Here is a 56,718-nt window from a genome sequence, read left to right as displayed (position 1 = left end):
GGTTTGCACCGTAACTTTATCTCTCAGTGCTTGCCGAAGGGGGACGGCTAGATGATTATCAATTCAGCTAGCAAACGAACATGGCTGTACTGATTGTGTCTCGCAAATCTGTCTTGGCCAGGCTGCCGCTGGTTTTGGTGCGGCGGCTATTTGCATCATAGGTGTAGTTGACAATGCCTTTGGGCGTTGTGATCTGGGTAACGCGGTCGAGGTTGTCATAACTGAAGCCGATGTTGCCATTAAGGCTGTCGGCCAGTTGTGTGAGGTTGTCGTTGTAGCCAAATTCGGTGGCTTTGTTGTGGGTATCTGCGATGCCAGCAGAAACCAGACAGAATAGGCAGAGCAGGCAACTAATCAAGATTTGGTCGCCCGTGCTGCCGATTGATCGGACCTCCGATTCAACGTCGCTCACAATACTTAATTGATTTAGCTACCCTTGTCCCATATTTATGTGGGTGCAGTAGATCAGATTCGAATCTTATGTCCGGTCGCATCCGCTAAGCAAAGCTGTTTCGCGAAAACTGTTAGTGTCACCTCAGTAGGTGCCGCAGTTTCAGACGTGCAGGCACCCAAACTAAAATCAAACCTATAGCTGCCATCCTCAGTTACTTCGGAGACTGAGACAAAATCTATCCAATCGTTGGGAATAAGGCCTTGCGGTGAAAATTCAAATCTATCTACATTTTCCAGAACAATAAACCCATCTAGAATGTCCTCATCGGCATAGTAATCCCACTGTGCACCACGCACTCGCGAAATCAAATCTATTTTCAATTTAATTTCTCTCGCTACTCCATCAATCATAACCTCCTTACACCAACGATCACCAATGTAAATGGTTCGATAAAATTCTATTGGAGTCATTTCATTTCCTAATTAATTGGCCAATGAGCAGGCCCACTGTTAGAAGGGACGACAATATCTGGTCACAATCCGGCCTGTAATTTATTGTTGCAGTTCTCATTCCAAAAGAGCGAATTACATCACACACAATTACACACCAAGTATTTAAGCCTTTGAATTCTATTGCTCCCAAGCCGAAGAATCGATAAATGCTTCTTCAAGTGATCGAAACCAACCGCTATCCATTCCCATACTATTATAGGTGCCAGATATGAATAATAGTCCCCAAGGATGGGATGGGCCGAAGCCCTTATCACAATATGCAATACAGGTATTAGAATCAGTATGTTCGAGAACAATCCAACAAGGGAAAACTTGACCTTCAGGTCCGTAATCCCAAGTACGAGAGTCGCAACGTGGGGGTATTAGTAGCTTATTAATTGCGTCACGAACGTCATCTCTCGATATTTTTTTCAGTTCCGCATTTAAAATATCTTTCAAATTCTCTTCTTCTATCGACATTATTTCACCTATAAAATTTAGTCTTGGTTAGTCTGATTTAATGCAAGTCAATTTTTAATAAATTTGAGACATGCAACTACCGGGATCCTGAACACTCATCTCTGCTGAGAGTGCGCAAAAACATTGCGTAACTTCACCTTTTGTACAAGCATCCAACGTCAGCATATGCACGGCCGTAGTTAGAGGCCCAAGTGCACCTATTTTTGCACCGCTAATCTTTGCATTTTTACTTGGATTTTTAACTGTTGGCCTCAATAACGATTCTGCTTCAGCAGCGGTAATGCCACTTAAAGTTGAATGATTAAGATTATTCCCATTTGGTGAGTACTTAACATCTCCACCAAGCGCTCTGACTTTCCCAACTGTAGTCTGACCTACTTGCCCGTTCGGAATACCACATGACAAATCTTGCAAACTCATTCCATTCATGCTATTAACAGAAACCCCCTGCAATTTCCCTGCAGCATCGATTCTTACGCCACTGCCATTTATAAGACTTTCAGCGGTACATAGCCCTCCACGACAAACAATTGCGTTGTCATTTAATTCGACTTTTTTTTCTGCCAATCCAATCGGATCCACATACAAAATCGGATTTCCACCCACATATGCATAACCATTAATCCCTCCAGCCAATCCAATCGGATCTTCCGATATAAACCGATGTGTCGCTGGTGAATAATATCTGGCACGGTAGTAGTACAACCCGTTCCCGTCATTCTCCCGTCCAGTGTACTGGAACGAATTATTGATGACCGCATCTGCCCTGGTATTACCATAAGGATCGTAACTGTAATCAACAACTTTGTCGCCTGCTGTGTTGGTGAGTCGGATGGTAGAACCGAGTGCATCTGTAAGATAAGTCAAACTGCTGGCACTTGATCCTGACCCACTCTGCTGCACAAATACCTGATCCACTCCACCACTGACGTAGTTTGATTGGGCTTGCGCCATTGAGTTCTTGCACGATGTTGACACCGTCATACATAAACCCGGTACTAACACCATTGATGGTTTTGTTTTGTCTTCTGCCCAGTGCGTCATAACTGAAGCTGGCGACTTCTGTGCCTGTGCTGTCCTTGATCTGGATGAGCTGGTTGCGGGCGTTCCAGATGTAGGTTTTGAGGCCATCGCTTATGAGATTGCCGTTGGCATCGTAATTGAGTATCTGGCTGCCCCAGGTGGCGAGACGGTTGTTGGCGTCGTAGCTGGCTGTATTGATTGTGTCAGGCAGATCAGTCTTTGCCAGGCTGCCGCTGGTCTTGGTTCGGCGGCCATTGGCGTCGTAGGTGTAAGTCAGGTCTCCGATGAGGCTGTTGTCGGCTTTTTTGTAGGTGATGCCTGTGAGTTGACCTGCATCGTCATAGCTGTTGTCTCGAGTGATGCCGTTGGCGTAGGTGGTTTTGGTGCGGCGGCCTGCATCGTCTAGTGTATAGGCGAACAGATTGGTGCTGAACAAGCAAAGCATGGACCAGATTAATATCTGGTTACAAGCTTTGCTGATCTGTCTAACTCGCATCAATTTTTACCATCGCTTCTTATTTCTACTGAATTGATGGGAACTCGTTTAGCTTACTTCAGCTTGTAAAACCCTTATCGCTGCTCGCATAATCTGTGCTGTATCACTATGAGATTCTGTTAACAATGCATTGGCGATATCCGGAGCAACTTCTTTTAATCGCATTCTATGCGCCCAATCTGCTGCTTTGCTTCGGACTCGTGAGCTTTTGTCTTTCAAACCATCGCGAATCATTCCAAGACATACGAATGACGGTATTTTTTCCGTGATGCACAGCAAAGCGTTGTGTCGGACGTGAGCATGTTTCGAGGTCGCCATTTCTTGAATCATCTGCAAAGCTCTATCGTCATATTCGGCAATTTCTCCAAAAATCTGAGTCGATGCTTCATAAACGGTTGTTTGCTTTTCGGAAGCAGCGTCAACCGTGGCCGCCAAAGTTGCATCAGAAAGAGTTGTTCTAGAATTTAATGCGCCAACCGCATCCAGAAGTGGAGCTTCAAGATCTGGTCTCTTGGGTCGCACAAATCTGCAAAGGAACGCTTCAATATATGGTTTTTCGTAGAGCATAGAAGCCTATCCGATCAATTTTCTTTTGACTCTTTCCTGTCAAAAAAATATTCAACAAAATCCCCGTGCAATCCATCACCAAGCTCATTACCATCTTCATCAACAACATAAATCCGTCCTGTATCTGACAATGCCGTTGCACCATCCAGCGTACATAAAAAAGAGTGTGCCAATCCTTGGAAGCATTCGCTAAACATCTCTTCGACGACTTCTTTTGGTACGTAATGTGACAATAATACCTGCCGAATATGCTTAAAAGAATCTTTATTGGCACCCCACGTAAGACCAGAAATTTGTTCAGTTACAGCCTTGGTCGCTGCGTCAGTCCAAGAATCTATAGCGTTTGCCATATCTTCAAAAAATTCTTCTTTCTTCGTCATAGTATTTATCAATTTCTTTAAAAACCAGTCCGATAAGGACATGCCCACACATTTATTTCTTCGTGGAAGGTGATTTTGAATGCTCCTTTGCTTTGATACCCTTCGCCTTTACTCCCTCCTCAACTTCTTCTCTCGCTTTCCGAAATGCAAGGCTTACCGCTCCATCAAGAGTTTGAAGAGAAATAGTTTTTTCATGTCGTTTAGCGCTGCCAAAGCATCTGCGTCCCCAACCTTTTTTATATTGTTCAGGCAAGCAAACCAAATCTCCAGCAAGACTATTTCTATCACTTCGCCATCATCTTCGCGAGATTCAAATCCATAGTCACCAAGCACTCGAACATTCAGGGCAACCCTCGCCAACACTGCAGGATTTTTCTCTTTCCCTATTAATCGATCCAGCTCATTCATTATCTCAGTATTCGCTGGATCTTCAATTTGAGATTTGCCAAATTTTTCGCTTTTTTTCTTGAGATACTCAATCAATTTTGTCGTCAGTACATTGGTTCTCTCAAACATTAAAACCCGATTTGGTGTTGCTGCAACACCTATTTGAGTCACACATGTCAACAATATGACGAATAATATTTTTTTAATTATTAACATAGACTATGGTTTTGATTCTTTCGATGCTGTTAACTGATCGTCTAACTTCGTTGCTTTTTGCGGATCAATTTTCCGGATATCATCTACCAGTAATTTGATCTCTGCGGAGACACCGGGATTGCTCACGTTATGCATCAGTATGTTGACCAGATATTCTTTGGGCGCAATATCTGAACACTTGGCAGCAATACGAAGATACTTTATGGCAGCATCTAAATCCAAAGCACCGTAAAGGTAATATTGAGCTAATCGCGCTGACGCATCGCAATCTCCAAGAACTGCTTTGCGTTCAAGATCGGCCTTTTCATCTGTCGAAATAGAATAAGGAAAATGACTAGCTGCTGGCTTTGAATTACTCCTGTAAAAATCCACAGCTAACCATGTAGCAAGGCACATCAGAATGACGATTGCACTCCATGAAAGATACTTAATCATCGTTTAACGTCCTTTGGGGTATAATGTTTTCCATTGACTAGATGAAGAAATAGGTTCGGTGCGGTATCTGGCAGGTCTGCCTTGCCCAGGCTGCCGCCCTTTCTGATGTGGTGGCCGCCGTCATGCTGAATATTGTCCCAACTAGAGAGCTGAGAGTACGAAATCAAACTTCCCTTTTATCACATGCTAACTCAGGAAAATTTTTCTCATTCATTTGGCAAAAGGGATTGGGCTTGGTATGGCTTGAGCGTTTCGTTAGCTTTATGCGACGAATCAACACACATAATAACAACTTCACTCCTTACCGCTTTCTCCGGGCCAAGGTCACTCCGCTGAAAACAAAGAACAGTATCTGAACGAATCATCTTACTCAACGTGACAGATGTTTGAGCATACTCGCAGCGCATCCACATTTCCCTTTTTCTGATGGGTTCGCCAAACGCCCAATACTGAATTCCATTTTTCTCCATTGGTTTCAATTCAGCATCAGGTTCTGACGGGTTACTAGACATAGGCCCGTCAATAATCGAAACGCGTTCCAGGTCAAATTTTTGATAACCAGATTTGACCTTCCATCCGGGAGCTATAGTTTTAAGTGCAATGCTGCCACCAATCGTTGGTGGACAAGTTTGAGCCATCGCAGTAAGAGGCGCAGAGAGGAAGAGCGTGACAAGTAATAGGAGGATTTTCATTTATTTTTAAAAATGATGTCGCGGTGTTTGCATAGTTAACAGGCCTAGCTGCGAAGGGCTTATTTTTTATTGTAGGTTTGCCACACCTAACGCTTTAATTTCCTCAATCTTCAACAACATTAATGCCACCATTCTTATCTTTATCGACTGTGTTTTATGCTTTCAAATATCATAAAGACGATCATCATCTAGTAAATAAAATTCAACGAACTCCGAAAAATCTTCGGCTACTACGGGTGGAACATTATTTTTTGTGCCGATAGCGATCACTGTATTCTTCTCCGTCTCAGCCGCAAAATTGATGGCATATGCCCAAGAAAAATCCAAATAGTCGCAGAAAATGTAATACGAACCTGCACCATAAAAAATGATGCGTCCTTCCTCAAAAGATTGAACGTTGCAAATTTTCTCAATTGGCCAGAAATTGAAGCCGTGCTCATCTTGATAGTTGTCCGACTGATTAAAGCCATTCACAAGCATCAAATAATTTTTGAAGTCATTTGATATCGCAACATTGTTTTTTCTTTCAAACAAAGCGATTTCTTGTTGCGTTGCGGGGTTTTGAATGGACACAGATGAATCACTCGTCCAATGCTCAAACAATGAACTGCCAGGACTTGGGGAGCCATATTTAATACCGATTGACATATATTTCAGTTTTTAATTTTCAATCTAAAAGAGATGGATAGCTACTTGGTCTTAGACGGTAATTTCGACGGCACCTTCGCTTTGATACCTTTAGCCTTTATTCCTTCTTCTACCTCGTTCCGTGCTTTATCAAAAGCCAATCCAATTGCTCCATCAATAGTTCGATAAGCAAGATTTCTTTTAATATCTTCTAATGCCTCCAATGCTTCTTGTCCGCCAATTTTCTTTATATTAGTCATACAAGCGAACCAAGCTTCAGTCAAAATTTCTGCCACTACTTTTGTATCGTCGTCACGAGACTCACGCCCATTGTCCGCAAACACTCGCGTAATAATCGCAACTCTTGCCAATACGGCAGCACTTTTTTCCTGGCTTAACAAACGCTCAAGCTCAACAATCAATTGGTCACTTGCTGCTTCGTCAATTTCAACGTTGCCATACTTCGCGCTTTTCTGATTAGCAAATTTAATCAATTTAGTTGTCATCAAGGTGGTTCGCTCCAACATCGTGACTCTATCTGGAGTAGCCGCCAACCCTTGTTGCATCGCACACGACATGAATATGACCAGTAATAGTTTTTTAATCGGCGGCATGGAGCCATTCTTTGTAAGTTGTGCCATTTTTTCAAATGGCTTTGTTTTATCCAAGCAAATTCTTTACTAGAAATCACCCTATTGAATAGGGAAGATCAATTTTCCTTTCAAGGCAAACTCTTTCATATTGCGATAGAGCCTCATTCAACTGCTCCTCCACACTTGAAATCTCTTCTGAAAGTTCGTCATAATCTTTTGCTGCTAGCAAGCGCACCATTTCACCGACCGCCAAAACTAAAGATTTCAAAGTATCCCCTTGCACAACAACTCCCGGGTAATTCCGTCCAGGTAATTGCACAACAGCAAAGTTTGTTGGGCGACTCATTAGAATGACTTCATTCGTCATATCTACCTCTTCTGTTATGGAAAAAAAGTTACAAAAGGAAGACTCGTATCAACAGGAGTCTTAAAAATATCTAGATTGCCAGGCAGTCCGTCTCGAACACTCTTTGCCCCTGGCAAAGATCCTTTCAAATCGCTACGTATTTTATTATTTGCGTTAACAACATAATCAAAGTCAGAGTTTGCAGTAAGCGCTTTATTGGGATTTACTCTACTTCCGACCACTGTGATTTCCGTCCCCGTCCTATTGGCCGCATTCTGAATTCTTTTAACCTCCCAGAATGTCAATTTCTCTAATGTTGCACCACCTCCAACTAAAACCCTCTGCGCCGAATTTCGTCCAACATTCAACATCATCGCCAAGGATTTTATCCCAACGGCTACATCTCCTACCCCTGTGGCTAAACTTAACGCATTAACTGCAAGTTCTATGCCGACCATGCCTTCGCAGTCAAGCTTGCCATTTTCCTTAAAAGCCCTATCGAAACCAGCTACTTGGCCTTCTACAGTGTCGTACCTGCGCCCTGCCTGTAATCCTAGTGGATCAATGAATGAAACCGGATTTCCACCCACATATCCATACCCATTGATTCCTCCAGCCAGCCCAATCGGATCTTCCGAAATAAATCGATGTGTCGCTGGTGAATAATATCTGGCACGATAGTAATACAGCCCCGTCCCGTCATTCTCCCGACCAGTATATTGGAACGAATTATTGATGACCGCATCTGCCTTAGTATTGCCATAAGGATCGTAACTGTAATCAACGACTTTGTCGCCAGTTGCATTGGTGAGTCTGATAGTGGAACCGAGTGCGTCTGTGAGGTAGGTCAGACTGCTGGCACTTGGCTCAGTCCCACTCTGCTGCACAAATACCTGATCCACTCCAACGCTGATGTAGTTGTTGAGTGGGCTTGCACCATTGAGTTCTTGTACGATATTGACACCATCATACATAAACCCGGTACTAACACCGTTGATGGTTTTGTTTTGTCTTCTGCCTAGTGCGTCATAACTGAAGCTGGCGACTTCTGTGCCTGTGCTGTCCTTGATCTGGATAAGCTGGTTGCGGGCGTTCCAGATGTAGGTTTTGAGACCGTCGCTGGTGAGGTTGCCGTTAGCGTCGTAATTGAGTATCTGGCTGTCCCAGGTGGCGAGGCGGTTGTTGGCGTCGTAGCTGGTGGTGGCGACTGTGTCAGGTAAATCTGTTTTGACCAGGCTGCCGCTGGTTTTAGTGCGGCGGCCATTGGCGTAGGTGTAGGCCAGGTCTCCGATGAGGCTGTTGTCAGCTTTTTTGTAGGTGATGCCTGTCAATTGACCTGCGTCGTCATAGCTGTTGTCGCGGGTGATGCCGTTGGCGTAGGTGGTTTTGGTGAGGCGGCCTGCGTCGTCGTAGACAAACTGGATGGCTTGTGCCTGGTTGTTGTTGATGACACCTGCGGCCTGGTCTATGCGGGTGAGCCTGCCGACTTTGTCATAGGTGTAGCTTAGTGTTGGCTGGCCTGCGACGGTCATTGTGCTGCGCTGGCCGTTGGCGTCGTAGGTGTAGCTGATGCTGCCTTTGAGGCTGGTGACCTGGGTGACGCGGTCGAGATTGTTGTAGCTAAAACCGATGTTGCCGTTGATGCTTTCGCTTAACTGGGTGAGGCGGTTGCCGGTGTCGTAGCTGCGGGTGCCTTGCGTATGAGCATGACTTATGCCGTGCAGACAAAGTAGGCACCAAGCAAAGTATGGACCAGATTAGTATCTCGTGCCAAGCTTTGCTGGTTTGTTTAATCCGCATCAATTTTTATTCTTATTTCAAATTCCTTCGCTCACTCAATTCTAAAGCGTTTTGCATTTTCCTCTGGTACTGATGTCATACTCCATTCCAATTTTAATAATTCAAGCTGCTCGATATATTCTTGACTGAATGGTTGCGGCCCTTCCTTCATTGCAACTAAAAACTCTTCGGGTGGGCAATAATTATGTACAGAAATGTAGTGATAGATAAGTGTCGGTGCGGCATAAACTATGCCATTTGGCGAAAACACGCGCGTCTCTGAAGTTCCCAAAAGAAGTCGCTCGCCATTTCTCTCAGCAATAAACCAATCATCAGTTGAACAAAATTCACACTTATGTATACCTCTCATTTGTGCTACTGATATCTTGCAGAAACTCCATGTCAATGCCAGTAACTCTTCAGATGGTAATTTCGTTGTAAACGACTGACCCAGAGCTAACCATCCAATACTTAGAGTATTAGAGCGATAGAACATCCCTGAATGATAGGAATATGGGGTTAGGTCTTTGAAATACGACATATAGCTTCGCTATTTTTTATAACTTGATGGCCAATCCCTTTCCAATCCTAATTGTCTTAATTTGACTGGCTTAATCGGTTCAAATGTAATTACTGCAAATAAGTCTGTATTACATGTTTCGCAGTGAGCAATGCAGCACTCATCAATTAAGTCCGTCTTGCCATTTGCTAATTCTCCTCTATCAATCCATTGCGGCCATCTAGGATCGTCCTCACTCCACCAGATCATGTCTTGATTTAATTGATAGGTGTTGTTGCAAAACCTTCCGCGTTCATCTCCCTGAAATGTCGACGCAACATGGCATTGGGCCTTAATGACAGCGCCAACACCACAGTGAGGGCAGATGTTTTTAAAAATTATCCAATTAAACGCTGCCATTTTTAGAATCCAATACTTGTCATACCAATAGCGTTTAAAAATCTACTACATTGCTATCATTTGTAATAGTTTCAGCACATTCTTTAGAGGATGATTTTGTGTGACGGATGGTAGAACCAAGCGCATCTGTGAGGTAAGTCAGACTGCTGGCACTTGTCCCCGCACCACTCTGCTGCACAAATACCTGATCTACTCCTGCACTGATGTAGTTGTTGATAGGACTCGCGCCGCTGAGTTCTTGCACGATGTTGACACTGTCATGCAAGACTGTGCTGACAACTAGCTTTTAATCAATAAATGATTGTGTATTGGACACACCACTCGTCCAGTCACATCTACATCCCAGCCTGCATCACGAGCAAAATTAGCCATTCTTTTTGCCCATTCCTCTACCGGCTCAGTAGGTGGTTCTTCGACAGTTCGCTGAAATAAACTTTGACAACTTGGTATTTGGCACGTAATCAATAGCTCGGTATAAGCTAGGTCTTGGATAATATCCAGTGGATCGTTCATGGTTTGAAAGCTCCGTTAATGATGTCTCGCAATTGTTGTCTGGCTGCAGGAGTTAGCGCGTTAAATCGGTCAAGTCTATCAACGGCCCCTAAACCAACATCTCTAATATGTGCTGCTTGTTCCACAAATCCTCCGCGCAAACGATCCCGTACCTTGCTAGCAAAAGATTCGGCTACAGCCCTAAGTTGAGCACCTGTATCAAGTGGGAATGCAGATCCATTTGACCTTACAATATTTTCGATTTCGCGAATTTTTGCTGAGTCGATTTTTGCAGCCGCTCTAGGTAATACACTCTTTGCAACTGCAGCTTCCGGTGCAAACAAAAGCAAAGTTAAAACAGATTCACTCACAGATGCATATTTTTTTCCAAAATCACAAAGCATATCCCCATATATTTTTTGCTGGGTCGCCCAGGAATACTTTTGCGCCAATATACTTGGTATTCCATTTGGCGCTAAACCAGTCGGATCAATAAGTGAAATCGGATCACCTTCCACATACCCATAAGTATTAATCCCCCCAGCCAACCCAATCGGATCTTCCGATATAAAGCGGTGCGTCGAAGGTGAATAATATCTGGCACGGTAGTAATACAGCCCCGTCCCGTCATTCTCCCTCCCAGTGTATTGGAAGGCGTTGTTGATGACAGCATCTGCCTTGGTATTGCCATAAGGATCGTAGCTGTAATCAACAACTTTGTCGCCTGTTGCATTAGTGAGTCTGATAGTGGAACCTAGTGCATCCGTAAGGTAAGTCAGACTGCTGGCACTTGATCCCATACCGCTCTGCTGCACAAATACCTGATCTACACCACCACTAATGTAGCTGTTGGTGACGTTGTTTCCACTGAGTTCTTGCACGATGTTGACACCATCATACATAAAGCCTGTGCTGACACCGTTGATGGTTTTGTTTTGTCTTCTGCCTAAAGCGTCATAACTAAAGCTGGCGACTTCTGTGCCTGTGCTGTCCTTGATCTGAATGAGCTGGTTGCGGGCGTTCCAGATGTAGGTTTTGAGGCCATCGCTGGTGAGGTTGCCGTTAGCGTCGTAATTGAGTATCTGGCTACCCCAGGTGGCGAGGCGGTTGTTGGCGTCGTAGCTGGCTGTACTGATTGTGTCAGGCAAGTCTGTCTTTGCCAGGCTGCCGCTGGCTTTGGTGCGGCGGCCATTGGCGTCGTAGGTGTAGGCCAGGTCTCCGATGAGGCTGTTGTCGGTTTTTTTGTAGGTGATGCCTGTGAGCTGGCCTGCATCGTCATAGCTGTTGTCGCGGGTGATGCCGTTGGCGTAGGTGGTTTTGGTGAGGCGGCCTGCGTCGTCATAAGTGAACTGGATGGCTTGTGTCTGGTTGTTGTTGATGGCTCCTGCGGCCTGGTCTATGCGTAGCAATCTGCCTGCATCGTCATAGGTATAGCTTTGCGTTGGCTGGCCTGCGACGGTCATGCTGCTGCGGCGGCTATTTGCATCATAGGTGTAGTTAACAATGCCTTTGGGCGTTGTGATCTGGGTAACGCGGTCCAGATTGTCATAACTGAAGCCGATGTTGCCATTAAGGCTGTCGGCCAGTTGTGTCACTCTGTTACCGGCATCATAGCTGCGGGTAATGCTGCTACCGTCTGCGTAGGTGGTTTTTAAAGGGCGGTTGAGGCCGTCATAGGTGTATGTGGTTTGCTGGTTTTTACGGTCTGTACTTTGTGTGATGCGATGTTCTTTGTCATAGACGATGCTGTTACTTTGGTTCAGCGCGTCGGTCTTGCCTGTAACGGCGTTGCGGTTGTCGTAGGCGAACTGGGTGCTGTGGTTGTTGGCATCGGTGACACTGGTGAGGTTGTCGTTGTTGTCGTAGCCAAAGCCGGTGCTTTGGTTATTGGGCTCGACGACGCTGCTGACGCGATCAAGCGGATCGATATTGGTCAGTGCGAGGTTGTTGAGCGGGTCAACGCTGCTGAGTGGGCGACCGGCACCATCTGTATGCAGATTTGTAATGCGGTTCAATGGGTCAGTTACACTGCTGAGGTCGTAGCCGTCATAAGCAAACTTTGTCTGTTTGTTGCGGGGGTCAGTGTATTGCGTCAATTGACCGGCTACATTGTTGGCAAACCCATGTATTTTGTTGGTGGGGTCTTTGATTTGTTGCAGGCTGCCTTTACCGTCATAACTGATGGTCGTGGTGCGGTTCAACGCGTCAGTGATGCTGGTGATCTGGTTGTAGTCGCTGCTGTAGGTGGCACTTGTGGTAATGGCATTGGGCGTGCCAGCCAGGAAAGTCTGGCTGAGCTGGTTGCCCATGCTGTCGTAAGTGTAGGTCGTTTTGCGATTGAGGGCATCAGTCACCGACTGCACCAGGCTGGTGGCAGGATCGCGGACGATGGTGGTGCTTTGCTGCTCGGGCAAGCCATAGGCGCTGATGACGCTGCTGGGGTAACCATTGGCATCAAAAACATAGCGGGTAACGATACTGTTACCGTCTGTATGGTCGGTTTGTGTAACCTTGCCGTTGCCACCTACTGTATAGGCAAACAAGTTGGTGCTGTTGTCAGCATAGGTTTGTTTGGTGACGCGATTATTTGCGTCATAGATGTTAGTGACCATGATCTTGCCGCGTTTGTCTTGCACGGTGAGCATGTTGTGATTGGTATCGTAAGTAAATACCTCGAACTGGTTATTGGGGTCCGTGACCTTGACGAGATGGCCAGCCGTATCGTATTCGTATTTGACAAGACGATTCAGATTGTCTATCGCTTGCGTAATGCGACTGTTTGCATCGTAGGTGAATTGAATGAAACGACCGGTCAGACTGGTAATACGGGTCAGGTTACCCGCATTGTCCCGGCTGAAGGTTAGTGAATTGCCATAACGGTCGCGTAAGCCGACGATTGCAGCACGGCGTGCGCCCTGACGCGTGGCTTCAGGGAACTTTAATACACTGCCGTCTTTGAGCTCAATTGTCCAGCCTATGCCATCCCAGCGCAATGTTGATCCAAAATACTGCCCTTGGCTACTGGTGCTTTGATACGCTGCATTTGAATAATTGGTACCGGGCGCAGTCCGGGCGTAGTGAATGCGGCTGCCATCGGGCAAAATCAGGTCTTGATAAGTCCAGGGTGAAGAGTCACCTACCAGAAAGATGTCATAACCCAGATTGGTGCCTATGCCAAAGGCTCGCGAGGCTGGATCATTCTGGCGATAGCTGCGGCTGACGTCGAGAGGAATAATATCGTTGACGAAAAGATCGGTACTTTTATTGATGAACAAGCCTGTGTAAATATCGACAGGATCTCCGCACTGGCAACCACCAACTACCGGGCCAGTATCAGGGGCGACTGTTGGCTTGGCAATCATCGCGCCGGTAAATTCGTAGATCGCGACACCTGGGTCGGGCTCAATTTGCTTGCCGTCTTTGCTTACGCTGCCCAGACCATAGACATACCAGCCTTTACCACGGGCATCATAGTTCCAGAACTCCATACGGGTACCTGGCGCGGCCTGGCTGAAATTCGGATAAATCAGTCTCGCACCTGGCTGGCTTTGGCCATTGATGCTGCTCAATATCGCGCCACCTGGTTGAATGGTGAAATATACAGGTACACCAAGCGCAGGTAATGGGAAAGGTGGTCGGTCAACCGGTATCGCCGTCATGTTGATGTTGGTGACGATCTTGCCGTTGCGGTCGCGGATGACAGTCCCTGCGGGGATGCGCAATTCCAGTCCAGGAATACGGGGTGAAGTGACGACAGTTTCTTTTTGCGTGGGCGAATTGATTGCAATGTCACCTGCAGCATCGAGAGCAGTAGCCCAGATGGTGTAGTTCAGTGCCGTTGTTTTACCTTGTTCGAGATTGACCTGTGTTTGGTAATAGCCGTAGCGGGTATCGGTTTTTTGCGCAGTCTGGCCATCTATCGCAAGTATCTGGTTGCCAGCATCAAGATGCGGCAACAGGAAACGTCCTGTAATGTCAGTCTGGGTAGTGTGACCGCCAATACTGAGTGTCACGTGGGCGAGGCCACGGCCATTGAGGCTGAGTACCTGACCTGACAATGCAGTGTCGCCATTGGATGATTGCAAAGGCGGGAGTTGTTGCAAGGGGCTGGCACCACGGCGCGCTCTCCAGTCACCCTTGAAATGACTGGCATCAGGATGCCATGCTTCTGCCACGAGCGTGCTGTCCGCCGCACTCACTGCCAATTTTTCTTTTGAAGACAATTGTTTTACGACATTCACTTCGCTGGAAGGAGCAACTGGGCTGGCAGCTATGAGCGCGCTGCTATCAGATGCTATTGCAGTGGAAACACCTGTGTTAGCGGAGTTTTTTACCGTGCGTGGTATTTCACCCGCACTGACGCTACCAAACGATCCGTTGCTTTGGTTAGCTTGACCTTGACCAAGCTGATTTGTATTTGGATAGCTGGCGGCACCAGTGCTGCTCAGTTGCGCAGTATCAAAACCGATGGCGGTAAATGGCAGTGCCAGATTATTGTTCGCTTTTGCGTCTTTAATGAAAAGTGTATAACGGCTGCCCGGCAGCAAGTCTTGCTGTGGCGTGATAAACAAGAGTAAGCCGAATTCGACTGGCACCACATTAACTGGCGTGGAACCATGCGGCCCGATTAAGGTAACAGTGTCAGCATTGAGGTCTGCAACATTCATACGGCTGTTAAAACGTATGATCAAGTTCTGGTTTACGGGTACTGCGCGCGCTTCGGGCGCAGGTTGGCTATCTTGAACGGCAGGTGCGCCTGTGACTTGCAGGCTGGCAGCTAATTGTGCCGCGACTTTTTTGTCGAACAAAGTAAACGCCTGGCTGCGCGCATCGTATAGTTCACCATTTGACAATGCCTGTTGGGCATTGCCCTGTCCACCCCATAACATGACTTGCGCATTGGGCAGCATGGCTGCGACATGGTTAGCCCTGGCGCTGTCAAGCTTGGCATTAAAGTGTTCGAGATTGTGATTTTGTGGGTTGTATAGTTCAGCTTCATAGAGCAAGCGCTGACGACTATCCACCCCACCTGCAATGAGCAACTTGCCATCTGCCAGTACTGTTGCGGTATGCCCGCTGCGCGGGATCAGCCCCAGATTACCCATAACACGAAACTGTTCACTGGCCGGGTCAAATTGTTCAGCGACATCCAGCACTTCACCATTGACATCAACACCACCCAGTATCAAGACCTGACCGCTTGGCAACAAGGTCGCACTGTGATGACTGCGCGCATGCTGTAACTGACTGGTCAACGGCTTGAGTTGATTTGTCTTGGGATCCAGCAGGCCAGAACCAGTCTGCCCACCTACCAGTAACCAGCGTCCATCGGCCAATTGCGTGGCACTTTGCCCAGGATATCTGGCGGGAAGCGGTGATAATTGCTGAATGAAATTGTCGGCGCTGCCAGTGCCAGCATCCGCCGCGATCGTTAAGGCGCCGGAAGGTAGCACGGCCACCAGCAAGGCTGAAGCCAAAGCCATTGCAAATGTGTTCTTGACTTGCTTGCCAAGTGCAAGGTTTTTCATAAATCGGTTCAACATATAGACATTAAATTTTGGGGTAGGCACTTTGCTACTTTCTTTTTGCATACATTTTCTCGAAGATATTCACGTCAATTTATTTGAGTTGTAAATTGACCGTACCTTTGTCAGCGCCCTGAGGGTCGATCAGGACTGTATAAGTTCCTGTTTCGGGTGCACTCCCTAAAGACATGGTCAGCGTCGCTGCACCAGCCGCGAGAGAATCAGTTTTCCAATAGCTGACAATATTTGAAGGCTTGTAAATGTAGATGTAATTTCTATTGCTGGTTGCAGGATTGCTGTCGTCCATCGTATTACCAGTCACCGCCAAACTCAGGGTCTGACCTGCGGTTGCAGTGAAGGTAAAGCGCCCATTCTGGCCTGGGCGCAAAGTCGTGAGAGCTATAGGGGCGGCACCCACTGTCAAGGTACCAGCCTCAATATCCTTTGATAGCACGGCGTTAAAACTCACACCATAGGTAGAGTTCGTGAAGAAGCGCACTACATATGTACCTGTTGTTGCAAACCAGCCCGGGTTATAGAAATTGCAGCTCTCAGTAGCTGTGAAAGTGCAATTGGTCAGGGCTGTACCGTCGGTTTTCTGCAAGTAAGCTGCCACGCTCTTCGTACCACCAGTGCCAGTAAATGCCAAATCTGTCAGCGTGAATCCATAAGTCTTGCCTGCTTCAGCAGTAAATGTGTAACGACCGTTTTGACCCATCGGCAAACTGATGGCAGTGGCAGCGTCCATCGTGAGGACACCTGTTGCATCAGACAGCAATTGAAGATTAATACTTCCTTTATCTAGCACAGTCGGATTTATCCAGACAGTATAAGTTCCGGTCTCAGGAAGATTTGAGAGCGACATTACACCATTTGAAGTCCCGGTATAAATAGTGTCATAGGTCCACGCAGAGGCCGTGTTACTGGGCTTAAAGATATACGCGTTTATAGGATTGATACTGGACGGACTACCATCATCAATGCTATTGCCACTTAATGCCAGATTAAAACTTTGTCCTGCCGTTGCATTGAAAGTAAATCGGCCATTCTGACCAGGACGCAAAGTTGTTAAATTAGTCGGTGATGCACCTGCAGACAAACTACCTGCTTCGATATCTTTAGATAACGTTGCGTTAAAACTTGCTGCATAGGTAGATCCCAGGACAAAGCGCATCACATAAGTGCCACCAACCGTAAACAATTTTGGATCATAAAAATCGCAACTATTGCTTGATGAGAATGAACAATTGCTCAGCGCTGTGCCATCTGATTTTTCAAGATAAACATAGAGTTTTTTATCGCTCGATCCGCTACCGGTAAATACCAAATCCGCCGCAGCAAAGCCATAAGTTTTTCCTGCTTCAGCAGTGAAGGTATAGCGTGCAGTTTGCCCCATAGGCAAGTTCATTGCTGTTGCACTATCTACTGTTAACACGCCTGTAGTGGCAGAAAGTAATTGCAGGCTCATGCTCCCCTTATCCAGCACGGTCGGATTCACTACAATTGTATACTTGCCAGTCTGCGGTAAATTATTGAGAGCGATGACACCATTTACCCTTCCTGTCACCAGATAATCCCATTTCCATTCCGATGTGCTATTACCGGGCTGATAAATATAAATATAGGTAGAGTTACTGGTGCCTGCATTGCCATCGTCCATGGTATTGCCGGTGATAGCCAGATTAAAGTTTTGACCTGCAATGCCATCAAAAGTGTAGCGCCCGTTCTGACCCGGCAGCACTGTTGTGACAGTGACTGGTGCAGCACCCGCAATCAAATCACCAGCCTCTACATCTTTTGACAAAATCGCGTTAAAACTGACTGCATGGGTAGAACTTGGATTAAAACGAATTACGTAATTGCCTGTCACACCAAGCCTGGCGGCGTCTGAAAAATCGCAACTGTTAGTGGATGTAATTTCACATGTGTACAACTTGGTACCATCGGTTTTTTCCCAGGTTATTGTGACATTTCGTGGGATACTTCCACTGCCGGTAAATACAAGATCGGCTAGCGCCAAGCCGTATGTCTTGCCCGCTTCGGCATAAAAAAAGTAGCGCCCGTTTTGACCCGCGAGAAGATTGACAGGGAAAGGAGTATCAGCGGTAATGCTGCCAACGGCTTCTGAGACCAGGGACAAATTAACTGTGCCTTTATCATTGAATTTTGGAGCCATTGCTATGGTATAGGTGCCATTGGCAGGTAAAGTTATCAGGTCTACTGAGTCGCTGTTATACACAGTAGCAGCCATCAACATACTGCCATCGGGGTTGTAAATTGTAGTGGGAATACTGCTTGCGAATGTTCCTGCGATCGACATCAGGCTCACTCTCTGTTGCGCTACGCCATCAAACAAGACAATTGCTTTTTTTCCTGCCACTGTGGTGGTGAGCGGCATTGCAGGCCCATTCACCGCAATACGACCGGTAAAGCCAATATCGCCTGCTAGCCACCCAGCAGGCAGGCCATAGAAATCATTTGCACTTACTGCACTCCCGTACGGAGTGGAAACAGTGATCTTGCCTGACAACGACGAACCCGGTGCATTTGCAACCAGGCTAGAAGCAGTCGATGAAGTTACTGTCGAAGCAAAATTACCAAAACTGGTTTTATTCGATTCTTTGATTATTTGGAAATTGCTACCGGATATCGTTACAGGAGTACCAACACCTCCCAACACGGGAGTAAAACTGGCAATGGTTGGGGGTGCTAATGCGCCGACAACAAAATCCTTATTACTAAGCACATTGCCGTTGGCATTGCTGACCGATATTTTTCCTGTAACAACGCCAACTGGTACTGTCACAATCAACAAATTTGCAGTCGCGCTATTAACGGTCGCAGACACGCCATTAAACTTGACACTATTATTTGCGGCAACAGTATCAAAACCGCTACCAAAAAGTTGAATTGTGATGCCACTTGCGCCGCCAGATGGGGCAAATTCGGTAATCGCTAATGTGGTGGCTGTATTTTTTTGTATGCCAATAATGTTACCGACCGCATCGTAGTTATATTGCACACTGCTGCCATCCGGTGCGACTGTACCAACCAACCGTCCTACATTGTCATACACATATTGCACATCAGCCGCCCGTGCAGGCGATGCAAGATGACTTCCCAGGCAAAATGCCAGCAGCCACAAAGCCCGCTGAGGCCGCATTGCAAAAAGCTGGATGACCATGCTCCATGCCGCCAACACAATTGCCAACAAGTGTACAAGGCCATGTTTCAGGCAAAACCGGTGCTGCATTGTTCATCCCTTTGCGTTTCATCCTACTGCCAGCATCAGGGCTGAAATCCGTAAAAATACGGACGAGCAATAGTTAATTTATATTAAAGTCATGCATTCCGCACAACTATAATGCAAAGAGAGCAAGCCCACTTATTTATTTTTTACTTTTATTGCCTTAAAAATTAAGACTTTTGATGAAAAATATGGCAGTAATTTAATACATCCCCTCACTGCTGCCAGTACTGCATCATTTGCGCACTGGGGCTGATGAAAGATGCTTGGGCAAGGGTGCGCTGGTCAGTGACTTTAAAAATTCAACCAGGTCAGCTTTTTCCAGAGGGGTGAGTATCAGCGGCTTTTGTGATTCGGCGCTGCGGTAATAAATCTCCATTTCGACTGCGGCTTCCAGCGTGGCAACGCTGCCGTCGTGCATATAGGGTGCGGTCAGTGCTACGTTGCGCAGGCTGGGTGTGCGGAATTTGGCGATGTCTGCTGGCTTGAGGGTGACTGCAAAACGGCCCAGTTCTGCGATGTCTTCATCGCTGAGTACTTCCTGGTCCAGGCTGATTTTTTGTTCTTGTGCGCGTGCCAGGCGTTGCGTCAGTTCTGGCAGGCGGGCTTCGATCTTTTTAAAGCCCACGCCCAGGCCATGGAACTGATTATCGGTAAACAGGGCATGCGTCTTATCTATCTTGTGGCAGTTGATACATAGAGCACTGCCCATGAAAAGTTGCAGGCCGCGTTGCGCTGCGGGGCTGATGCTGGATTTGTCTTGCTGAAAATAATAGCGGTCAAACGGGCTGTCGCCAGCTACCAAAGTGCGTTCGAAACTTGCCAGCGCGCTGGCAACTTGTTCGAGGTTTATTGCCGCAGGTTTGATGTTATAGGCTTGCTGTAACAATGCTCGGTAAGCTGGATCTTTGCTTAAACCTGTGAGGATGGCTTGCTGGTCTTGCAGGCCATGTTCACGCGGATTTAAGAATGGATCGATGGCCTGGGATTCAAGCGTGCTGCGGCGGCCATCCCAAAACTGGCTTTGATTAAACGCAGCATTGATGAGGCTGGGGGTGTTGCGTGTGCCGATTTGTCCCTTGATGCCTTCTGCCAGTTTTTTGCCATCGCTAAAAGCCAACTCTGGCCGATGGCAAGTGGCGCAACTTATAGTGCCGTCGCGGCTCAGGTTTTTATCAAAAAAAATCTGCTGGCCTAGTCTGCTTTTGGCTGAATCCGCTGCTTGTGCGATATGAGGCAAACCCGTCAATGCCTGTTGATTGCTGTCTTCAGAAACGGCCAGGCGGCAAGCTGCTGACAACATCAACAGACATAGTAGTGTTCGCATTTTTTTGGGCATACGACCTGAGCTTTGATAAAAAATGAACATTGTACTATCGTCGGTTCAGCCACTCTTGTTTGCCTGATCGACTGACAACGACAAAAAAACCACGCTTCGGTTAGCCACAATGTTATCTGGCACGTTTCTTGATATGCTGTATTGGAACCGTAACCAAGAGACTAGAACATGGCCAAGTTTTTCAATGAAATGCACGCCTATGATGCCGCTGTATCGGGTGGCGCGGGCGGAGAATTGACGCGGGAACATTATCGCGAGTTTTGCAACTGGCTGGCTCAGCAACCGGCTGAACGATTGAAACGCAAGCGGGCAGAGGCTGACCTGAGTTTTCGCCGGGTGGGTATTACCTTTGCCGTGTATGGTGACGATGCGGGTACGGAGAGACTGATTCCGTTTGACATCATCCCGCGCATCATTCATGCGGGTGAATGGGCGCAGTTGCAAAAGGGCCTGGCGCAGCGGGTACAGGCGCTGAACATGTTCATCCATGATATTTATCACGCGCAGAATATCATCAAGGCGGGCATCATCCCGGCTGAGCAGATCTATAAAAATGCCCAATATCGCCCTGAAATGCAGGGTATTTCAGTCGCTTCTGACATTTATGCCCATATTGCGGGTGTGGATATTGTGCGGGCTGGCGAGGGCGAGTTCTACGTACTGGAAGATAACTTGCGCGTGCCATCCGGCGTGTCTTACATGTTGGAAGACCGCAAGATGATGATGCGGCTTTTTCCTGAGCTGTTTGCACGTAACAAGATTGCGCCGGTTGATCATTATCCGGACATGTTGCTGGATAACCTGCGCTCAGTTGCCCCTATGGGGGTGGACAACCCGACCGTGGTGGTCATGACGCCGGGCATGTATAACTCGGCCTATTTTGAGCATGCCTTCCTGGCCCAGCAAATGGGTGTGGAACTGGTCGAGGGCCAGGATTTGTTTGTGAATGACAATGCGGTCTTCATGCGTACTACACGTGGCCCTAAACGGGTGGATGTGATTTACCGCCGTATTGATGATGATTTTCTTGATCCTCTGGCTTTCCGGCCCGACTCTTCTCTGGGTGTGCCTGGCTTGTTGTCGGTGTATCGCGCTGGGCGCGTGACACTTGCGAATGCGATAGGCACGGGGGTGGCTGATGATAAATCGATCTACCCCTTCGTGCCGGACATGATCAAGTTTTATCTGACGGAAGAACCGATCTTGAATAACGTGCCGACCTACCAGTGCCGCAAACCCGAAGACCTGTCTTATACCCTGGCGAATCTCGGTGAACTGGTGGTCAAGGAAGTGCATGGTGCTGGCGGTTACGGCATGCTGGTGGGCCCGGCTTCGACCAAGGCGCAGATAGAAGATTTTCGTCAGCGCTTGCTGGCCAAGCCTGATGGTTATATTGCCCAGCCTACGCTTGCATTGTCGGCCTGCCCTACCTTTGTGGAAAGCGGCATCGCCCCGCGCCATATTGATTTGCGGCCCTTTGTCTTGTCTGGCAAAACCATCTCCATGGTACCAGGCGGCTTGACGCGGGTGGCCTTGGAAGAGGGTTCGCTGGTGGTGAATTCTTCACAGGGTGGCGGAACGAAAGATACCTGGATCCTTGAAAATTAAGTCAGGAGAATATACATGCTGAGCCGTACCGCTGATCATTTGTTCTGGATGGCGCGCTATACCGAGCGCGCAGAAAATACTGCCCGTATGCTGGACGTGAATATCCAGACCTCAATGCTGCCACAGTCTGCCGAAGATGCTGAACGTGGCTGGCGTGCCATGCTGGGTATATCTGAATTGCAGTCTGCCTTTGACCATCAATATGGTTTGCTGACGAAGAAGGATGTGCTGGACTTCATGGTCCGTGACCCGATGAATCCATCCTCGATTGCATCATGCCTGAAGGAGGCGCGGGAAAATGCGCGGGCAGTACGTGGTACGCTGACGACCGAGGTGTGGGAAACCCAGAACGCCACCTGGCTGGACATGCAGGACAGGTTGTCTGACACGATACTGGAAAACGACCCCAGCCAGTTTTTTGAATGGGTGAAATACCGCTCACATTTATCGCGTGGAGTGACGCTGGGTACCATGCTCAAGGATGAAGCGGTACACTTTATCCGCCTGGGTACCTTCATAGAGCGCGCAGATAATACCGCACGGATACTGGATGTGAAGTTTCACGGTGCCAAGGAAAGCGGGCGTGGCAATGATAATTTGCAGAGGGATTTCTATTATTGGGCGGCGTTGCTGCGCTCAGTCTCCGGCTTTGAGATTTACCGCAAGGTCTACCGTGATGTCATCACGCCTGAGCGGGTGGCAGAATTGCTGATGCTGCGCGGTGATATGCCACGCTCATTGTTGGCCTGCATGGATGAAGTGGTCGCCAATCTGAAAGAAGTGCGCAATGATGTCTCAGCCGATACCGAGCGTTTTGCTGGTAAGCTGCATGCAGAATTGCAATTTGCCCGTATCGAAGAGATATTGGCAGAAGGTTTGCATGACAACCTGACGCGCTTCCTGGAAAACATTTTTGACCTGGGTAACCGTGTCAGCCGCGACTTCCTGGTGCCGCTGGCGGCCTGAGAAAATAAAATATCATGCAACTTTTTATACGTCACCAGACTATTTACAAGTATTCAGCGCCGCTGACTTACACCATACAGCAGTTGCGCCTGACGCCACGCGCCGAGCAGCACCAGCATGCCATCTCCTGGCAGATAAAGACTGCAGGACAGCGCCATGCGTATATCGATGCCTATGGCAATCCCTCGCATACGCTGACCATCACTGGTCAGCATCATGAGGTTGCCATCATTGCCGAGGGCGTGGTTGAATTGACGAATCCTTATCAAGGACGCATCACTGACCCTGATACATTTTCACCACTGGTATTTACCGTACCGACGAGGCTGACCGAACCAGTACCGGCGATCATGGACTTTGCCCTCAGTCATTTACCTGACAGCGGCAAAACCACTACGGCTGCACTATTAAATCTGGCAACGCACATCCGTGGTGCAGTGGAGTATCAGTCTGGTGCAACCATCGTCACGACCAGTGCCAGCGATGCCCTGCAACTGGGCCGTGGCGTCTGCCAGGACCATGCCCATATCATGCTGGCTTGCTGTCATGCACGCGGCATACCTGCACGTTATGTTTCTGGCTATATCGATCCTGAATCAACCGGTCATGCCGACAGCCACGCCTGGGTGGATGTCTGGGTAGAAGACAACGACTATAGCGGCTGGGTCAGCGTTGATGCCACCCATGCCGCCCTGATGACGGACGCTTATTGCCGTTTGGCTATCGGTCGTGATTATGATTCTGCTGCACCTGTGCGCGGTGTGCGCCGTGGTGGCGGGTTGGAAACCTTGAGTGTGACGGTGCAAGTCACACCCAAATGAGTTTCATGCTTTATCCGGCATACCTTTAGCCTTTAACGCGGTGACAAAGGCATGCTCTTCCAGTTCGTGTAATCATGTATGCCGAACGAATACTGGGCTCCGGCAGTGCTGCCATTGAGGCTGATGGCAGTTACCACACGATTGAGCTCAGTACGCATGATGGCCTCGCCTTCTTCATAAAAACTGACATAAGCAGGTTCTTGTTGAGAGGTTTCTGCACCGACGATGGTGCGCCTGTTGTAGGTCACACCATAAGCAAGTTCATTCTTGATGAAATCAAACATGGGACCGCTGGTATCGCGGTAAGACATGATGGCAACAATGGGCACATTTTGGTAAACCCATTCAGCCAGATTGCCGCTGCCATAGCTATTGCTATACAGGCGTTCGTCATACCAGAAAGGAATATCTACCACCATGACAAGATTCCATCCAAGACTGGCACTTTTGGCATCAATACGGTTTTTCACATCGGTCACAAAATTTTGATATGCCAGAATGCCTGCTGCCAGATCACTTTTCCAAGGTTCTGCAGTATAGGGCTCCACATCAAAATGAATGGCACTGAAACGCTGTGCCACTGTTGCTGACTGTTGATAGGCAAAGACCCAATCCAGGAAAGCATTCTTGCGCGCTGCTCCAGTAGCGACTACCCAGTTTGAAGCGCCATCCAGGGCTTGTACAGAGATAGGTGTACTGATATTGCCTATGGTGACCAGTGCCGCCTTGAGCGTGCTGACCAGATATTGGTATTTGCTGACAGGGATGTCGCGATTGATCTGCAAGTACACTTCCGTGACTTGTTTGTCTTTGCAGAACCGTATCAGGGCATCGACATGCGTTTTATCTGCCGCGGTGAGCTTGTTGCCAGTGCTGAGTATACTGGTGGTATCCCACAACCAGGTTCCAGCTGCTTTGCCACCATAGAGTGGCGTGGTGCTCGCGGGTAAAACACTGGCACTGACACTGGCAGCCAGGGTAGCGACCGGAGGAGCTGCCAGGTTCGCATTACTTGCACTGCTGCGGGTATCGCCACCACCACAAGCTGACAGCATTAATACGCTCAGGCAAGCCAATATGCCATATCGCGCAGTCTTGGCGAGCCTGGCAAACTTGCCGTCAGTGCCGGGAGCAAAGTTCTTTTGCATGATCTAATCCCTCATCGCAGTTATAAAAAAATAATTCAAATACAGCAATATATTGTACCTTGTAAATACATGTGTTTTTTCAAACAGATGCATTTTTTAACGAAAGAACAATGTGAGGAACAAATGCAAATATCGCTCTGCTTGACAATGAAACATCGCCCTGTTCAATGACTTTTCATCATAAGGGCGCGCGCAGGCACGGATGAACTGAGTCCAGCTTTGCATACAAATGTGACACGCGTATTTCAACGCCCTGCTTTGGGGTAGAATTCAAGTTTCGACAGATCAAGAATCGGTACTATGACTTACTGTGTTGGCATGCGCCTTGACGCCGGGCTGGTGTTTCTCTCCGACTCACGCACCAATGCGGGCGTGGATCAGGTGGGCACCTTCCGTAAGATGTCGGTGTTTGAAAATCCTGGTGACCGCACCATGGTCTTGATGACTGCGGGTAATTTATCAATTTCACAATCAATACGCCAGTTAGTATCTGATCATGTTGATGCCAATGGCAAGAGCATCTGGACTGCACCAAACATGTATGAGGCCGCACGCATACTTGGTGAAGCCGTACGCACCGTGTATCACCGCGATGCCAAATCGCTGTCAGAGTTTGGTATAGACTTTAATGTCAGCCTGATTTTTGGGGGCCAGATCAAGGGCGAACGTTGCCGTCTGTTCCAGATTTATTCTGCCGGTAATTTCATTGAGTCGCATAATGAAAATACTTATTTCCAGATTGGTGAAGCCAAGTATGGCAAACCCATCATAGACCGCGTCGTGACGCCAAACACGCCACTTGATGAGGCAGCCAAGTGCGCGCTGATATCAATGGATTCTACCTTGCGCTCAAATGTGTCAGTGGGTCTGCCGCTGGATTTGCTGGTGTATGAAAACAATGAGCTGGCAGTCACCCACTTTGTCACTATCGATGAGAAAAATCAGTACTTCCAGATGATACGCAATACCTGGGGTCTGCAATTGAAGTCTGTCTTTGAAAGCATCGCTGATCCAGTCTGGAACGCCAGCCCTGAGATACAGGGCAATGTCCTGTCAGCCACCAACATGCACAGCAAACCTGTGCGTGTAGCCGTACCACCAGAATTGCGGGATATAAACACAACTACGCCATCACCTTTGCAGTCTTTGGCGCAACAGCCGAATAATACCAGGCAGGCTTGAGTATTATTTACAGGCAGGCTTGTCGCATTAAAGCTGATGCAACTCCGGCTTAGCGCATCCTAAGGTTCATACCTGACGGCGTTGATAAGGATAGTGACACCCATGTAAGTGCCGATGGGAAAACCCAAAAGTAATGGGCAGGCCAAAGCCATGGATGCACTGCGACTCCATGTCTTGTCTTGCTCAACCGCAGCGCTCAATTTGAAATGTGCAAAAGATAAAGTCGCAGTAAGAACAAATAGCGCAATATGTGGAATTGACTGACCGCCAGTTACGAATATGCCAAGCGCGAAAAAAAGTGTCACCAAGCCATACAGGTAGCAACTATACCGATGCATGTCTTCAAGCTTGCGTTTTGGCCCGGGCCCGTCCCATGATGATGCCATATACTCCCTTCAATCAATATTATTTATGCTAGAAACTGAAGGCTCAGTTGCAGGGTCTTTTTGTATTTTTATTCGAATGAATACTAGCGGCAATAGGTACTCACATCCCGCTGAGCAATCGCCTTGTCATTCGCATCAGTCTTGGCCCGGTTGCCGTGCACCAGGTCACCGTTCAGTATGCCTTTGGCCATGGCGCAACGTGATTCATTGGTTTCAGGCTGGTTGCCGGGAACAAAGGGAGAGGGCCCTTTGGGTTTCGCTACAGGCTCCTTGGCTTGCTTTGCCTGTTTTTCCATCTGGCGTTTGCGGAATTCGATTTCCTGCTCTTGCCAGCTCGGTGCGGCAGAGGGTTTTCCTTCCCCTGCGGTGACTTTTACTTCTTCCACTTTGGCTCTGCCAGCATCATCCTTTTTCTCGGAATAATGGGTTTTGCCATTTGCATCGACCCATTTATAGATCTCGGCATGAGCGGACACAGCGAATACCAGGCTCAGGCAAGTTGCGAACAAGACTGGTTTAAGAATAATTTGCTTCATTTTTTTAACATGTCCAATCGATGGCAAACAATATCAGAGCTTGTGTCCTGACACAAATGTCACAGGTTTCACTGGCAATTGCAAACTCGGCCAGCGCTGTTCAGCGCCTCACTTCCTGGCCTTGGTTTTTCGCCAGGCACAATCTGCAGAGTGATCACTCACCATACCTATGGCTTGCATATAGGCATAGATAATGGTCGAACCAACAAACTTGAAGCCGCGCTTGAGCAAGTCTTTGGAAATGCGGTCAGACAATTCCGTCGTGATAATGCGCTCACCACTATTGACGATGGGCTTGCCGTTTACATAGGCCCACAGATAGGCATCCAGGCTGCCTTGCTCTTCACACAGACGCAAGTAGGCTTTGGCATTGGTGATGGCAGCGGCAACCTTCAAGCGGTTCCTGACGATGCCAGCATTGGCCAACAAGGAAGCGACTTTTTCATCATCATACGCGGCGATTTTTTTTGCATCCCAATCATCAAATGCCAGCCGATAATTTTCTCGCTTATTGAGTATGGTTTCCCAACTCAGGCCGGCCTGCGCACCCTCGAGATTGAGCATTTCAAACAGGCGCACTTCATCATGGCAGGGCACGCCCCATTCATGGTCGTGGTAATGCAGGTACAGGGGGTTAGAGGGATTGGCCCAATTACAGCGTGTCTTCATACGTAAAAAACCATCTGGAGTAATATATCATGTGGGGAAAACCGAATTTTTAACAAAATTTTTCAATCCGAATTGACATTCTACTCATTTCTTCTAGAATCGTCGTTCGTCATCAGATAGTGGAACCACCATGTTGCGTTTTAAGCAAAGCAGTAAAAACCTGTTCGCCTTATCTGCAGTGAGCCTGATCCTCGCTGCCTGTGGTGGCAGCAGTAACCAGGATGCTAAACAGGCAGCCACTCCACCAGCGCCAGCACCTGCAATACAGGCAGCAACTGCCGCCGATGTCATGAGCTTCACTGGCAAACGTCAGAATTATATGATCTCACGGCTGGGGTCCACTTATGTAATTGTCGATATGGTGGGTGGCGCTGCACCGATCAGCGCCCCTCTGACAACCAATATCCTGCAATTCAGCGATTTTCGTGTCAATCTGCGCATTGGTGACAAGGCTGCGGCACTTTCTGCCACCAGCCTGAACAATCTGATTGATCTGTATGTGGCCTTCTTCAACCGTGTGCCAGATGCCGATGGTCTGTCTTACTGGATAGACCAGGTACAGGCAGGCATGAATGAAGCGCAAATTGCCGAGAGCTTTTATCTCGTTGCCCTGCAATCACCTGCCCTGACTGGTTATTCCAGCGGTATGAGCAACGATGATTTTATCCGCATCATTTATAAAAATGTACTGGGCCGCACCGGCAGCACCGCACCGAACGCGGCAGAAATCGATTACTGGTCCAGCCAGTTGAAGAATGGCACGCCCAAGGGCAGCATGGTCAGGGCCATCCTGGTATCGGCACGTGAATATGCCAATGATGCAACCTGGGGCTGGGTCACCAAACTGTTGAACAACAAGCTTGATGTGGCCAATTATTTCGCCGTCCAACAAGGTCTGAGCTATCTGACGCTGGACGACAATATCACCAAGACCATGGCGATTGCAGCAGCCGTCACCAGCACCTCAACCACAGCCGCCCGTGATTTGATAGGCGTAAGTGGCAATGCCATCAACCAGCCTACAACCGGCACAGGCACGACTGGCAGCTATGGCTCACCAGACAGTCTGGCCAATATCTGTACTCCAAGTGGTGAAAAAAGCTGGGTGCGTGCCCACCTTGACGATGTGTACTTGTGGTACCGCGATATCGTCAATGTACCGGCAACAAACTACAGCACACCGACCAGTTATTTCGACGCCCTGATCGTCAGGTCCAAGGACAGGTTCAGCTTCACTGATGCGCAAGGCAGCATAGATGATTACTTCCAGTCTGGTGAAGATGTCAGCTATGGCTATAGCCTGGTGCGTGAAGGCAGCAAGATACGCGTGCGCTACGTACAACCTGGCTCGCCTGCCGATATTGCGCAATTGAAACGTGGCACCACACTGGTGAGTGTAGATAATACTGATCTGGGTGGTTCTCTGAGCGATGTCCAGTACGATGCCCTGTTCCCGTCAAAAACGGAGACACATAGCTTCAGGGTGCAGGACACCAGTGCCAGCACCAGCCGCATCGTCAGCATGACATCCACGACAGTGACAACTGCACCTGTCTTGCAAGACCAGATACTGAATGTGAATGGCAAGAAGATAGGTTACATGGTCTTCACTGACCATATACGCACGGCAGAATCGCCGCTGGTGACAACCATGCGCAAGTTCCAGACAGCGCGCATTGATGATCTGGTGCTGGATTTGCGTTACAACGGTGGTGGTTATCTGTATATCGCCAATGAATTGTCAGCCATGATTGCCGGCACCAAGGTCGTCAACAAGGTCTTTGAACAACTGCAGTTCAATGACAAGCACACTGACCTGACGGCAGATAATATCTCCTACTTCTATGACACCGACACTAATGATCGCTTCCTGCCACAATTGAACCTGCCACGGGTGTTCATCCTGACTGGCAACGGTACATGTTCAGCCAGTGAATCCATCATCAATGGCCTTAAACCATTCATGCAAGTCATTCTGGTTGGCGACACCACCTGTGGCAAGCCATATGGTTTCATACAAACCAATAATTGCAAGACAGCGTATTTTGCGATCCAGTTTGCTGGCGTCAATGCCCTGGGTCAGGGTGACTTTACCAATGGCTTCACACCCTTGTGCAAAGCATCGGATGATTTGAATCATGAGCTCGGCAATCAAAGTGAAAATCGTCTGTCTGCAGCATTGACTTATGCCAGCACAGGTTCTTGCCCTGCGGCCAGTTTCAGTCCAGCGCCGCCGCCATCACAGGGCATACCTCTGCGCGACAAGAGCATGCAGCCATGGCGTAATATCAAACTGCTCAAGTCGGCGAATATGCAGGCCAGGTAAGCTGACAAAGTGAGTTGGCTCAGTGTGCTGGCCAAGTGAGCTAAGCAAACAACAAAAAGCCCGCAAGACTTGCGGGCTTTTTGTTGTCCTGAGAATGAAAGAAAACTCCGGACCTTTGCTTACTTTGACGGCCTCAATGCATCACCACCCTGCGCATTTTTTGTGAGATATAAGCCAGGCTGACCAGGCTCATCAAAGCACACACCAGAAAGGCGATGCCAACTGCCACCACACTCAGGGTTTCGCCTTTCAGTACCTGGTTCATCATCTGGTTTTGCGACAAAACCGGCACCCATTGGAACCACGCAGGCTCGCGCCCCGGGAAGATAATAGGCACCAGCGATACAAAGGGGATGAACATGGTCACCATCTGGTTGCGTACCTGGGCCTCCTTATAGCTTTTACAGTCCAGTGAAATCGCAATCTGTATGGCGGCAACACTGGCTGCCAATGGCAGCAAGACCAGCAAAAAGCCCATGGCATCCTTGAAGTTGAATTGAAATTCAGCACGCAAGGTTTCATTATGGATCAGCCATTGCGAGGGGAAAAAGCTGAAGATGGTCAGCACCACCACACCCATGCCGACGATGGCGACTGCGCCCCACTTACCGATAGTCAGTTGCCAGCCGTTGACGGGGTTCATCATCAGTGGCTCCAGTGAGCCACGTTCGCGTTCGCCTGCCGTGGTATCAATTGCGGCGTACATGCCACCCAGGACGATGGCCATCAAGACCATCATAGGCAGCATGGTGGTGATGGTGGCCTTGCGTTCTTCCGGCTTTTTGATATGGCGCTCACGAATGTCTATGCGCTGCAATAATTCCAGCGATACGCCACGCATGGCAAGCCCCAATGTAGCGAGCTCCTGCGAATAGCCATCCAGCAAACGACGCAAGGGGCGCACACCAAATTCTGCCTGGCGGTTCGAGGTGTCGAAGGCTATTTCCAATGTACCCTTGGCACCTGAGGCCAGTTTTTCATCAAAATCATCCGGAATCAGCAAGACGGGCTGGTCAAGTTCCTTGCTTTGTGATTTGGCGGCATAATCGTCAGGCGCTGTTTTGATTTGATAACCCTGACGCAGGATGAAATTTTCCAGACCACGGGCATGTTCTATACCTTTGACCATGACGGTGCGTTTTTCTTCCTGAGATTCAACCTGGGTCAGCACTACAGAAAAAATCAGCAGCATCAATGGCACGCCCAGCAAAGAGCTGATCAGGGCCACCATCAGGGTGCGGCGGTCACGCAAGGCATCGCGCAATTCCTTGCGCAGGATAGCTAAAGTCGCTTTCATCAATTCACTCCTGTCAGGGATTTTTGTGGGTGCAGGAATGCCAGTTTGACGAAGGCATCTTCAAAATTATTTTCACCGGATTGCGCCAGCAATTCTTCTACCGTGCCATGCGCCACATCCTTGCCCTGGGCAACGATGACAACCTGATCGCACAGACGCTCTACCTCTTGCATGATGTGGGTAGAGAAAATGATGCACTTGCCGCCACCTTCTGGCGAACGCAAGAAGCGCAAGAATTCTCTCAGTGCGCGGGTAGCCACCACATCCAGGCCATTGGTAGGTTCATCAAGGATGATGTTTTTTGGATCATGCACCAGCGCTCTTGCCAGCGCAGTTTTCATGCGCTCACCCTGACTGAAGCCATCAGTGCGGCGGTCCAGCAATTTGTCCATATCCAGCCAGTGCGATAACTGCTGGGTACGTTGTTCCGCATGCTCAGTATCCATACCATGCAGCACACCATAGTAATGAATATTTTCCCTTGCAGTCAGGCGTGGGTACAGACCTCGTGCATCAGACAACACACCCATATGTGATTGGGTCGATGAAGTGCCCGCTTTGACAGCCGTGCCATCAACCGTGATCTGGCCTTCATCGGATTGCAAGAGTGCGGCGATCATGCGCAGCGTGGTGGTTTTACCTGCGCCATTCGCGCCCAGCAAACCTGTGATGCATGCATCATTGGCGCTGAAACTGACCCCATCAACGGCCTTCACTACCTCACTGGTTTTTTTCATCAAGCCCAGGCTGCGGGCGGCATTGACAAAAGTATTGCCCGACGATTTGCCGAGGCGCACAAATTCTTTGTGCAAGTCATTGACGATGATCATGGCTTGGCCTCCTTGCCAGCTTTGTTGGCCGCGGGCGGCACGGGTGCCTGCCAGGCCAGGGCGCGTGGGATCTGGCGCACGCAGGCAGTATCAACCTTGACGGCTTCACTGTCTTCCTTGGCATTCAAGAAACGGTGTACCACGTCGCGTATGCAACCTTGCCCCAGCAAACCGTGGCCAGTGTTTTCTATCACTACATGGCGGGCATTCGGGCCCAGTGCCTTGGCGACTTCATCACCGTATCTGGTCGGGGTGACAGGATCAAGACCGCCACTGAGCAATAAGGCAGAGGAAGCGGAGACTGGCACTTTGAAGAAGTCTGCCGGTATTTCGCTACGCGGCCATTTTTTGCAGGTCTGTGTATATTGCTCCGCCATGAGTTTTTCAAAGTCATCATTAGCGGGCAAAGTCGCAGACTGGGCAAAAGCTTCGCCACACCAGACCGAGAAATGCATGCCGTAAGAAATGCCACCAGGCCCCGGCAGATTGGTAGCGCCTGTCATGGTAACCAGCGGTGCATAATTGCCCTGCTCTGCCTGAGTCAAAGCATACGGCAAAGCGGCCAGCGAATTGGGGCTGTACAAGGACTTGTGAACCAGCCCCAGCAAACTGTCGCGCGTCATCTCAGTCTTCATAGTCGTGCCCATGCGTGGGTGCGTGAAGCTGATTTTCTGTGGCTGGCTGGCCAGCAGTTTTTTCCAGCGATTCTCCAGGTCCGGGTAACTGGTATTGCAGGCGACTTCTTTTTTACAATCCCTGAACAGGGCATCGAGCGCTTTTTGTGCATCGGCACTGGCCAGGCGCATGCTAGGCGGCACCACGCCATCGAGTACGATGCGGCGCACTGATTGCGGGAACTGACGCAGATATTCCAGCCCGGCACGCGTGCCATATGAAGCACCGACGACATTGATGCGGCCATAGCCTTGCTGCAGGCGCACGGCTTCCAGATCTTGCATGGCGATACTGGTGCCAAAGTATTGCAGCTCGCCATAAGGCAGGGTCTGCAAATGGCGCATGCAATCATCAGTAACTTTAACTCTTTGTTCCGGTGATAAAACTTCTTCAGCTTTTTCGAGTTCCGGGCATTCCAGAGGCGCACTGCGGCCAGTGCCGCGCTGGTCGACAAACACCAGGTCGCGACGGCGGTTCAGGCGCGCCATCAGGCCTGTACCCCAACTGGCGACACTGATGGCACTTTGCCCTGGGCCACCGGCCAGCAAAAAGACCGCATCCGGCAATTTATTCCTGTCCTGCGAAGGGACAACCACATAATGGATGTCTATCTGCTTGCCTTGTGGTTGCGCCGGGTTCAAAGGTCTTTGTATCTGGCCGCATTGTACTTCTTGTGGGAAGTCTGGAAGACGGCAAGCCTTGGTGGCAGTGGTGGAGGCGGCGGCATTTGCGTGCGCTGTCACCGCGCTGCATAGCGCCAGCCCGGACATGAGCCTGAGCATGAATCTTTTGTTCAAATTGGTCTCCTGAAACTGCTTTACTTGATTACTTGCTTACTTGAATAGCAAGTTCAGGAGTCTAAGCGCAATTACTCAATCAGTAAATGGCAGTTGTGATTGCGTGCCAAGATTGGTCAGCAAAGTCTTGATAGGCGCAGGCAAACCCAGTTGCATTGCTTCACTGAGCGGATGCCAGCCATGCTCACCTTCTGCAACTTCCAGACGACGTTTTTTGAGTTGCACGTGCACCGGCAAGATGTGCAGTTTGAAGTGGGTGAATACATGGGCAAAGACTGGCAAGACCTGGATACTGGCGATGTCGCCAAAATGGCTGGCACGTGTTCGCACTGTGGTCATTTGCGCATCGACAGAGAAGGCATCATCCTCGCCGCTATATTCTTGCATGCCTGCCAGCTCGGGCAGTGATAGCAAACCGCCCCAGATGCCGGTGGGTGGCCTGCGTTCCAGCAAGACTTCTGCGCCATCCTGCATCAGCAGCATGATGGCCTGTTTTTCTTTTTGCGCCTTTTTTGGTTTGCGTACTGGCAGCTCTGCCGTCCTGCCCTGAGCATAAGCCACGCAACGTTGCTGAAAGGGGCATAGAGTACATTTGGGGCTGCTACGCGTGCATACCGTAGCACCCAGGTCCATCAGGCCCTGAGTGTAAGCACCTATATCTTGCACTGGCAATAAAGCCTGCGCCCGCAGCCACATATTGTCTTCAACGGGTTTGGTGCCAGGATAGCCATCTATGCCAAACACACGGGCGAATACGCGCTTGACGTTGCCATCGAGGATTGCCGCTACCGTGCCATAAGAAAATGCCGTGATCGCCGCTGCGGTAGAACGGCCTATGCCTGGCAAGTCTTGCAGCAAGGTTGGGTCAGCCGGAAACTTGCCCTGGTATTTATCCACCACCTGTTTGGCACATTGGTGCAAATTGCGTGCACGGGTGTAATAGCCCAGACCACTCCAGTGTTCCATGACTTGCTCAACCGGCGCGGCAGCCAGGTCAAACACGGTAGGAAAAGTTTCCAGGAAGCGTTTGTAATATGGAATAACTGCCGTGACCTGGGTCTGCTGCAGCATGATTTCAGACAGCCATACGCGATAGGCCTCGTGGCTTTGCTGCCAGGGCAAGCCGCGGCGGCCATGCTGTTTTTGCCAGGTAATGAGCGCGGCAGAAAAACTCGGATCGAAGTACGGGGCGAGGTTTGGGGCAAAGTTTGGTGATAAAGCAGATTGAGATTCAGGCTGAACCCGAGGCTGACCCGCCGGGTCAGCCTTGCTGCGTGATGCTGTGGACTTCATTATTTCAGGCAGCCACCCTGAGTGCAGTCAGTTCTGCAGTCAATGCTGTTCGCAGGGTATCTTCCAGATCGGTCAGCGCTTTTTTCTGCGCATCGATATCTGCCTGCAAGCTCTCGAACGATGTGATCTTGTCTTCCAGGCTGTCGGTCGCCACATGAATACGCTGTATCGATTGCATGCGGTTTTTCAACTGGCCTTTGTGCTCGCGTATTTGCGCTTCCAGCGGGGCCATGACGACTTTTTGCCAGGCTTCGACATCGCGGTTCGCTTGCAAAAAGCTTTGCTTGACGCGGGCAGCAACAGAATCAAAGAACTTGTGCATCAACACCACTTGTGGTGTGGTCAGCAGGGTCGCGGTACTGAACTGCTTTTGGTAGACAGCTTCAATAGCTTCGACTTCCTTGATGTATTTGTCGAGCGAGAAAGACATCGGTGCCGACAGTGCCAGACCATGCTCAGTCGAAAATTTGCGGTACATGACCGTCATCATTTCCGAAATCTCATCCGTCTTTTTATTCGATGTCTGCAGGTTCAGTTTAACTTGAGAAAAGAACTGTTTGACCGAATCACGCAGGCCAACCGAGAACTTGCTCTTCTCCATCGATTCACGCGATTTGCGGATTTCTTCACGCAGGATGTCCATGCCCAGGCTAGTATACACCTCGGTAGACAAGCGGGTAAACACCGAGCGCGTGCCCTGCATGCGTAACAGGCTGGCGTCGAATTCTTTTTTCTCGGCATCGATGCGCTTCATCATGTGTTCGATGACGTTCATGTTCTTGCCGCGCAGGCTCTTCAATTCCATCATCTGCTCAACCATGCTACGGCTGCGGGCAGAGATAACTGCCTGTTGCGCGTGGATGATTTCATTGATTTCTGAAGACATCTGGGCACGGATGATGTTTTGCTTGGCCGGTATCAATTCCTTGGACAGCGCATATTCCAGGGTAGGAAGGCGGCTGCGTGCCAGCAAAGGCGCATCTTTATTAATCTTGGCAACCAGGCCTTTTTGCGCAGAAATAGGGAAAATCTGCTTTTCTTCCAGGCCCAGGGTATGGGCAACGGTACTGACCTGGCGGACGATTTGTGCTTCCACCTCTTCAGGCGTGCGCAATTCATCCCACATGCTGTCTATCTTGTTCAGGACGACCATGCGGCCAGGGCCATTGCCGATATTATTGCGCCAAACATCGATATCGCTCTTGGTCACGCCAGTGTCTGCGGCCAGGATAAACAATACGGCATGCGCATTCGGGATCAGGTTCAGTGTCAGTTCAGGCTCGGTACCTATCGCATTCAGGCCCGGGGTATCGACAATGATCAGACCTTCCTTGAGCAAAGGATGGGGGAAATTGATGATGGCATGACGCCATTGAGAAATCTCTACCAGGCCATCTTCATCGACTTCCAGCGGTGCGTCGGGGTCGTTTTCATCAAACAGGCCATATTGCTTGGCCACGTCTATGCTGACTTTTTTGGTCAGGCTGACTTGCTTGAAGGCTTCCAGCATGCCGTCGCCAGAACTGATGTTCAAGGGCAGCACGGTCCAGACATGGCTTTGGCCCTTGTATTCACTGGTCGACTGCGCTTCAGCGCGGGTTTCTATCGGCAACAGGCGTATGCAAGGCGGGATGGTATCGTCATACAAAAGCTCGGTCGGGCACATGGTAGTGCGGCCGGCAGATGACGGCAAAATGCGTTGGCCATAGTCTGCAAAGAATATGGCGTTGATGAGTTCGGACTTGCCGCGTGAAAATTCAGCAACAAAGGCGATGGACAATTTGTCGTCAACCAGACGTTCCATCAAACGCGCAATGCGTTGATCACTGGCGGCATCGGCCATATCCGATCCATGTATCCATGACCGGTACTGCTCCAGCGCTTTGACCACTCCTTTGCGCCAGTCGCTGTACTCCTGGAATTTCTGAACCAGATTGCTCATGTTCCCCTCAGTTAACTTTTTTGATATTCCAAGTATATATGGAAGCGTTGAAAAAATACGCGTAAATCGAATTTTGCCCCCAATTCGGCTGGATTTGTGGGTTTATTTCTGACATTTTGCACAATAAAAGCTGCTGCGCTGCCCTTGTTTTATCTGTCTTATGGCTTCACCGCAGACCCGGCAAGGCTCGCCAGTGCGGTCATACACGAAATAAGACTGCTGAAAATAGCCGCTTTGCCCATCCACACCCATGAAATCCTTGAGGGTGCTGCCACCCTGTTCTATCGCTGCGGCCAGCGTTGCACGTATGGCCGCTTCCAGTAAAGTATAGCGCGCCAGACTGATGCGTCCAGCCTGAGTTTTAGGATTGATGCCCGCCCTGAACAGGCTTTCTGATGCATAAATATTACCAACACCAACCACGATGCCCCCGGCCAGCAAGACTTGCTTGATGGGTGCACTACGTTTTCTTGTTAATTTATATAACAATTCTGGATTAAATCCGGCTTCCAGCGGTTCCACACCCAACTGGCGTATCAGCAAATGCTCTTCCAGATCGCCGTCGACAGCATCGTGCCAGAGTACCGCGCCAAAGCGGCGTGGGTCTGTCATGCGCAGGGCAAATTCACCGACGACAATATCAATATGATCATGCTTTGCCGGTGGCACATTTTTATCCAGCACACGCAAATGGCCGGACATACCAAGATGTATGAGCAAAATACCGTTCTCAAAATGCAATAACAGATACTTGCCCCTGCGGCCAGTCGCCAATATCTGCCTCCCTGTCAGCAGGACAGGTAAATTGGCAGGGAAAGGCCAGCGCAAGCCAGCCCGGCGCATGACCACGTCGGTGACCTGTTTGCCAGTCAAGTGTGGCTCTACACCACGGCGAGTAACTTCTACTTCAGGTAATTCTGGCATGGGCGGGAACTTTTACTATTACAATCTGACACAGTGTATATACGCAGTGAAACCCACAGTTCTGCTGCTTCAGCGTAAAATCAGTCATCAACGTCAAATCCGGATTCGTTTTGAAAACACTGCCTACTATATTATTTAACCCTATTGTATCCGCAATATCATCCATGTCTGCCGCTTCACTGTGGCGACCTGCGGCGCTGGTATTAAGCGCCGCCCTGATCAGCGGATGTGCAAGCGTAGGTAAGCAAAGCGGCGAAGCTGTTGAAGATACCCATCATGTCAGCGATGCGGCACAGGCTGCCCTGTCTGCTGAAAAAACCCTGAACGGCGTCAGCAGCGCACCGGTCCATGAAGACCCTTTGCCTGAAGTAAAACTGACTGAAGAAATATTCTACAAAATCATTACCGCAGAAATCGCCAATCAGCGTGGCAGCTGGCAAGGCGCCTACGTGACCCTGTACTCAGTTGCCGAACAAACCCGTGACCCGCGTATTGCCAAACGGGCTGCTGAAATCGCCCTGGCGGCCAAACAATCGGGCGAGGCCTTGCAGGCCGTGCGCCTGTGGCGCGAGCTGGCACCAAATTCAAATGAAGCCACCCAGTATTATCTTGGCTTCATGCTGATGAATAATAATCTGGCTGAAATTCAGTCTGTTTATACTCAAAAACTGAAATCATCCGAGCCCAAGCAACTGGGAGTGATGATGTTGCAGGCACAGCGCTTATTGTCACGCGCACGTGATAAGAATACCGCATTCAGCACTCTTGAAACCCTGCTGGAACCGTATAAAAACAGTCCCGATGCGCATATGGCGTTGGCCCAGGGCGCATATGCCAAAGGTGACAACAAGCTTGCCGTCAGCGAAGCACAGGCAGTCTTGAAAGCCAGGCCTGATTCACAACTGGCGATACTGACGGTCGCCCAGGCATCTTCGCAGGCAGATGCGGCCAGGTCATTGGCTGCTTTTTTGGTAAAGAACCCTAGCGCCCGCGATGTGCGCCTGGCCTATGCCAGCATACTGATAGACCTGAAACAACTGGACCAGGCAAACCACGAATTTGAAACCATCGCGCGCGACAGACCTGATGACATCAGCGCCATCTACACCCTGGGTGTGCTGGCGATGGAACGCAATCAGTCGCAAAAAGCCGAAACCTATTTCCTGCAATATCTGCAGGCACTGGAAGGCAGAAGCGGCGAAGAACGCGACCCGACTACCGCCCTGGTGAATCTCTCGCGCATCGCTGCAGACCGCAAGGACTACAAGGCAGCACAAGACTGGCTGGCTCAGGTGGAATCTTATGATGGCCGCAATCCTGCCTGGTTCAATGTGCAGATACGCCGCACCTTCTTGCTGGCCAAGGAAGGCAGGCTGCTGGAAGCACGCGCCTTCATACAGCAAATCAAGGCCAGCAATGAAACCGAGCAGATCCAGCTAATACAGTCAGAAGCGCAGTTATTGCGTGATGCCGGTATGCCGGATCAGGCCAAAGCCGTGCTGGAACAAGGCATCAAGCAGGCACCAAATAACCCCGACTTGCTGTATGACTTTGCCATGCTGGCCGAGTCGCAAAAAGACATCAGCAGCATGGAAGCATCACTGCGCAAGGTCATAGAGCTGGCACCAACCAGCCAGCACGCTTATAACGCCCTCGGTTATTCATTTGCTGACCGCAATGTACAACTCGATGAAGCAAATACCCTGATAGAAAAAGCCAACCAGCTGGCACCGGATGATCCCTTCATTCTTGATAGCCTGGGCTGGGTCAAGTTCAGGCTGTCCAAATATGACGAAGCTGAACAAGCCCTGCGCCGCGCCTATCAGATGCGTCCTGATGCCGAGATAGCCGTGCATCTGGGTGAAGTCTTGTGGACCATGGGACAGAAAGATGATGCGAAAAAAATCTGGCGCGATGCCCAGAAAAAAGATCCGGAAAATCAAACGCTGAAGTCCACTCTGGAAAGATTGAAAGTCAAGCCCTGATACCAATCTTGTTCATGATATATACATCAAAGTTTTGATATAGAAGTACAGTGGCGGACAGACAATGTCCGCCTTGTCATTTATACGCAAACATACGCACAACCAACACAGCAAACATGTCATCAAACACCCGATTTAGTCTGCTCGCTTCAGCTTTCTTTTGCACCTTGCTCAGCACAGGCTGCGCCAGCCTGAACAGCCAGACACAAGCACCTGCGACTGCAGGGGCCAATACTGCCACCATAGCCACAACTGCCAGCGCCCGGCAATATCAGCAACAGATACAAATCAGCGGCAAGATATCCATCCAGTACCAGCAGGCTGACAAGCCCCAGAGCCTGCCAGGCGGCTTTGAATGGGAACAGGATGCCAAAGGCATACGCATCAATCTCTTGTCACCCCTGGGCCAGACCATGGCACGCATTACGCAGACTGCACAAGGTGCCATACTGGAACAGGATGGCAAAACCCCACGCTCAGCCAGCGACCTTGACCAGTTATTGCAAGATACCCTGGGCTGGTCTTTGCCGGTAGCAGGTTTGCGCGACTGGCTGCAAGGCTTTGTCGCCATCGACGGCAAACAACTGACTGCCGTGAAAGCAGAAGACCAGACCGTGACTACCCAGGGCTGGAAGCTGCGCTATGTCAGCTGGCACGAACAACCCAGCTTTCCGAAACGCATAGACTTGCAAAGATATACTGAACAGGCTGGCGATATCTCCATCCGCATCGTGGTGAATGAATGGAAATGAGCAGACTGGACAATTGCCCTGCCCCCGCCAAACTCAACCTGTTTTTACATGTGACAGGCCGCCGGGCAGATGGTTATCATTTGCTGCAAACCGCCTTCCAGTTGATAGACCGTTGCGATTATCTGGATGTGGAAGTGCGTGCCGATGGCCAGATACACCGCTGCAATGAAATAGAGGGCGTGCCTGCGGACAGCGATTTGATCGTCCGTGCAGCAAGATTATTGCAAACCCATACTGGCTGCACTTTGGGTGCGAACCTGACTTTGCGCAAAAACCTGCCCATGGGTGGCGGCCTGGGTGGCGGTTCATCTGACGCGGCCACTACCCTGCTGGCGCTAAATCATTTATGGCAAACCGGCGTCCAGCGCGATGAGCTGATGAAGCTGGCCCTGCAACTGGGGGCAGACGTGCCATTCTTTCTATTCGGAACAAATGCCTTTGCAGAAGGGGTGGGAGAAGAATTGCAGGCCCTGGTCACGCCAGACGTCTGGTTTGTGGTGCTGGAGCCAGGCGTACAAGTCCCCACGCCTGCAATTTTTTCGGCAAAGGAGTTGACAAGGGACACAAATCCGGTCAGAATAGCGGACTTTTCCAGTGATGCAAAACATAATTGGAAAAACGATCTGCAAACAGTTGCCTGCGCATTGTTTCCGCAAGTTGATGCAGCCATTAAGTGGCTCTCACAATACGGCGATGCAAAGATGACGGGATCAGGAGCTTGTGTTTTTTGTGCCTTTGCCGACGAAACGGCAGCAGACATAGTGTTAAAGCAAGTACCGGATCGCTGGACATCATGGAAAGCAAAAGCGCTGAGTAGCCACCCGATGGCGCAGAAATTGGGATCGAAAAATATTTGGCTTGAAGCCGGTTTAACGCTAAAATAGCGGCGAACTTGGAAACAGGCAAACGGTTGTGTAGGGGAGTCGCCAAGCTGGTTAAGGCACCGGATTTTGATTCCGGCATGCGAAGGTTCGAATCCTTCTTCCCCTGCCATTAAATTAAAGCCGCCGCATAGATTGTGCGGCGGCTTTTTCAGTTTTATCAGCGGCTATTTTTGTGTAAAACCCATGCAAAATAAGCCAGACCCACAAAATCTCAGCCGATAGGTCCCAGCCATGGCAAATGCGCGCGCAAATGACAACATGATGGTTTTCACTGGCAACGCCAATCCTGCACTGGCTGCCGGTGTTGCCAAACAACTCGGCATCCCCCTCGGCAAGGCAGACGTTTCCAAATTCTCTGACGGTGAAGTGATGGTCGAGATCAACGAAAACGTCCGTGGTAAAGATGTGTTCGTTTTGCAATCCACTTGCGCACCCACCAACGACAACCTGATGGAAATCATGTTGATGGTCGATGCACTGAAACGTGCTTCTGCCGGTCGTATCACTGCTGCTATCCCTTATTTTGGTTATGCCCGTCAAGACCGTCGTCCGCGTTCTGCGCGTGTGGCGATTTCTGCCAAGGTCGTTGCCAACATGCTGGAAGAAGCCGGTGTAGACCGCGTGTTGATCATGGACTTGCATGCTGATCAAATCCAGGGCTTCTTTGATATCCCTGTCGACAATATTTATGCTTCGCCAATTTTGCTGGGTGACCTGGTCGCCAAGAATTACGAAGATTTGCTGGTAGTGTCCCCTGACGTGGGTGGTGTGGTACGTGCCCGTGCCCTGGCAAAACGCCTGGGTTGTGACCTGGCCATCATCGACAAACGCCGTCCAAAAGCAAATGTCTCTGAAGTCATGAACATCATTGGTGAAGTTGAAGGCCGTAACTGCGTCATCATGGATGACATGGTTGACACTGCCGGCACACTGACCAAAGCTGCTGAAGTATTGAAAGAGCGTGGTGCCAAGAAGGTATTGGCTTACTGTACTCACCCTGTTTTGTCTGGCCCTGCGATACAGCGTATTTCGCAATCGCCGCTGGATGAACTGGTCGTGACAGACACGATCCCGCTGACAGAAGCTGCCCGTGCCTGCTCCAAGATACGTCAATTGTCTTGCGATAGCCTGCTGGCAGAGACTTTCCGCCGCATCACCAAGGGCGAGTCTGTCATCTCCTTGTTCACGGACTAAATCTTTTTCCGGCCCTGCCATCTCCTTGATGGCAGGGCTATTTTCTGGGCCCCTGGTCGCGGGGGTTCAACACCGTAAAACCGAAAAACGGTTTGCATTTTTTGGAGTAACACCATGAAAGTAATCGCATTTGCACGCAATGTACAGGGGACCGGAGCGAGCCGCCGCCTGCGCAATGCTGGCCAAACACCTGGCATCATCTACGGCGGTACAGAAGCACCAGTCGCCATCACTCTGGATCACAATGCGCTGTACCATGCATTGAAAAAAGAAGCGTTCCACTCTTCCATTCTGGACCTGGAAGTTGATGGCAAAGCAGAAAAAGTATTGTTGCGCGACTTCCAGGTCCACGCATACAAACAACTGGTTTTGCACGCTGATTTCCAACGCGTAGATCCTAACCAAAAAATCCACGTTAAAGTGCCTCTGCACTTCATCAATGCCGACGTATCCCCAGCTGTAAAACTGTCTTCCGCAGTGATCAGCCACGTTGCTGTTGAACTGGACGTTTCCTGCTTGCCAGCAGACTTGCCAGAATTCGTTGAAGTTGACCTGTCCAAACTGGAAGCCGGTCAATCCATCCACGTATCCCAACTGACACTGCCAAAAGGCGTGACAGCTGTTGTACACGGTGGTGACGCTACTGTTGCTATCGCTGTTGTGCCAGCTGGCGCAACTTCTGCAGAAGCTGAAGCAAAATAATTTGCATTCATGCGAATTAAATGAAAGCCGCCTTCGGGCGGCTTTTTTATTAGGACTTACGAAAAACCGCCCCAGCTGCGTTGTAGCTCCTAGCCGTACTAAACACCTTAACAATCCCCTCAGAAGCCTGATTTATTTTTTAAATGCAGGAAACTTTGCATATGCATCATGCGAGAATAGATATTACTATTTCTACTATCACTGATTTCCGGAGTTATTCGCATGCCCTCCCCCTCCTGCCGCAAGCTATGCCTGAGTCTGCTCATTCCCCTGTGTTTCACCATAATCAGCCCTGCCAGCCAGGCGCAACTGGCGGCTGGCATCAAATACGATACCAGCTATCCCATCATCAGCCCGGTCTATGCCAAACAAGGCATGGTGGTGACTGAGCAGGCGCTGGCGACCCAGGTTGGCCTCGACATACTCAAACGAGGCGGCAATGCGGTAGATGCTGCGGTGGCAGTTGGTTTTGCACTCGCTGTAGTCTTGCCGAACGCTGGCAATATAGGTGGCGGCGGTTTCATGATTATTCATGACAGCAAATCAGGTAAGGACATCGCGCTGGATTTCCGTGAACTGGCACCAGAAAAAGCCAGCCGTGACATGTATCTGGATGCGAAGGGCAATGTCATCTCTGGCAAATCCCTGTACAGCCATCTGGCAGTCGGCGTGCCTGGCACGGTGTCAGGCATGGACCTGGCTCTGCGCAAATACGGCAGCATGAAATGGAAGGATGTCATCGCCCCCGCCATACGTCTGGCCGATCAGGGCTTTGAGATCAGCCCGCATCTGGCAGAGCTGATCGATTCCAGCAAGAATCAGTTGGGCAAATGGCCCGCCAGCCGGGCAATTTTTTTCAAGGATGGCAAACCCATGCTGGCCGGTGAGCGCTTGCTGCAAAAAGACCTGGCGCAATCACTGCGCCTGATTGCCGAGCAAGGCCCGTCAGCGTTTTATGAAGGCGCAATCGCAAAAAAAATCGTCGCTGAAATGCAGCAGCATGAAGGTTTGATTTCTACCAGCGACCTGAAAAATTACAAGGCAGTGGAACGCGTCCCGGTACGCGGTAATTATCGCGGCTATGAAGTGGTCTCGATGCCGCCACCCAGTTCTGGTGGCGTGCATATCATCCAGATGCTGAACATGCTGGAACATTACCCTCTGAAGGAACAGGGAGCGAATAGCGCCCAGACTCTGCATCAACTCAGCGAGGTCATGAAACTGGCCTATGCTGACCGTTCTGAATTCCTGGGTGACCCTGATTATTACAAAGTGCCGACCAAGGCCCTGACTTCACGCGCCTATGCTGGTGAACTGGTCAAGAAAATACAGCCAGACCGTGCCACACCTTCAAGCGAGATCAAGCCTGGCAAACCCCTGCCCTATGAAAGCGACCAGACCACGCATTACAGTGTGGCCGACAAATTCGGCAATATCGTCGCCACCACTTACACCCTGAACCTGAACTTTGGCAGCGGCATCGTCGCCACTGGCACAGGCATCGTCCTGAATAATGAAATGGATGATTTCTCGGTCAAGGCAGGCGTACCAAATGCCTTTGGCTTGCTGGGTGGCGACGCCAACGCTGTACAAGGCTGGAAGCGGCCTCTAAGCTCGATGTCGCCCACGATAGTGCTCAAGGATGGCAAACCCTTTCTGGTGACTGGCAGCCCCGGTGGCAGCCGGATTATCACCACGACGCTGCAAACCATACTGAACGTCATAGACCATGACATGAACGTGGCCGAAGCCACCATCTCGCCGCGCATACACCAGCAATGGATGCCAGACCAGTTGCGCTTTGAAAAAGGCATCAGCATCGACACCCTGCGCCTGCTGGAACAAAAAGGTCAGGTATTACGCCCCACCGGCACTTTGGGCAAGACCCAGACCATACAGATAATCCCGCAAGGCTTTGCCGGGTATTCAGACCCGCGCAACCCGGATGGTGCTGCACTTGGGTTTTAAAGTTTTTCAGTCAGCCAGGACAGGATTTACCTGTTCAGGCTGATGTATCAAACAGCATCGCAAACTTCACCACCGCATACCATCTCACGTCGCGTCGCACCACTTCAGCCACATTGCTCGGTAAGCTTCCTCAACCTTGCGGGTAAATCCTGGCTCATCCATCAAGGCGCTGTTTTGCATTTCCTGGCGCAATCCTGCCCTGATACTTGCCAGTTGCTCTACATTCTCTGCCAGCGCAACGACTTTCTCTACATATTCATCTTCTGTATGCGCTATCCATTCCGGGCGCCCTAAACCTTCAAGTATGCAACTACCCAGGCGTCCCAGGCTTGGCCGGCCTGCCAGCGTCACAAAGGGCACACCCATGTGCAGTGTTTCAAACAAGGTGGTGCCAGAATTATGGGGGAAGCAATCCAGCCCTATATCAAGTGCCCTGAGCGTGTCCCAGGGTGGAGAATGAAAGCCGATATCAAGACGGGATTCGTCTATACCCTGGGCAGCAAATTTGTCCAACAAGGACTGCCGCAAATTCACATCCTGATAATTTGCGCTGTCGACCACCAGCACTGCATTTTTTAAGCGCTTCAGTATTTCCGACCAGACCCTGATGGTCCGGTGATTGATGCGTATGGACCTGGTCAATGTGCCTATCCTGATATGACCATTCCTCAGTGCCGGCAAAAGACTTACCTCACCCATGCCTGGTGCTGGCCTGTAAGCGTAGGAAGGTGCCCGCAATCGCCAGGGTTGTTCGGCAAACAGGGTTTCGCTGCCGGCAGGGGCACTGACATCATCGGTCAGCATGTAATCAATTGCTGTCAAGCCGGTGGTATAGCCATAACCGAGCCAGGAAACCTGCACCGGGGCGGGTCGCCGTGCAAATACCGACAGGCGGTTATTGGCAGTATGACCAGCCAGGTCGACCAGGATATCAATCCCGTCATTACGTATGCGCTCGGCAAGTGCAGCATCTGTCAGGCCACCGGTTTCTATCCAATGGTCAGCATAGCTTTTATAGCGCTCGGTGACACCATCAGCCACACTGAGCTGGGCGTAGGCATACACTTCAAACAAAGTCTTGTCATGATGACACATTAATGGTTCAAGGAAATATTGAACCGGATGGCGGCTAAAATCTGGCGATACATAGCCAATTTTTAGTCGTCGCTGACGATTTTTGTCATTGCCGAAGAGCAACCACTCACTTCGATAACGATTTGCATAGAGTTTTTCATAATCTTGGTAAGCAGCAAAAATTGCTTCTGCGCTACGGTCAGGATCATAATTAAGCATGAACAGCAGATTGCTATACGCCTGGGCATAGCCGGGGTCAAGCTTGACTGCCTGCCGGTAACTATTCTCGGCCTCTTCCAGTTTGCCTTGTCCGGCGAACAAACCGGCCAGATTGGTATAGGTTTCTGTTACGTCACTGCCTATCTGCAAGGCTTTGTCATAGCATGCCTCTGCATCAGAGAAACGATTGATCATGCTATAGGTGTTGCCAAGATTGTTGTACAACAAGACAGAATGCGCATCATTGGCGATGCCTTGCTGATAGATGGCAATGGCTTCCAGATACTGCTTGCGCTCGTGCAAAATGATACCCAGATTGCAATACGCTCCCGGCAATTGCGGCTGCGTGGCAATGGCCTGGCGATAACGTACTTCTGCTTCAGCCAGCCGGTTTTGTGTCTTATAAGCATCCCCCAGACTGATCATTGCTTCTGCAAAATCCGGACGCAAATTCAGGGCTTGAAGAAAATGTGTGATTGCCAGGTCAGTTTGCTGCAGATGACAGGCAACCAAGCCCAGATTCTGATGAGTCTCCGCATGCTGCGGGTGTATCCGTAGTGCCTGTAGGTATTGCTCTTTTGCCTGGGCGAATTGCCCCTTTGTCTGGTAAATCACGCCCAGATTGCAATACGCAGCGAAATGCTGGGGATTAGCTGCTATGGTGCAGAGATATTGCTCTGTTGCCTCATCCAGTAAATCATGGGCCTGGAACAGCGCTGCCAGATTGAAATGCGCATGACTGAACCCTGACTTGAGTTCCAGCACTTTTTGGTAAGCAGAGCGTGCCTCTTCCGGCTTCCCCAATGAAGTGAGCGTAACGGCAAGATTGAAATAGGCAAGGTGGTTTGCTGGTTGTTGCTGTATTACTCGCTCATAGCACGCCTGCGCGGCTTCAAACTGCCCCAATGCATCCAGTGTCAATCCCAGGTTAAGTTCAGCCTCAGGGAAGTCAGTTTTTATTTGCAGTGCCCGGCGATACTGGGTTTCAGCCCCGACATAGTCTTGCTGATCATAAAAGACATCACCCAGCTTGTTATTCAAATTGGCATCTTCTGGCTCTACCTGCAAGGCTTGCTGGTAATAGCGTGCTGCATCGATCAGTTTTCCTTCACGGTAACTGCGCTCAGCAAGGTCTGAAAGAGTGGTGCCTGCTCCGTCAAGGGCGTCACCAGCATCCACTGACTGGTGTAATGCGTCCTTCACCTGAACCACATTATTCGCTGATGAAAATTGCTTCTTTAACCAATTCAGCATTACTTACCTTTAAACAAATGATTTTCCTTCAGTACAACAAGGTGAAGGATTGTAAATCCTATTGGCCGTATAGCCGTAAAAAGTTGTACCTTCACTTTACTGCTCCTAGCATAGCAATAATTAAAAAACTTATGTTGATTGGCACAGAATTTGCTGATTGACCGTATCCACCATTATCCTTGCCATCGAGGAGAAAAAAATGCACGGCCAACTTGTTAAATTGCACCGCGGTTTCACACTTATAGAGTTAATGATTGTAGTTGCCATCATTGGTATTCTGGCAGCAATTGCCATTCCTCAATATTCTGATTATGTTTCGCGCACCAGAGCTGCAGGTGCCATGTCAGAACTCAACAGCCTGAAAAAAGAAATGTCCATTTGCTTTCAGAATGAAAGCGCCTGGACCAATTGCACAGTCATGGGGACCAACTCCATTCCTACTGTCACCACCTCCAAGTTTTTAGTCGGTGCAGTTCCCACTATTTCGGGCACTGGAGTAATTACCCAAGCGGCAACTGGCGCAACGACCAACACGGGCACACCTTTGAGTGTCGTTCTGACGCCATCCACTTTGGCAAACCAGGCTAATCTGATCTGGACTAATACAGGCACTATCTGTGATCCAGTGCGCGGCCTGAAACCTGGTCAAGGCGCTTGCTGATTATTGCAAGATATTTGAACTGCGTTTGATGAACTAAGAGGAACTGAGTAGACGTTTGTTTTGCTTATCAGCACAAGATAACACCTGAGTAAGAATGGACCCTCATGTTTATTCAAGTATTGTAATAGTCTGAGGTTGCGGTCGCAGATCATGCTTGCATTAATATGACTACCTCTGGTCTTACAGCACCCGAATTCACCTGCACGTAGCTAGTTCTTAAGTAGATATGATTCATGCGCGTCCATGCCATAAACTATCTGCGATCTAAAAAACAAACTGAACTCGAAAAACTGAACTCCAAAAGTTGATGTCTCGCTTCTGGAGTTTTTTTCACATTCAGAAATGGGAAGCAGTTTAGAGCTAGCAGTTAAGCAGAGAGAATTGCTGGAGATAGCAGGTCATTGATTTTGCACGGACTGGGTCGTTAGCTCAATAATCTTACTTAGTCCTTCATCACGACGATGACGCGGAAAATCTAATGCATAATAGTTTCGGAAGCGTCGAAAAACTGCACCAGACTCTTCACTCTATTCATAATATTCAAGGTCAAGTACTGCACAGAAATCAGATTCAACGCAGCTCACAAGTCATCATCTGAAGTGCGATGCATTTGTCTCATGAACTGCGCTGACAGATGTTTTCAGAGAAGTAGGGCAATGCATGACGACAGGTGTGCTGAAGCTATGTAAGCGACGCTCAACTATCAGCACCTTGTATGGGGAAATGGTTCAATAATGATTCAAGACAATCTGACAAAATCTGCTAGCAACCGCCCTGCCCGGCTTTCAAACCGCGAACTGGATCACAGATAGTACCCGAAGCAGTCCATAACATATTCGCCTGACCAGACAGGGTCGAAGGGGTAAGCGTCACCGACAAGGGGGTACCTGCGCTGGTTGTCGCTCCAGTTGACGCTTGGGTAATAGCCCCCGTACCGGCGATAGTTGGAGCTGCCCCCGTCAAAAACTTGGATGTTGCAACTGTAGGTATTCCATTCGTCCCCATGCTCGTACAGGCCGTCCAGGCTCCATCCGTTTGAAAGCAGAGCGACATTGCAGTCTTCAAGCTGTGTAGTTCGGCAATTGCACCTGCTGCTCTGGTACGTGACGTATAGTCAGCGTACTGAGGCAAGGCGATAGAGGCCAAGATACCAATAATGGCCACAACGATCATCAACTCAATCAGTGTGAATCCCTTTTGCAGCATTTTCAGTTGAGATTTCATGTCGTTTCTTTTTCTTTTGATCATTTGCTTATCATACCCTGACAATATTATCGGCAGTCGAATTGAACTCACAATGCGAGCAGCAATGCAAGTACAGTGAAATTAAATTGAAAAAAGCCCGTTACCGGGCTTTCGCAAGACATTGCAGGGGCTCACAATAAAACTTAGCAGCCACCTTGACCTGTTTTCAAACCACGTACTGGATCACACAGTGTACCTGCAGTTGTCCACTTCATGTTTGCCTGACCAGACAAGGTAGAAGGTGACAGTGTTGCAGCCAAAGCTACACCAGCGCTGGTTGTTGCGCCAGTTGAAGATTGCGTGATGATACCTGTACCAGCAATAGTTGGCAGAGCTGGCAGGAACTTGGAAGTAGCAACTGTAGGGATTGCGTTTGTGCCCATTGTTGTACAGTTAGTCCATGCACCTTCGTTTTGGAAGCAGATAGACATGGCAGATTTCAAGCTGTCCAACTCTGCAATCGCGCCAGCAGCACGAGTACGGGATGTGTAATCAGAATACTGAGGAATAGCGATCGCAGCCAAGATACCGATAATTGCAACAACAATCATCAATTCGATCAGTGTAAAGCCGCGTTGCAGCTGTTTAGGGATAGCTTTCATCTTAAATTCTTTCAAAAATTTTTATGGCACTACTAACAATATTAAGTAAACAACAAGCAAAAAAGATACCTTACAAAAGCAAAAAAGCCCGTTGAACGGGCTTTTTTTATTGCAAGAGCTGCTAAGAATTAGCAACCGCCTTGACCTGTTTTCAAGCCACGTACTGGATCGCACAGTGTACCTGCAGTTGTCCACAGCATGTTTGCTTGGCCGGACAATGTGGAAGGTGACAGTGTTGCAGCCAAAGCTACACCAGCGCTGGTTGTTGCGCCAGTTGAAGATTGCGTGATGATACCTGTACCAGCAATAGTTGGCAGAGCTGGCAGGAACTTGGAAGTAGCAACTGTAGGGATTGCGTTTGTGCCCATTGTTGTACAGTTAGTCCATGCGCCTTCGTTTTGGAAGCAGATAGACATGGCAGATTTCAAGCTGTCCAACTCTGCAATCGCGCCAGCAGCACGAGTACGGGATGTGTAATCAGAATACTGAGGAATAGCGATCGCAGCCAAGATACCGATAATTGCAACAACAATCATCAATTCGATCAGTGTAAAGCCGCGTTGCAGCTGTTTAGGGATAGCTTTCATTATGAACTCCAGGAAAAAGTTGAAATCAGGAACTACGCTTCACATGTAGCAATCACCGTGCCAGTTTTTGTTTACTGGGCAACTACGCATTTTCTTATGCGGAAATCGTAAGTTTCATGAATCATCGGACAAGAAGTGACGAAATGCGTCAATAGTTGACATTTTATCCATGCTAATATTTGTCAATGTTTGTGTCAGATCACAAAGACGACTGACAAGTCTGTCAGTCATGTAAAAAATTGTTTCAAGACTTGATACAAATTTGAAAAGAATATTTCTTGGCGCCAGAACTACGTTACACACGTGTGCACGCAAATGCACTTGGACAGGGCTGACAATAATTACTGCTCAGAAAATAGTAACGCGGAAAATCAGGTCGTGAGACTTGAGCTATCCCTGCCGCATAAACGCTGGCAGGGATCAGGGATATAGCATCTGATTAATAGAAAATCACGGCCATTTTTGTCCCTGCCAGCTCTATCATGTCTGCATGCTTGAGGGTATGTGGTTTGTCCTTGATGGACTGGGTATTGACTGTGGCCGATGCACTGCCTTCTACCTGGGCGATGACATAGTCCTTGCCCTGCTGGGTAATAGCAATAACCTGGGTGCCAGGGCTGCCTATTGTAGTAACAGCCTTGATCAGGTTGAGTTCCTTACCTGAATTAGGGCCGGTCATGACCTTGATCTTGGCCCTGGGCTTATCGACAGAAGCCGGTTGCACCTGGCCTGGCTCGGGTACAAAAGTCTGCTTGCCTGACTCTTCTACCTGAAACCGTAGTTTGTATTTACCGATGTCGATGACATCATCATGCTGCAACAGGTGTTTTTTGACAGGCTGTGCATTCACCATGGTGCCGTTAGTGCTACCAAGATCAAGTACAAAAGAACCATTGGAAGAGGTATCTATCGCGGCATGCTGACCGCTGACCGTCAGGTGATCGATGACAATATCATTACTAGGGCGCCGACCTACCGTGAGGCGTGATTTGCTGATAGTGATTTCTTGCTGAACCAAACCATTAAAGGTGACGATAATTTTCGCCATAAATCTCTCATCAATTCATAACCCCCGACCTACCGGGTAAATGTTCTTTGCAACCAGGACTTGTTTTCTTCGTTGACCAGGCGGAACAGGACAACTGAAATATTATCCAGCCCCCCCCTGTCCTTGGCACCATCGATCAGCGCTTCGGCACAACGGTCAAGGTCAGACTCGTACTGTCTGATCAAGGATTGGATTTCATCATGCCCAAGCATATCGGTCAATCCATCTGAGCACATCAGATACAAATCTTCTTCTTCAGTATGGTGCGTATGCAACTCCGTGTGCACCTCAGCCAGTGTACCGACCGCCCTGGTAATCAGATTCTTAATAGAAGAATAACGTGCTTCTTCTTCAGTAACCAGCCCGGCATTAATTTGCTCCTGCAGCACGGAATGATCCTGCGTCAGGCGTGTCAATACGCCTGAGCGATAGCGATAAGCACGGGAATCCCCGACGTGCGCCAGCAGGAGCTTATCTTGCAAACAACATGCCACCACCACCGTGGTACCCATGCCTGCGCATTCTGGATTGGTTTGCGCCGTATATAAGACGTTGCGATTAGCCAGCTCGACCGACTCGGTGATCCAGCGCGCCATCGCCAATGGCCTTGGCCCCATGGATGGGAACCAGATGGCATCCATCTTGCTACATAAATATTCAGCGATGATTTGGGCGGTCATGGCGCTGGCGACTTCGCCCGCGTTATATCCCCCCATGCCATCAGCCAGGACCGCACAGCCATAGTCGGCACAAACGATGATGGCATCTTCGTTGTGCGACCTGACTAAGCCCGTATCAGATAGGGCAGCAAATGTTAATACGCGCTGGTATGGCATCAATAAACGCTGGGATAAATCCTGGAGTGAATAAATTTATATTAATTAGATAAGATTTTGAAGTTATCTTATATTCGGATTATCTTAATGAGAGCTTAAGCAAAACAACCAGTCTTACTTTGCAAACCCGCCTTTGGTGCGACTATGCGACTGCGCGACCGTATTTTAAAAATACTGCCGTCTGGGAGTTGCCTGATAATTTTGCGTAAATCCTCTTTTTCTTTCTCTACCTATATTTTTTAAATTTGTTCTCTGGCTTGGCCCTTCACAAATTATTTACACAATAAGCTAAATAATCAGTTAAGCCAAACATACACAATTTAATAGCCAATGGCTACGTATGTTTAAGCTTAACATTAAGGAAATCTATTTGCACGGATATCCACAAGAAACCCAGGCATAAATAAAAAAGAGTCGCAAAATTTGCGACTCTTTTTCTTGCTAAGCAGCTTTACAGCGCTTAACTTACAGCATGGCTTTCAACAAACGCGCCATTTCTGACGGGTTTTTAGTGGCCTTGATGCCGCATTCTTCCATGATGTCGAGCTTGGCTTGTGCCGTATCAGCACCACCAGAGATCAGCGCGCCTGCATGGCCCATGCGCTTGCCCGGAGGCGCAGTCACACCGGCGATGAAGCCAACAACCGGCTTCTTCATGTTGTCGCGTACCCAGTAAGAAGCATTCGCTTCATCCGGGCCACCGATTTCACCGATCATGATGACAGCATCAGTATCTGGATCATCATTGAACATCTTCATGATGTCGATGTGTTTCAGACCATTGATAGGGTCGCCACCAATACCAACAGCAGAAGACTGACCCAGACCCAGCGCAGTCAGTTGACCCACTGCTTCATAAGTCAGAGTACCGGAACGGGAAACCACGCCGATACGACCTTTACGGTGGATATGGCCTGGCATGATACCGATCTTGATTTCGTCTGGTGTAATCAGACCTGGGCAGTTAGGGCCGAGCAATTTTGTTTTGCTGCCGGCTTTAGCCATGCGGTCTTTCAACATCATCATGTCACGGACAGGGATGCCTTCAGTGATGCAAATTGCCAGGTCCAGGTCAGCTTCTACGGCTTCCCAGATGGCAGCGGCTGCGCCTGCTGGTGGAACATAGATAACGGAAACTGTCGCGCCAGTAGCAGCTTTAGCTTCTGTCACGTTAGCAAAAATCGGGATGCCTTCGAAATCTTCGCCAGCTTTTTTCGGGTTCACGCCAGCGACGAAACAGTTTTTACCGTTTGCGTAATCGCGGCACATGCGAGTATGGAACTGGCCAGTTTTGCCAGTGATACCTTGGGTGATGACTTTAGTGTCTTTATTGATCAGGATGGACATATCTGTTCCTTGCGATTATTAAGCTTGAGCTGCAGCAGCTGCAACAACCTTCTGTGCTGCTTCTTCCATCGTGTCAGCCGCGATGATAGGCAGGCCAGAGTCAGCCAGCATCTTCTTGCCGATGTCTTCGTTAGTACCCTTCATACGCACAACCAGTGGTACTTGCAGGGAAACTGCCTTGGATGCAGTGATCACGCCTTCAGCGATCACGTCGCAACGCATGATGCCGCCGAAAATGTTGACCAGGATGGCTTTCAGGCCTGGGTTTTTCAACATGATCTTGAAGGCTTCTGTCACTTTTTCTGCTGTCGCACCACCACCTACGTCGAGGAAGTTGGCTGGTTCGCCGCCGAACAGTTTGATGGTATCCATCGTTGCCATCGCCAGACCAGCACCGTTGACCAGGCAACCGATATTGCCGTCGAGGGAGATGTAAGCCAGGTCAAATTTGGACGCTTCGATTTCAGCCGGATCTTCTTCATCCAGATCGCGGTAAGCCACGATTTCTGGTTGACGGAACAATGCATTCGCGTCGAAGTTGAATTTCGCATCCAGTGCGATAACCTTGCCGGAGCCAGTCAGGATCAAAGGATTGATCTCAGCCAGGGAGCAGTCAGTTTCCATGAAGGCTTTGTACAAACCTTGCAACTGTACACGCGCGTCAGCGATAGAGCCTTCTGGCACACCGATTTTGCGGGAAATGTCATCCGCTTCAGCATCTTGCAAGCCAGCAGTCGGATCGATTGCCAGGTTGTGAATCAGTTCTGGATGTTTTTCTGCTACTTCTTCAATATCCATACCGCCTTCGCTGGAGGCCATCAAGACCACGCGCTGGCTGATACGGTCAGTGACCATACTGACATACAGTTCTTTTTTGATGTCCGCGCCTTCTTCGATCAACAGGCGACGAACCTTTTGACCTTCAGCACTGGTCTGATGCGTGACCAGTTGCATGCCCAGAATCGCGTCAGCGTATTCACGCACTTGTTCCAGGGATTTAGCGACTTTCACGCCACCACCCTTGCCACGGCCACCGGCGTGTATCTGTGCTTTGACAACCCAGACTGGTCCGCCCAGCGTTTCAGCCGCTTTGACAGCTTCGTCAACAGACAGGCATGGAATACCGCGTGGTACTGTCACTCCGAATTTGCGGAGGATTTCTTTACCCTGATACTCATGAATTTTCATACGACTTCCCTTCAGACACTGAGGTATAAATAATTAAACAAACAAACTAGCTGGGTGATTTCACGTCAGGCGATGCTTTTGCCCAACGCGGGTAATATTGAACAACCGCCGGCCCATCAGTACGAAGGGCGTGACAGCGATCAAGTTGAAAAGGTTGTTGAGCCTGCTGGCCACGGTCAGTCGCGCCGTCGCGAGTATCAATCACATCCCCGGCAAAAGCCTGGACTGCCGCCGTCGGCAGGATTTGCGCCATTTCGGTCAAATGGGTGCAACCATGCACACCAGACATGCGTTCTTTCACGCCCTGGCGAAATTGCCTGAGTAAATTCAGGCCGATGAGTTTCTTGTAATCAGGGGTGATAACTTCGCAGTAACCTGGATAAGGGACTGCATCAGAAGACGCTTCTACATCAACGATGGTCAATTGCAAATCGATGGTAATGCGCAGGCTGAGGTCATGCAGCGCGCTGCCATTGGGGCGCACGCCAGATGCGAGGGTGATATCGCGGGGCTTATAGTCAGTGATACGGGCGTCAAGATCCCACAATCCATCATCGCGCGCGAACGCTTCGATCTGGATAGTACGCGTATGCTTCAGGGCGCGTCGGTTGATTGACGAAGATAAGGGCATCATGCCTGCTGGCGGCTAAACCAAAATACTCAATAAATAGCCACAATTGCGTGTCGTTACCGCAGCTTCTACGATAACAGCCGCTCCTGCGGCCCTGCAAAAAAACCAGCAGAGTTTAGCACAGACCAGCCGCGAACTCATCATTTGACTACAATTTAAGCAGTTTTCTGAGTATGCTTATGCAGAAATCTAAGCAGAAAATTAAGTTTTTTGTTGTTTGGCAGAAGAAAACGGGGCGATTATCAGGCAAATGCCTTTCCTTACAATATCGATATGTACTTGAAAGCCGCGCTCATTCAAATCGCAAACTGGCACCTGTTTCAAAGTTCGGGTCGAAGTTTTCGCTTTGCAGGTCAGGTCTGGACTCATCAGGTAACAACTTACCAACCCGACATCTAAGCTTCAATAGCAAGGATATCCCCTCACTCCGTCATTCCTGCTCAGGCAGGAATCCATCGTGTTAACACTTTTAGAGCAAAATCTGCCGCGATCTTATTGAAGATTTTTAAGTCCACGCAACCAGATCAAAAACAAACATGGGTCAAGAACAGACAAAATTAAACAACGCCGCGGAGGCCAGCCTGCGCTGGGGCAACATGATTGAAATGATGAGGATGTTGGAATTTTAAACATTATTCATCATCCTCATCCCGCGGCACCCGCATCGCCGCCTGCGTTGCCCGGCTTGAAAACCCCCTCTGCTGCAAAAACGC

General features: G+C 49.3%; 51 protein-coding genes and 1 tRNA gene (1 of these 52 running past the window's edge). 13 read left to right on the top strand and 39 right to left on the bottom strand.

What is annotated here, in order from left to right; genetic code table 11:
• Window positions 1-67: 67 nt before the first annotated feature.
• The 20 genes from AC07OI_RS27015 to AC07OI_RS26920 all read right to left on the bottom strand — a co-directional run bounded on the left by AC07OI_RS27015 (window position 68) and on the right by AC07OI_RS26920 (window position 20,416).
• Window positions 68-358 (bottom strand): hypothetical protein, encoded by a 291-nt coding sequence (locus AC07OI_RS27015; protein WP_495259323.1) that lies wholly within the window; start codon window positions 356-358, stop codon window positions 68-70.
• Between the two features lie 107 nt (window positions 359-465).
• Entirely contained in the window at window positions 466-864 is a 399-nt protein-coding gene (locus AC07OI_RS27010) for a DUF6258 family protein (RefSeq protein WP_495259322.1), read from the bottom strand.
• Between the two features lie 159 nt (window positions 865-1,023).
• On the bottom strand, window positions 1,024-1,365 hold the full coding sequence (locus tag AC07OI_RS27005; protein WP_495259321.1) for a hypothetical protein: 342 nt from the start codon (window positions 1,363-1,365) through the stop codon (window positions 1,024-1,026).
• A gap of 54 nt (window positions 1,366-1,419) precedes the next feature.
• Window positions 1,420-2,232 carry an RHS repeat-associated core domain-containing protein gene (locus AC07OI_RS27000; RefSeq protein WP_495259320.1) on the bottom strand — a complete coding sequence of 271 codons (813 nt, stop codon included), beginning with the start codon at window positions 2,230-2,232 and terminating at the stop codon, window positions 1,420-1,422.
• Window positions 2,162-2,884, bottom strand: coding sequence for an RHS repeat domain-containing protein (locus tag AC07OI_RS26995; RefSeq protein WP_495259319.1), 723 nt, complete (start codon window positions 2,882-2,884; stop codon window positions 2,162-2,164). The genes AC07OI_RS27000 and AC07OI_RS26995 overlap by 71 nt, the downstream gene beginning before the upstream one ends.
• Before the next feature lie 48 nt (window positions 2,885-2,932).
• The gene (locus tag AC07OI_RS26990) at window positions 2,933-3,451 is read right to left on the bottom strand and encodes a hypothetical protein (RefSeq protein ID WP_495259318.1); all 519 of its coding nucleotides are present in this window, start codon (window positions 3,449-3,451) and stop codon (window positions 2,933-2,935) included.
• A 14-nt stretch (window positions 3,452-3,465) separates the two neighbouring features.
• Window positions 3,466-3,831, bottom strand: coding sequence for a hypothetical protein (locus AC07OI_RS26985; RefSeq protein WP_495259317.1), 366 nt, complete (start codon window positions 3,829-3,831; stop codon window positions 3,466-3,468).
• A gap of 153 nt (window positions 3,832-3,984) precedes the next feature.
• Window positions 3,985-4,389 (bottom strand): hypothetical protein, encoded by a 405-nt coding sequence (locus AC07OI_RS26980; RefSeq protein WP_495259316.1) that lies wholly within the window; start codon window positions 4,387-4,389, stop codon window positions 3,985-3,987.
• Window positions 4,390-4,437: 48 nt separating this feature from the next.
• Complete coding sequence (locus AC07OI_RS26975; RefSeq protein ID WP_495259315.1) at window positions 4,438-4,869, bottom strand: hypothetical protein; 432 nt, start codon at window positions 4,867-4,869, stop codon at window positions 4,438-4,440.
• Between the two features lie 206 nt (window positions 4,870-5,075).
• Window positions 5,076-5,561: an STY0301 family protein gene (locus tag AC07OI_RS26970; RefSeq protein ID WP_495259314.1), complete on the bottom strand. Its 486-nt coding sequence runs from the start codon at window positions 5,559-5,561 to the stop codon at window positions 5,076-5,078.
• Between the two features lie 162 nt (window positions 5,562-5,723).
• Complete coding sequence (locus tag AC07OI_RS26965) at window positions 5,724-6,209, bottom strand: SMI1/KNR4 family protein (RefSeq protein ID WP_495259313.1); 486 nt, start codon at window positions 6,207-6,209, stop codon at window positions 5,724-5,726.
• Between the two features lie 41 nt (window positions 6,210-6,250).
• Window positions 6,251-6,856: a hypothetical protein gene (locus AC07OI_RS26960; protein WP_495259312.1), complete on the bottom strand. Its 606-nt coding sequence runs from the start codon at window positions 6,854-6,856 to the stop codon at window positions 6,251-6,253.
• Between the two features lie 19 nt (window positions 6,857-6,875).
• The gene (locus AC07OI_RS26955; protein ID WP_495259311.1) at window positions 6,876-7,148 is read right to left on the bottom strand and encodes a DUF6959 family protein; all 273 of its coding nucleotides are present in this window, start codon (window positions 7,146-7,148) and stop codon (window positions 6,876-6,878) included.
• A 14-nt stretch (window positions 7,149-7,162) separates the two neighbouring features.
• Window positions 7,163-8,842: an RHS repeat-associated core domain-containing protein gene (locus AC07OI_RS26950; RefSeq protein ID WP_495259328.1), complete on the bottom strand. Its 1,680-nt coding sequence runs from the start codon at window positions 8,840-8,842 to the stop codon at window positions 7,163-7,165.
• Between the two features lie 116 nt (window positions 8,843-8,958).
• Window positions 8,959-9,447 (bottom strand): DUF7919 family protein, encoded by a 489-nt coding sequence (locus AC07OI_RS26945; protein ID WP_495259310.1) that lies wholly within the window; start codon window positions 9,445-9,447, stop codon window positions 8,959-8,961.
• Window positions 9,448-9,456: 9 nt separating this feature from the next.
• On the bottom strand, window positions 9,457-9,825 hold the full coding sequence (locus AC07OI_RS26940; protein ID WP_495259309.1) for a hypothetical protein: 369 nt from the start codon (window positions 9,823-9,825) through the stop codon (window positions 9,457-9,459).
• A gap of 279 nt (window positions 9,826-10,104) precedes the next feature.
• Window positions 10,105-10,338 carry a hypothetical protein gene (locus AC07OI_RS26935; protein WP_495259308.1) on the bottom strand — a complete coding sequence of 78 codons (234 nt, stop codon included), beginning with the start codon at window positions 10,336-10,338 and terminating at the stop codon, window positions 10,105-10,107.
• Window positions 10,335-15,845 (bottom strand): RHS repeat-associated core domain-containing protein, encoded by a 5,511-nt coding sequence (locus AC07OI_RS26930; RefSeq protein ID WP_495259307.1) that lies wholly within the window; start codon window positions 15,843-15,845, stop codon window positions 10,335-10,337. The genes AC07OI_RS26935 and AC07OI_RS26930 overlap by 4 nt, the downstream gene beginning before the upstream one ends.
• Before the next feature lie 91 nt (window positions 15,846-15,936).
• Window positions 15,937-19,095, bottom strand: a complete 3,159-nt coding sequence (locus tag AC07OI_RS26925) for an IPT/TIG domain-containing protein (RefSeq protein WP_495259306.1) — start codon at window positions 19,093-19,095, stop codon at window positions 15,937-15,939.
• A 229-nt stretch (window positions 19,096-19,324) separates the two neighbouring features.
• Window positions 19,325-20,416, bottom strand: a complete 1,092-nt coding sequence (locus AC07OI_RS26920; RefSeq protein ID WP_495259305.1) for a cytochrome-c peroxidase — start codon at window positions 20,414-20,416, stop codon at window positions 19,325-19,327.
• Window positions 20,417-20,596: 180 nt separating this feature from the next.
• Between AC07OI_RS26920 and AC07OI_RS26915 the strand changes: the two genes are divergently transcribed.
• Genes AC07OI_RS26915 through AC07OI_RS26905 form a run of 3 tightly spaced genes read left to right on the top strand, consistent with a single transcriptional unit; the run spans window position 20,597 to window position 23,823 of the window.
• On the top strand, window positions 20,597-22,036 hold the full coding sequence (locus tag AC07OI_RS26915; RefSeq protein ID WP_495259304.1) for a circularly permuted type 2 ATP-grasp protein: 1,440 nt from the start codon (window positions 20,597-20,599) through the stop codon (window positions 22,034-22,036).
• A 15-nt stretch (window positions 22,037-22,051) separates the two neighbouring features.
• A complete protein-coding gene (locus tag AC07OI_RS26910; protein WP_492705628.1) occupies window positions 22,052-23,002 on the top strand; it encodes an alpha-E domain-containing protein in 951 nt (316 codons plus the stop codon).
• A gap of 14 nt (window positions 23,003-23,016) precedes the next feature.
• The gene (locus AC07OI_RS26905; RefSeq protein ID WP_492705626.1) at window positions 23,017-23,823 is read left to right on the top strand and encodes a transglutaminase family protein; all 807 of its coding nucleotides are present in this window, start codon (window positions 23,017-23,019) and stop codon (window positions 23,821-23,823) included.
• Between the two features lie 32 nt (window positions 23,824-23,855).
• Here the strand turns inward: AC07OI_RS26905 and AC07OI_RS26900 are convergent, their stop codons facing one another.
• Window positions 23,856-24,971, bottom strand: a complete 1,116-nt coding sequence (locus AC07OI_RS26900; RefSeq protein WP_495259303.1) for a hypothetical protein — start codon at window positions 24,969-24,971, stop codon at window positions 23,856-23,858.
• Window positions 24,972-25,271: 300 nt separating this feature from the next.
• Between AC07OI_RS26900 and AC07OI_RS26895 the strand changes: the two genes are divergently transcribed.
• Complete coding sequence (locus AC07OI_RS26895; RefSeq protein WP_495259302.1) at window positions 25,272-26,153, top strand: proteasome-type protease; 882 nt, start codon at window positions 25,272-25,274, stop codon at window positions 26,151-26,153.
• Between the two features lie 469 nt (window positions 26,154-26,622).
• Here the strand turns inward: AC07OI_RS26895 and AC07OI_RS26890 are convergent, their stop codons facing one another.
• Together AC07OI_RS26890 and AC07OI_RS26885 are read right to left on the bottom strand one after the other, a co-directional pair.
• On the bottom strand, window positions 26,623-27,075 hold the full coding sequence (locus tag AC07OI_RS26890) for a DUF4124 domain-containing protein (RefSeq protein ID WP_492705620.1): 453 nt from the start codon (window positions 27,073-27,075) through the stop codon (window positions 26,623-26,625).
• Window positions 27,076-27,183: 108 nt separating this feature from the next.
• The gene (locus AC07OI_RS26885) at window positions 27,184-27,744 is read right to left on the bottom strand and encodes a DNA-3-methyladenine glycosylase I (RefSeq protein WP_495259301.1); all 561 of its coding nucleotides are present in this window, start codon (window positions 27,742-27,744) and stop codon (window positions 27,184-27,186) included.
• Window positions 27,745-27,874: 130 nt separating this feature from the next.
• Here AC07OI_RS26885 and AC07OI_RS26880 point away from each other — a divergent pair, with 130 nt between their 5' ends.
• Window positions 27,875-30,070: a DUF4214 domain-containing protein gene (locus tag AC07OI_RS26880; RefSeq protein WP_495259300.1), complete on the top strand. Its 2,196-nt coding sequence runs from the start codon at window positions 27,875-27,877 to the stop codon at window positions 30,068-30,070.
• 133 nt (window positions 30,071-30,203) lie between these two features.
• Here AC07OI_RS26880 and AC07OI_RS26875 read toward each other — a convergent pair whose 3' ends face one another.
• From AC07OI_RS26875 to mutM, 6 genes are all read right to left on the bottom strand, one after another.
• Window positions 30,204-31,367, bottom strand: coding sequence for an ABC transporter permease (locus AC07OI_RS26875; protein ID WP_495259299.1), 1,164 nt, complete (start codon window positions 31,365-31,367; stop codon window positions 30,204-30,206).
• A complete protein-coding gene (locus AC07OI_RS26870; protein ID WP_495259298.1) occupies window positions 31,367-32,197 on the bottom strand; it encodes an ABC transporter ATP-binding protein in 831 nt (276 codons plus the stop codon). Before AC07OI_RS26870 ends, AC07OI_RS26875 begins: the two co-directional genes overlap by 1 nt.
• The gene (locus AC07OI_RS26865) at window positions 32,194-33,669 is read right to left on the bottom strand and encodes an alpha/beta hydrolase (protein ID WP_492705611.1); all 1,476 of its coding nucleotides are present in this window, start codon (window positions 33,667-33,669) and stop codon (window positions 32,194-32,196) included. The genes AC07OI_RS26870 and AC07OI_RS26865 overlap by 4 nt, the downstream gene beginning before the upstream one ends.
• Before the next feature lie 75 nt (window positions 33,670-33,744).
• The gene (gene mutY, locus AC07OI_RS26860) at window positions 33,745-34,962 is read right to left on the bottom strand and encodes an A/G-specific adenine glycosylase (RefSeq protein WP_495259297.1); all 1,218 of its coding nucleotides are present in this window, start codon (window positions 34,960-34,962) and stop codon (window positions 33,745-33,747) included.
• Window positions 34,963-34,966: 4 nt separating this feature from the next.
• A complete protein-coding gene (locus AC07OI_RS26855) occupies window positions 34,967-36,904 on the bottom strand; it encodes a dynamin family protein (protein WP_492705607.1) in 1,938 nt (645 codons plus the stop codon).
• A 102-nt stretch (window positions 36,905-37,006) separates the two neighbouring features.
• The gene (mutM, locus tag AC07OI_RS26850; protein WP_495259296.1) at window positions 37,007-37,828 is read right to left on the bottom strand and encodes a bifunctional DNA-formamidopyrimidine glycosylase/DNA-(apurinic or apyrimidinic site) lyase; all 822 of its coding nucleotides are present in this window, start codon (window positions 37,826-37,828) and stop codon (window positions 37,007-37,009) included.
• Window positions 37,829-37,992: 164 nt separating this feature from the next.
• On the opposite strand from mutM, the gene AC07OI_RS26845 reads away from it, so the two are divergent.
• The 7 genes from AC07OI_RS26845 to ggt all read left to right on the top strand — a co-directional run bounded on the left by AC07OI_RS26845 (window position 37,993) and on the right by ggt (window position 45,313).
• Window positions 37,993-39,813, top strand: coding sequence for a tetratricopeptide repeat protein (locus AC07OI_RS26845; RefSeq protein ID WP_495259295.1), 1,821 nt, complete (start codon window positions 37,993-37,995; stop codon window positions 39,811-39,813).
• A gap of 116 nt (window positions 39,814-39,929) precedes the next feature.
• Window positions 39,930-40,565, top strand: coding sequence for a lipoprotein insertase outer membrane protein LolB (gene lolB, locus AC07OI_RS26840; RefSeq protein WP_492705602.1), 636 nt, complete (start codon window positions 39,930-39,932; stop codon window positions 40,563-40,565).
• The gene (gene ispE, locus AC07OI_RS26835; RefSeq protein ID WP_492705600.1) at window positions 40,562-41,449 is read left to right on the top strand and encodes a 4-(cytidine 5'-diphospho)-2-C-methyl-D-erythritol kinase; all 888 of its coding nucleotides are present in this window, start codon (window positions 40,562-40,564) and stop codon (window positions 41,447-41,449) included. Before lolB ends, ispE begins: the two co-directional genes overlap by 4 nt.
• A 32-nt stretch (window positions 41,450-41,481) precedes the next feature.
• Window positions 41,482-41,558, top strand: a tRNA-Gln gene (locus AC07OI_RS26830).
• 122 nt (window positions 41,559-41,680) lie between these two features.
• Complete coding sequence (locus tag AC07OI_RS26825) at window positions 41,681-42,643, top strand: ribose-phosphate pyrophosphokinase (protein WP_162039708.1); 963 nt, start codon at window positions 41,681-41,683, stop codon at window positions 42,641-42,643.
• Window positions 42,644-42,757: 114 nt separating this feature from the next.
• Entirely contained in the window at window positions 42,758-43,345 is a 588-nt protein-coding gene (locus AC07OI_RS26820) for a 50S ribosomal protein L25/general stress protein Ctc (RefSeq protein WP_492705598.1), read from the top strand.
• A 222-nt stretch (window positions 43,346-43,567) separates the two neighbouring features.
• Entirely contained in the window at window positions 43,568-45,313 is a 1,746-nt protein-coding gene (gene ggt / locus AC07OI_RS26815; RefSeq protein ID WP_495259294.1) for a gamma-glutamyltransferase, read from the top strand.
• An 84-nt stretch (window positions 45,314-45,397) separates the two neighbouring features.
• Here the strand turns inward: ggt and AC07OI_RS26810 are convergent, their stop codons facing one another.
• Window positions 45,398-47,860: a tetratricopeptide repeat protein gene (locus AC07OI_RS26810; RefSeq protein ID WP_495259293.1), complete on the bottom strand. Its 2,463-nt coding sequence runs from the start codon at window positions 47,858-47,860 to the stop codon at window positions 45,398-45,400.
• A 199-nt stretch (window positions 47,861-48,059) separates the two neighbouring features.
• Between AC07OI_RS26810 and AC07OI_RS26805 the strand changes: the two genes are divergently transcribed.
• Window positions 48,060-48,521 carry a pilin gene (locus tag AC07OI_RS26805; protein WP_495259292.1) on the top strand — a complete coding sequence of 154 codons (462 nt, stop codon included), beginning with the start codon at window positions 48,060-48,062 and terminating at the stop codon, window positions 48,519-48,521.
• A 762-nt stretch (window positions 48,522-49,283) separates the two neighbouring features.
• Here the strand turns inward: AC07OI_RS26805 and AC07OI_RS26800 are convergent.
• The 9 genes from AC07OI_RS26800 to recX form a co-directional block, all read right to left on the bottom strand.
• Window positions 49,284-49,745, bottom strand: a complete 462-nt coding sequence (locus tag AC07OI_RS26800; RefSeq protein ID WP_495259291.1) for a pilin — start codon at window positions 49,743-49,745, stop codon at window positions 49,284-49,286.
• 164 nt (window positions 49,746-49,909) lie between these two features.
• Complete coding sequence (locus tag AC07OI_RS26795; RefSeq protein ID WP_495259290.1) at window positions 49,910-50,368, bottom strand: pilin; 459 nt, start codon at window positions 50,366-50,368, stop codon at window positions 49,910-49,912.
• A gap of 128 nt (window positions 50,369-50,496) precedes the next feature.
• Entirely contained in the window at window positions 50,497-50,955 is a 459-nt protein-coding gene (locus AC07OI_RS26790; RefSeq protein WP_495259289.1) for a pilin, read from the bottom strand.
• Window positions 50,956-51,394: 439 nt separating this feature from the next.
• A complete protein-coding gene (locus AC07OI_RS26785; RefSeq protein ID WP_492705583.1) occupies window positions 51,395-52,003 on the bottom strand; it encodes an FHA domain-containing protein in 609 nt (202 codons plus the stop codon).
• 29 nt (window positions 52,004-52,032) lie between these two features.
• Window positions 52,033-52,839 carry a Stp1/IreP family PP2C-type Ser/Thr phosphatase gene (locus tag AC07OI_RS26780; RefSeq protein ID WP_492705581.1) on the bottom strand — a complete coding sequence of 269 codons (807 nt, stop codon included), beginning with the start codon at window positions 52,837-52,839 and terminating at the stop codon, window positions 52,033-52,035.
• A gap of 465 nt (window positions 52,840-53,304) precedes the next feature.
• Window positions 53,305-54,186: a succinate--CoA ligase subunit alpha gene (sucD, locus tag AC07OI_RS26775; RefSeq protein WP_492705579.1), complete on the bottom strand. Its 882-nt coding sequence runs from the start codon at window positions 54,184-54,186 to the stop codon at window positions 53,305-53,307.
• Between the two features lie 18 nt (window positions 54,187-54,204).
• Window positions 54,205-55,389 carry an ADP-forming succinate--CoA ligase subunit beta gene (gene sucC / locus AC07OI_RS26770; protein WP_268978095.1) on the bottom strand — a complete coding sequence of 395 codons (1,185 nt, stop codon included), beginning with the start codon at window positions 55,387-55,389 and terminating at the stop codon, window positions 54,205-54,207.
• Between the two features lie 31 nt (window positions 55,390-55,420).
• A complete protein-coding gene (locus tag AC07OI_RS26765) occupies window positions 55,421-56,005 on the bottom strand; it encodes a DUF2889 domain-containing protein (RefSeq protein WP_492705650.1) in 585 nt (194 codons plus the stop codon).
• Between the two features lie 632 nt (window positions 56,006-56,637).
• Window positions 56,638-56,718: the end of a recombination regulator RecX gene (gene recX, locus AC07OI_RS26760; RefSeq protein ID WP_492705577.1), read on the bottom strand. The gene runs 378 nt beyond the window's last position; 81 of the gene's 459 nt are visible here — the last part of the coding sequence; its start codon lies beyond the right edge, outside the window; its stop codon occupies window positions 56,638-56,640.

It is taken from the genome of Undibacterium sp. GW821-FHT07F11 (assembly GCF_059418665.1).
The sequence above is the reverse complement of the archived record's forward strand: the minus strand, read 5'-3'. Positions and strand labels throughout refer to the sequence as shown.

What these genes read in the sequence shown, in the direction of transcription:
- AC07OI_RS26925 (WP_495259306.1), bottom strand. Translation starts at nt 19,095, where the DNA reads ATGCAGCACCGGTTTTGCCTGAAACATGGCCTTGTACACTTGTTGGCA.
- AC07OI_RS26780 (WP_492705581.1), bottom strand. Translation starts at nt 52,839, where the DNA reads ATGCCATACCAGCGCGTATTAACATTTGCTGCCCTATCTGATACGGGC.
- AC07OI_RS26900 (WP_495259303.1), bottom strand. Translation starts at nt 24,971, where the DNA reads ATGCAAAAGAACTTTGCTCCCGGCACTGACGGCAAGTTTGCCAGGCTC.
- ispE (WP_492705600.1), top strand. Translation starts at nt 40,562, where the DNA reads ATGAGCAGACTGGACAATTGCCCTGCCCCCGCCAAACTCAACCTGTTT.
- AC07OI_RS27010 (WP_495259322.1), bottom strand. Translation starts at nt 864, where the DNA reads ATGACTCCAATAGAATTTTATCGAACCATTTACATTGGTGATCGTTGG.
- AC07OI_RS26800 (WP_495259291.1), bottom strand. Translation starts at nt 49,745, where the DNA reads ATGAAATCTCAACTGAAAATGCTGCAAAAGGGATTCACACTGATTGAG.
- AC07OI_RS26785 (WP_492705583.1), bottom strand. Translation starts at nt 52,003, where the DNA reads ATGGCGAAAATTATCGTCACCTTTAATGGTTTGGTTCAGCAAGAAATC.
- AC07OI_RS26975 (WP_495259315.1), bottom strand. Translation starts at nt 4,869, where the DNA reads ATGATTAAGTATCTTTCATGGAGTGCAATCGTCATTCTGATGTGCCTT.
- AC07OI_RS26875 (WP_495259299.1), bottom strand. Translation starts at nt 31,367, where the DNA reads ATGAAAGCGACTTTAGCTATCCTGCGCAAGGAATTGCGCGATGCCTTG.
- AC07OI_RS26930 (WP_495259307.1), bottom strand. Translation starts at nt 15,845, where the DNA reads ATGAAAAACCTTGCACTTGGCAAGCAAGTCAAGAACACATTTGCAATG.
- AC07OI_RS26955 (WP_495259311.1), bottom strand. Translation starts at nt 7,148, where the DNA reads ATGACGAATGAAGTCATTCTAATGAGTCGCCCAACAAACTTTGCTGTT.
- AC07OI_RS26845 (WP_495259295.1), top strand. Translation starts at nt 37,993, where the DNA reads ATGTCTGCCGCTTCACTGTGGCGACCTGCGGCGCTGGTATTAAGCGCC.
- AC07OI_RS26985 (WP_495259317.1), bottom strand. Translation starts at nt 3,831, where the DNA reads ATGACGAAGAAAGAAGAATTTTTTGAAGATATGGCAAACGCTATAGAT.
- AC07OI_RS26965 (WP_495259313.1), bottom strand. Translation starts at nt 6,209, where the DNA reads ATGTCAATCGGTATTAAATATGGCTCCCCAAGTCCTGGCAGTTCATTG.
- AC07OI_RS26995 (WP_495259319.1), bottom strand. Translation starts at nt 2,884, where the DNA reads ATGCGAGTTAGACAGATCAGCAAAGCTTGTAACCAGATATTAATCTGG.
- AC07OI_RS26990 (WP_495259318.1), bottom strand. Translation starts at nt 3,451, where the DNA reads ATGCTCTACGAAAAACCATATATTGAAGCGTTCCTTTGCAGATTTGTG.
- AC07OI_RS26795 (WP_495259290.1), bottom strand. Translation starts at nt 50,368, where the DNA reads ATGAAAGCTATCCCTAAACAGCTGCAACGCGGCTTTACACTGATCGAA.
- AC07OI_RS26920 (WP_495259305.1), bottom strand. Translation starts at nt 20,416, where the DNA reads ATGCGAACACTACTATGTCTGTTGATGTTGTCAGCAGCTTGCCGCCTG.
- AC07OI_RS27005 (WP_495259321.1), bottom strand. Translation starts at nt 1,365, where the DNA reads ATGTCGATAGAAGAAGAGAATTTGAAAGATATTTTAAATGCGGAACTG.
- AC07OI_RS26945 (WP_495259310.1), bottom strand. Translation starts at nt 9,447, where the DNA reads ATGTCGTATTTCAAAGACCTAACCCCATATTCCTATCATTCAGGGATG.
- AC07OI_RS26890 (WP_492705620.1), bottom strand. Translation starts at nt 27,075, where the DNA reads ATGAAGCAAATTATTCTTAAACCAGTCTTGTTCGCAACTTGCCTGAGC.
- lolB (WP_492705602.1), top strand. Translation starts at nt 39,930, where the DNA reads ATGTCATCAAACACCCGATTTAGTCTGCTCGCTTCAGCTTTCTTTTGC.
- sucD (WP_492705579.1), bottom strand. Translation starts at nt 54,186, where the DNA reads ATGTCCATCCTGATCAATAAAGACACTAAAGTCATCACCCAAGGTATC.
- AC07OI_RS26805 (WP_495259292.1), top strand. Translation starts at nt 48,060, where the DNA reads ATGCACGGCCAACTTGTTAAATTGCACCGCGGTTTCACACTTATAGAG.
- AC07OI_RS26870 (WP_495259298.1), bottom strand. Translation starts at nt 32,197, where the DNA reads ATGATCATCGTCAATGACTTGCACAAAGAATTTGTGCGCCTCGGCAAA.
- AC07OI_RS26970 (WP_495259314.1), bottom strand. Translation starts at nt 5,561, where the DNA reads ATGAAAATCCTCCTATTACTTGTCACGCTCTTCCTCTCTGCGCCTCTT.
- AC07OI_RS26935 (WP_495259308.1), bottom strand. Translation starts at nt 10,338, where the DNA reads ATGAACGATCCACTGGATATTATCCAAGACCTAGCTTATACCGAGCTA.
- mutY (WP_495259297.1), bottom strand. Translation starts at nt 34,962, where the DNA reads ATGAAGTCCACAGCATCACGCAGCAAGGCTGACCCGGCGGGTCAGCCT.
- ggt (WP_495259294.1), top strand. Translation starts at nt 43,568, where the DNA reads ATGCCCTCCCCCTCCTGCCGCAAGCTATGCCTGAGTCTGCTCATTCCC.
- AC07OI_RS26940 (WP_495259309.1), bottom strand. Translation starts at nt 9,825, where the DNA reads ATGGCAGCGTTTAATTGGATAATTTTTAAAAACATCTGCCCTCACTGT.
- AC07OI_RS26885 (WP_495259301.1), bottom strand. Translation starts at nt 27,744, where the DNA reads ATGAAGACACGCTGTAATTGGGCCAATCCCTCTAACCCCCTGTACCTG.
- AC07OI_RS26790 (WP_495259289.1), bottom strand. Translation starts at nt 50,955, where the DNA reads ATGAAAGCTATCCCTAAACAGCTGCAACGCGGCTTTACACTGATCGAA.
- AC07OI_RS26905 (WP_492705626.1), top strand. Translation starts at nt 23,017, where the DNA reads ATGCAACTTTTTATACGTCACCAGACTATTTACAAGTATTCAGCGCCG.
- AC07OI_RS26765 (WP_492705650.1), bottom strand. Translation starts at nt 56,005, where the DNA reads ATGCCCTTATCTTCGTCAATCAACCGACGCGCCCTGAAGCATACGCGT.
- AC07OI_RS26820 (WP_492705598.1), top strand. Translation starts at nt 42,758, where the DNA reads ATGAAAGTAATCGCATTTGCACGCAATGTACAGGGGACCGGAGCGAGC.
- AC07OI_RS26895 (WP_495259302.1), top strand. Translation starts at nt 25,272, where the DNA reads ATGACTTACTGTGTTGGCATGCGCCTTGACGCCGGGCTGGTGTTTCTC.
- AC07OI_RS26855 (WP_492705607.1), bottom strand. Translation starts at nt 36,904, where the DNA reads ATGAGCAATCTGGTTCAGAAATTCCAGGAGTACAGCGACTGGCGCAAA.
- AC07OI_RS26910 (WP_492705628.1), top strand. Translation starts at nt 22,052, where the DNA reads ATGCTGAGCCGTACCGCTGATCATTTGTTCTGGATGGCGCGCTATACC.
- AC07OI_RS26880 (WP_495259300.1), top strand. Translation starts at nt 27,875, where the DNA reads ATGTTGCGTTTTAAGCAAAGCAGTAAAAACCTGTTCGCCTTATCTGCA.
- AC07OI_RS26810 (WP_495259293.1), bottom strand. Translation starts at nt 47,860, where the DNA reads ATGCTGAATTGGTTAAAGAAGCAATTTTCATCAGCGAATAATGTGGTT.
- mutM (WP_495259296.1), bottom strand. Translation starts at nt 37,828, where the DNA reads ATGCCAGAATTACCTGAAGTAGAAGTTACTCGCCGTGGTGTAGAGCCA.
- AC07OI_RS26825 (WP_162039708.1), top strand. Translation starts at nt 41,681, where the DNA reads ATGGCAAATGCGCGCGCAAATGACAACATGATGGTTTTCACTGGCAAC.
- AC07OI_RS26915 (WP_495259304.1), top strand. Translation starts at nt 20,597, where the DNA reads ATGGCCAAGTTTTTCAATGAAATGCACGCCTATGATGCCGCTGTATCG.